Origin of the sequence: Diplocloster hominis, from assembly GCF_032380655.1 — a bacterium.
Classification (GTDB): domain Bacteria; phylum Bacillota; class Clostridia; order Lachnospirales; family Lachnospiraceae; genus Diplocloster; species Diplocloster hominis.
In genome coordinates, this window is the sequence record NZ_JAWDIY010000023.1 from 1 (window position 1) to 57,671 (window position 57,671).

Genomic DNA, 57,671 nt, shown 5'->3' on the forward strand with positions numbered 1-57,671 from the left:
TGCTTCCCGAGAAGGATGGACCATTCCAGTCAACATCCGGGGACAGGCCCTTTTCTCTACGCAGTTACTTGAAAATTTAGCTTTCCTACCGAAAAGTGCCAGTCCCCTCTCAAAATCCCCATTTACCAAAATTGGCCGTGAATCGTAACAGTATCTTGTAAACAACTATAATATTCTATTGACAATACTGTATGACAAACAGTATAATCAATTTAACAATAATTTATCTTAAGAAGAATTTGATCCCAGGGAAATTAATCTGATAGGAGAGAGCATATGAATGAACGGCAGGAAATTCTGAACGGATTTGCGGTGGAGATGCGCAGAGGTACTGTTGTTTTGAGTGTTTTGAGCAGGCTGCAGTCGCCGAAGTACGGGTACTCCCTGATTCAGGAATTGAAACAGAATGAGTTTGGCGTGGAAGCGAATACTTTATACCCTCTGCTGCGCAGACTGGAAAAACAGGAGATTTTAAGAAGTGAATGGGAGACACAGGGAGCGAAGCCCAGAAAATACTATGTGTTAACTGATTTTGGAAAAGAGATTTTTGAGGAACTGAAAACCTACTGGAAAAATATGCAGAGCTATTTGAACGTGCTGGTCAATGGGGAGGATTGTTAAATGGATATCAGAAAATATACGGAGGACATGATAGAACGCTATATTTATCAGGTGGCCCGATTCCTGCCTGGCAGGAATAAGGAAGATATTTTAAAGGAACTTCGCACTTTGATCTGGGATATGATCGAGGAACGGACCCGGGACAGGACTTTGGAAAAGAAAGATGTGGAAATCGTGCTGATAGAGCTGGGTACCCCATCAGAACTGGCGGCCAAATACGGAGAAAAGAAGCGTTACCTGATCGGGCCTGAGTTGTATCCGAGATATATCTGGATTCTGAAGATTGTGTTATTGATTGCGGTGATCGCCGGGCCGGCAGCGGTATTGATCAGCCGGATGACCTCCGGTCTGGATATTGAATTTGCAGGAACCGGGCAGTTGTGGTTTATGGCGGTCTGGGAGATGCTGGAGGCGTTCTTTGGCAGCGCTGTAACCGCCTTTGCTATGGTTACCCTGATCTTTGCCGTCATGGAGCGGGTCGGGGTTCCGGGGGATATTTTTAGTTTTCAGGAGGGAATGGATTTCCTGCCGCCGGTACCGGAGAAAAATGCCAGGATTTCCAAGGGAGAGCCGATTGTCAGTCTGGTCTTTTTGATGATACTTTTTGTGATCATGGTGTTCATACCGCAGATTATCGGAGCTACCGTGTACAGAGACGGTGTTTTCACCATGGTACCTATTTTTCAGCTCAGTGTCCTGCAGAGGGCTCTGCCGCTGTTTTGTATCTGGTTTGCCTGTTCGGCTGTCGCAGAGATAGTCAAGCTGGTTGAAGGCAGATATACCATGCGTCTCGCGGTCGTGGTCCTGATCGGGAACGGAATATCCCTGCTGCTCAGTATATTTATTTTTACCCAGTTTAAGATCTGGAATCCACAGTTTATTCCTCAGCTTCAGGAGGCTTTCCCGGGAATGAATCCGGACCTTGGAGCCCTGATCTGGAATCTGATGACGAATTTCTTTTTGCTGATTGTGATCTTTGCAATTTTGCTGGAGTGTGGTACTGTATTGTACAAAGGATTAAAGTACAGAGGATATGACAGATAAAGGAGCTGGAAACGGATATGTCAATGTTAAAATCATCAGATGAATTGAGACAGATATTAAAACGGATCGATCATAAGAGCTATGGATTTTATAAGGATCTGGCGGGCGGCTATGATTTCGGCGAATATCAGCTTTTTATAGACCACGTACAGGGGGACCCCTTCGCCAGTCCTTCCAGGGTGAGGTTTGTGGTGGAACAGAAGTATCATCAGTTTCCAGCCCGGCTGTATGATGAGAAATGCAAAAAAACTGCGTTGGAGGACTATCTGCTGCGGCTGCTGAACCGCAATATCCGTGCCGCGGAGCAAAAGGGAATGGGGTCTGGAAAAAGCGGGGCCATCACCACCTGCCGTCCGGGTCAGGAGATGCTGGAGCGCACGGCGGTGACGATTGGTGAGAAGTTAGAGGCACGGATCGAAGTTGGACTTCCGGCCAGGGGACGCACGATTTTATCGGATGAAATGGAGAAAATAGTGTTCGGGCTGCTGCCCCAGATAGCCGGAAGAACATTTTATTACGCCCGTCTGCGCCGGGAGGAGTTAGAACGCAGGATGGAACTGTCGGTCGATCAGCAGGCCATTGCCAAAGAGCTGCAGAAGAAGAATCTGGTAGCCTTTGTGGCGGATGGTTCCATATTACCCCGGCTAAGCGGAGTTTCCGATCTTCCCATGAAGGAGGGAATCCCCTTTGCCTCTCCGGAAAGCCTGCGGGTGGAAATGAACCTCCCATACCATGGCAGGATTCAGGGAATGGGGATTCCGCGGGGAATTACCGTAATTACCGGTGGAGGATACCATGGGAAGTCTACGCTGTTAAGAGCTCTGGAAGCCGGTGTCTATCCGCATATTCCGGGAGACGGCCGGGAATATGTAGTCACTGATATCACAGCGCTTAAGATACGGGCGGAGGATGGCAGGTGTATTCATCACTGCAATATCTCTCCATTTATCAGTCATCTGCCGGGGGGACAGAATACCGAGGATTTCATTACGGAAAATGCCAGCGGAAGCACTTCCCAGGCGGCCAATGTCATAGAGGGAATCGAGGCGGGTGCCAAAACCCTGCTGATCGATGAAGACACTTCCGCAACCAATTTCATGATCCGGGACTCGCTGATGGCAAAACTGGTCACGGACGACAAGGAACCGATCACCCCGTTTATCCGGCGGATCCGAAGCTTATATGAGGATGCGGGAATATCCACGGTGATCGTGATCGGCAGCTCCGGCGACTACCTGGCCGTGGCGGACACGGTGCTCCAACTGGATCATTACCGGGTAAAGGACGTGACAGCCAGGGCGAAAGAACTGTGCGGTCTCGAAAACGCCCTCGTACGGCAGCACGATGAGCCTTTCCCGCAGCTGCTATTTGAACGCCGTCTAAGAGCCGGCAGTAACGGGCAGCAGCAGAGGGACGCAAGGGGGCGCAGAGACGATATCAAGATCAAGACAGGCGGCCGGGACTATGTGATGATCAATCACGAGACCATAGATCTGCGTTATCTGGAACAGCTCACCGACAATGGTCAGGCCGTTTCTTTAGGTTACATGATGCGGATCGCGGTACAACAGCTTCTGGGCGGAAACCGCACAGTCCGGCAGGTTGTGGAGCACCTTTACAGCCTGATTGAAAAAAATGGTATTCTATCCATTGTTCCGCCCAATTATCCGGCCGGCCACGCAGTCCTTCCGCGCCCCCAGGAATTCTACCAGTGTCTCAACCGGTATCGCCTGCTAAAATAATGCGATTGGGGACATGTCCATTTCGGTTTGGGACATGTCCATAACGGTTTGGGACATGTCCAAATGGAACTGGGTTGAAATGGACATGTCCCCGGCTGAAATGGACATGTCCCCATTGGTCTTTTGCAGAAAGGATGAAACAATAATATGAAAACATTACAGCGAAGCGTAAGGCTTCTGCTTATACTGATCATAACAGCAGCGGCCATCGCAGGCTGTTCCAAAAAAGAGCCGGCCGCCGATTTGCAGGCTCCTGTGCAGACCCCGGAAAGGGAGCTGGAGACCAATCTGCCGGCTGAGCCATCGATAGCGCCTGCAGCGCCGGCATCGACGCCGGATGCCGCACCGGCAGAGTCAGCAGAACCCGCAGATGACGGCGCAGACGATGCCCGGACGGCGGATGTACCGGCTGCGGACAAGGACACTTCAAACGGTCATATCGTAGCGATTGATGCGGGACACCAGGCGAAGGGAAATAATGAGCAGGAGCCCATCGGCCCCGGGGCCTCCCAGACCAAACCCAAGGTGGCGGCCGGCACATCCGGCGCGGCCACGGGCCTGAAAGAATATGAGCTGACCCTCCAGGTATCCCGTAAGCTCAGAGATGAACTGGAGAACAGGGGATACCAGACCGTGATGATCCGGGATACCAATGATGTGAACCTGAGCAATAAGGAGCGGGCGGATCTGGCCAACGAATCGGGGGCGGAGATCTTCATCCGGATACATGCCAACGGGTCGGAAGATTCCAGTGTACACGGCGCGCTGACCATGTGTCCCACCAGCGCGAATCCCTACGTCAGTGATCTGTATGAAGACAGCCTGAGGCTATCAGAAAATGTGCTGGATCAGATGTGTGAGGCCACCGGAGCGAAAAACAGAGGGGTATCCAAGACAGATACTATGAGCGGAATCAACTGGTGCCGGATACCGGTCACCATCGTGGAGATGGGATTTATGACGAATCCGGAAGAAGATCAGAAGATGGCCGCGGAGGAGTACCAACAGGACATAGCAGCGGGAATAGCGGATGGAATCGATACTTATTTCCAACCTGTGGACTGAAAGAAACCATCAATAAGGAGTATCTATGGCAACGATTTTACTGATTATTATATATCTGGCGTTTATCAGCCTGGGGCTGCCGGACTCGCTGCTGGGATCGGCCTGGCCGGTGATGAACCAGGAGCTGCAGGTCCCTCTTTCCGGTGCAGGAATGCTTTCCATGATTATCACTGGAGGGACGATCCTGTCCAGCTTTTTAAGCGGAACCTGTATCCGCAGATTTGGAACCGGTATGGTTACATTTGTCAGCGTTTTGATGACAGCGGCGGCGCTTTTGGGATTTTCGCTGGCGCCTTCGTTTCTGTGGTTATGTATCCCGGCGGTCCCGCTGGGCCTGGGCGCGGGAGCGGTGGACGCGGCGCTCAATAATTTCGTGGCTCTGCACTATAAGGTTAGCCATATGAACTGGCTCCACTGTTTCTGGGGATTGGGGGCTATGTCCGGCCCCATGATCATTTCCTTGTTTTTGCAGGAAGAGGGAGGATGGAGAAGAGGATACCGGACGATCTCAGGAATACAGTTTGTTCTGGTCCTTGTTCTTTTGGGGACGCTGTTTCTGTGGAAAAACTTTGAAAACAAAGATAGGGACGAAGAGAGGGAGAAGCCCGCAGGAGAAAAGATCCGGGTTTTGAAGCTGCCCGGAGCGGTTCTGGCCTGGCTGGCTTTTTTCTGTTATTGCGGGGCGGAACTGACTGCCGGTCTGTGGGGCAGCAGCTATCTGGTAAAAGTGAAGGGAATCTCCGCTGATACGGCAGCCCGCTGGATATCCCTGTTCTATATGGGGATCACCCTGGGCAGATTCCTGTGCGGTTTTTTGGCGGTCAGGTTTAAGAATAGAAGCCTGGTGCGCCTGGGACTGGGAATCTGTCTGGCAGGCTGCCTGCTTCTTTTGCTGCCCCTGCCTGCGGCCGCATCGATGCCTGGTTTTGTCTTATTTGGACTGGGCTGCGCGCCCGTATTCCCCGGACTGCTTCACGAGACTCCGGTTCGCTTCGGCAGAGAGGCCTCTCAGACCATGATGGGAACACAGATGGCCTTTGGCTATATCGGAAGTACGATACTGCCGCCGCTGTTCGGCCTGGCTGCCTCAGGAGGCTTTATCCGTCTCTTCCCCTGGTTTCTGCTTCTGCTGACAGGGGGCATGATTCTAAGCTCTGAGGGAGTGGACTTAAGGACCATGCGAAGGCAGTAATATCTTATATGCTCCTGGAATAGTATGGAGTATGAGGAAAAGAAACAGCTATTTTAAAATGATAATGAAATATAGCGGAGCCCTGATCGCTTTTTTGATCGGCTCCGGATTTGCCAGCGGCCAGGAGGTGCTGCAGTTTTTCAGCGCCTACGGGCCGATCGGAAGCCTGGGTGCCGGTGCGCTGGCCTGTCTGCTGTTGTTTTGGGCATTCCGGACCGTTTTGCGGGATGTGAGGATATGGAATCTGGAAAATACAAACCAGATCTACCGAAGATACTGCGGCAGGATTCTGGGCGGTATTTTTGAATGGCTCACCCCCATATTTCTCTTTCTGCTCTATGTAGTCATGCTCTCCGGAGCAGGGGCGCTGCTGGAAGAGAATTACGGATTACCGGTGTGGATCGGCCGCTTTCTGATGCTGGGCCTGACCCTGTTCACGGTATTGCTGGGGCTGGACCGCCTGGTGGATATCATCGGGAAAATAGGACCGGTGATCATAGCCTGTGTCGTGTGCATGGGTATCGCCTGTATGATCCAAAAACCGGTAACCATCCCCCAGATGTATGAAAAAATGTCCGGGTTGACTTTGACCAGAGCCGCCGGAACATGGTGGCTCTCAGGCCTTAGTTATGCCAGCTTCAATATCATGACGATCCTCCCGTTTCTGACCGGAATCGGACAAAAGCTTCCGGACTACAAAACCAGCAGATACTGTGCGGCGGGCAGCAGCCTGTCGTTTATGGCGGCAGCCATGATTCTGAACTTTGGAATGCTTGGGTCCATCGATCTGGTCTGCGGCAGAAACATACCCGCTCTGGTGATCGCCGGGCAGTGGTTTCGGGGTGCCTCTGCTGTATTTACGCTGATGATGTTCGCGGGGATCTTTACCACGGCGGTACCGATGCTGTGGTCCTCCTGCAGCCGGGTCTATCCGGATGATAAAAGCAATGCGTTCCGGTGGACCGCGCTGATTCTGGCCGTGGCCGCTTTTTTTGGAGGAGGCCTGCCTTTTGCCAAACTGGTGAACCTGATCTATCCCTGTATGGGATATCTGGGATTCCTGGTGTTGGCCGGAATGCTCGCAAGCGATATACGGATGCTTCTACAGGTCAAGCAAAAGCACATGCCTCGTTAGATCCTCAAGGGTCTCCCGCTCACGGATCAGCTGTACCTGGCCGGATTCCCGGATCAGGATCTCCGCGGGGCGCAGACGATTGTTATAATTGGAAGACATCGTGTAACCATAGGCGCCGGCATCCTGGACGCCCAGAATGTCATGCCGGAAGATCTCCGGCAGCGTCCGGCCGGAGGCCAGGATATCCCCGCTCTCACAGATATTGCCGACGATCGTGACTTCCTCCAGCCTGGTGGAAGGGGCATCGCTTTCCCGGTAGATTTCCACCTCGTGGTAGGAATCATAGAGAACCGGCCGGGCCAGTATGTGAAAGCCGATATCACAGCCGATATATTTGTGGGAATGGTTGTATTTCACCGCGTGTACCTGGCCTAATAATACGGAACACTCCGCGCTGATATAGCGGCCCGGCTCGATTCGGAAGGTGACGGGACTGCCGTATTCTTTGGCAAAACCATATAATGCCTGATCAAGCCTTGGACCCAGTGAGGACAGGTCCAGCGGTTGTTCTCCCTGGCCTTTTTTATAAGGGATACCGAAACCGCCCCCCAGATCGATAAAGGATAGCCCCGGAAACTGCCGGGCGATGGAGAAAAGGGAGGGCAGACTGTCCAAAAAGGCCTGATCGGTCATAAATAATGAACCGATGTGCTGATTGATACCGGCCAGTGTCAGATGATACTGATCCAACAGCTGTTTTACCTGGGGAACACAGGAGGGGTCCACGCCGAATTTGGTCTTTTTTCCTGCGGTGACCACTTTGCTGTGATGACCTGCGCCGACACCCGGGTTAAACCGGACCGCCACCCGTCCGCCCGGGCAGAGCTGTCCGAACTGTTCCAGCTGGCTTAAGGAATCCACGCTGACCGTAACGCCCTCGTCTATGGCATAGCGCATTTCCTCCTCAGACACGTTATTACATATATAGAAAATCTCATCGGATGTAAATCCGGCCAATTTTTCCATATAGATTTCTCCCGGGGACATGGCATCCGCTTCCAGCCCTTCGGAACGGATGATCTGCAGCAGAGCGGGGTTACTGTTGGCTTTGGCCGAGTAATCCACCACAAAATCGGGATACGTAACCAGATTCTTCAGACGGCGGCAGCGGCTGCGCAGGATTCTTTCATTATAAACATAGAGCGGCGTACCGTAATTCCTGGCCAGCTCCACAGGATCTTTTCCCTCGAAAAATCCGGTTTGATCCGTTATCTTTGAATAAATTTTATGCATAGGGTAATGCCTCCTCTTACGTCGTTCCTGATTGGAACGGTAGTACTTGTTTTATTATAATCCCGAAAGTGTCATTTGTATAATGAATTTAACAGGGAAATGATCAAAGAGGCAGAATCCCCGTCTGATGAACCGCGGGAAAGGGACCCTGCGGGAAAAGCATGTATTATGAGGGAACCTGCAGGATATAATATAAGAATGGTCTAAGATACATAACATAACCCGGTTTCGGAAAGGAGAATATCTATGAAAAGAATAGCAGTGAGTCTGGTGGCAGCAGTAACGATGTTATGCTCGGCATGTTCCTCTTCGGTGGATGCCGTATATAACAGCAATGGAAAGATCTCCGGTCCTTCCAACACCTATAATCTGAACAACGATGTTCAGACCATAGACGGTCAGGATTATGAGGGGGTTATGGAATTCGGCGGTATGGGTACGGTGTGGACCTATGATGCCTCATCGGAGGAGGAAATCGATATCTCTTATCAGCTTTCCGTTTCCGAAGGAGACGCGAAACTGGTTCTGATCAGCCCCGACGGCACGCTGACAACTCTGGTGGAAAATACCAGCCAGAGCCAGCAGGAAGAGATAGAGGCTGTAAACGTAAAAATCCAAAAAGGGGAGAACCGGATCAAACTGGTAGCTACGGATCAATCAAAGCTGGAACTGCTATTGAGCGCTGAAGTCGGAGAATTTCATAAAATCGGCCTATAAATAAAAGTTTAACAAATAAAATTGTAAAAATTGGCTAAATTATACAGCCGAACTGTGTTCAATTTGACAAAATATGACATATTGTTTAAGAAATAGATATATGTTATGATAGAAATGGTAAATACATCAAAACCGGGGGGTGTATCCCATGGATGCAAAGGAATTATTACTACGGAACACCGGAAAGCTCAAACCATTTCTGCATATGTATAATATGGTTGCGGGGAGAAATCGTTTGAGGGCGGGAACCAATAATACGCTGGATATAGGAGCTTCCTATCTGAAAGGTGTAAAGCTGGATATCCGAGGACGCAATAATACGATCATCATTGGGGACCTGTGTATTCTAAAGAATTGTACCATCCGCATCATCGGTAACAATAATGTTCTCTGTATCTGCGACCGTGTATCAGCCAATCAGACGGAGTTTTATATGGAAGATGACGGGAATGAGATACGAGTCGGTTATCATACCAGCATAGAAGGCAGAACTCATCTGGCAGCATTGGAGGGAACGAAGATCCAGATCGGTGAAGAATGTATGTTTGCCAGTGAGATTCATTTCCGTACCGGGGACAGTCATTCTATTGTAGACCTGCAGGGCAGGAGATTTAATTTTTCCAAAGACATTATCATAGGCCGGCATGTCTGGATCGGCTATCGGGTTATCTGCCTGAAAGGTACAAAAGTTCCGGATAACTGCGTAGTTGGGGCGGCTTCTCTGTTGAACAAAGAGTACACTTCCTCCAACAGTATCATAGCCGGGCACCCGGCCAGAGTGGTGCGCAGCGATATAAACTGGCTGAGAGAGCGCATCGCTGAGAACTGTATATCGGTAGCCGAACCGAATTTCTGGATGCAGGAGGAGCAGATCGCAGAGCAGATGTAGACGGCAGCCGATGAGGCGCAGCAGATTAAGTGAATTGTATAATAGAAAAATGAATGCAGGTGAAAAGCGGGGGATTGGCTTTTCACCTGTTTTGGTTTATCCTTGCAGAGTTTGCCGCTATTGACATAAGTGATACGATAGAAGATATAGAAGAGGATACAGCGGGTAAGCAGGAAATCAGAGAACAGGAAAGGAGAAAAGCAAATGAAGGTAAAAGTGATTTATTGCAGCCATACAGGAAATACAGCTCAGGTGGCTCAGGCGATAGCCGAAGGCCTTCCGGTACCCTCTGTTTTACGGAATCTTCCGGCCGGATTTTCCGTTGAAGATGAACGAATCGATGAGGACGACCTTATCTTTGCCGGATTCTGGGTTGACAAGGGCAGCTGTCCCGAAGAAATGGCGGAACTGCTCAGAGGAGTACACCACAAAAAAGTAGCTTTGTTCGCCACAGCGGGTTTTGGACAGGACCCTGCCTATTTTGCTCAAATCGAGCAAAGGGTCAGAGCGTTGATTCCTGACGACAACCGGTATATGGGGGCATTTTTTTGCCAGGGAAAGATGCAGATATCCGTCAGACACCGCTATGAAGAAATTCAGAAACAAAACCCGGAAGATCTAAAAATAAAGCAGAGTATCGAAAATTTTAACCGGGCTTCGACGCATCCGGATGACCAGGATGTGAACCAAGCGAAACAATTTTCAAAAGAAGTATATCAAGCGTCACTGGACAAATGACAATTTCTGAAAGGAGAAGAAAAGAGATGATGAGAAATCCGGAGCAGACGATCGGTAATCTGTTGGATAAACAAAAGGTAGTGTATGTTGGTTCTGTTGATGCGGAAGGATTCCCGAATATTAAGGCTATGTATGCGCCGAGAAAGAGAGAGGGAATCAAAACGTTTTATTTAACAACGAACACCTCTTCCCGACATGTCAGCGAGTTTTTAAAAAACCCCCAGGCCTGTGTCTATACCTGTGACAGAAGATTTTTCCGGGGGATCATGCTGATCGGTACGATGGAGATCTTAGAGGACCAGGTAAGCAAGGAAATGATCTGGCAGGAAGGGGATACGATGTATTACCCGGGCGGAGTTAAGGACCCTGATTACTGTGTGTTAAAATTTACAGCGGTTAGGGGCAGATACTACAGTAATTTCAAATCGGAAGATTTTAATATTTAAGATTTCGATTTTACCTCAATTATTACAGGGCTGCGCACCAAATCCGGATTTTCACATATCATACATTATATAATTGATAAGGAGTGTATGGATATGTGTGGAAATCAAGGAACAACCCTCCCAGGATGCGGCTCTGTACCTGTGCGGCCTGACTGTGGCTGTAAGGAAGCACGGTGTGACTGCGGTTGCAAACAGGTGAGAAGCGACTGTACATGTAATAACCCACGCCCGGACAGAGGATGTGCCGGAGCGCGTGTTGAAAATAGATGCAGCGGGGTCCGTCCTGACTGCGGATGTAATCAGGCACCGGTATGCAGGGAAACACCGGCTTGCCAAAAGGTGCAGGTATGTAAAGAGGTAAAAGTATGCAAAGAGGTGCCTGTCTGCAACGAAGTTCGCCCGATGCCTGAGTGCAGGCCGCAGAATCGGCCGTCCTGCGGATGCCGTCCCGAGAACCGCCCGATGCCCGGATGCCGTCCCGAGAACCGCCCGATGCCGCCGTGCCGTCCCGAGAATCGCCCGATGCCGCCGTGCCGTCCCGAGAACCGCCCGATGCCCGGATGCTGTCCCGAGAACCGCCCGATGCCGCCGTGCCGTCCTGAGAACCGGCCCTGCGGTCCGGTTCGTGATGAGAGTTATGCACAGGGCTATAAGGATGGTTACAAGGCAGGATATGCAAGTGGTTATGCGGCTGGTATGGAATCATGCAGAAATGCTGCTTCCTGTTTCGATCCGTTCGCAAAACCGGAATCAGTTTGCCTGGATACCAGGGACTGTGATTGCTAAAAAGTATTTCAACTATTATAGCTTAGAATAGATAAAGATCGCCGGTCAGTGACATCATCTTAGATGTTGATACCGGCGGTCTCTTTTCTGCTAAGTTATGTGCGATGTTACCGTGTTCCGCGCCTATACTTCAGGTGGATTTTATATAGGTTTATATATTTGGCGGACATTATTTGGTGCTTGCAGTAATGGTCTATTCGTGATAGACTTAAAGAAAAGAATGGTCTATTAATATTAGACCAATGCCCGGCTGGCTTCGGGACCAAAGGGGGAAAACAAGATGGAAGAACTGTTTATCACTATCGTAAACATGAGTATAACCGCCAGTTATGTGATTCTTGTCATCATGGCGGTACGGATGCTGTTAAAAAAGGCGCCGAAGATATTTTCCTATATACTGTGGTGTGCGGTACTGTTCCGCTTAGTCTGTCCATTTACAATAGAAGGAATCTTCAGTTTTCTGCCATCTGGAAACGCTGCGATTCCGGAGGTGACAGTCGATCCGGAAAACTTAAGGCCTGCAGATACAGAACCCGAAGCAGCAGTAAATACCGGACAGGCACCGCAGACATCTGGCCGCGCGGACAATAAAACGTTACCACAGCCGGGCGTGACGGCAGCGGCAGTCATATGGCTGACGGGCATAGCGGGAATGCTGGCTTACAGTAGCCTGTCCCTGATAAAGATGAAGAAACTGAGGAGTGCAGCCCATCTGTACAAAAAAGATGAAATACAGGGGATATTTAGAAAAAGGAAAATAAATATATATGAAGGGGAGTATCTGGAGACGGCTTTTGTGATGGGAATTTTTCGTCCGGCGATCTACATACCAAACGCATTGGAAGAATCAGAGAAAAGTTATATTATTTGCCACGAACAGGTCCATATCAAGCGGCTGGATTACCTGATCAAACCGCTGGCTTATCTGGTTCTATGTGTTCATTGGTTTAATCCTCTGGTCTGGGCGGCCTTTCTGCTGATGGAAAAAGATATGGAATTATCCTGTGACGAACGGGTACTGCACGATATGGGGAAGCAGATCTGCAGGGAATACGCTTCGTCTCTGTTAACACTGGCTTCCGGCCGCAGAACCCTAAGCGGGGGCCCTCTCGCTTTCGGTGAGAACGACATAAAAAGCCGTATCCGCAATGTGCTGAATTATCACAGGCCTGCTTTCTGGGGAATCATCGTGTCGGCAGCGATACTGGTCATCCTATCTGCCGGCTTGATTTTCAGTCCGGCCCTCCGGGATTCCATGAAATGGGCAAAAAGCCTGAGAACCGAAGATATAGTCAAAATCGAGCTGGTAGTTATGCCATCCGACGAGGAAAAGCAATACCGCGTGTATTTACCGGAAGAATATCCGCAGATTGTAGAACTATTGCATCATTCCCGCGGCCGATATGTGAAGAGTCCGGAGGCATTGGCCGGCGGAGGTATGAGCTTTTATATAACTACGACGGACGGGGTGAGACATCAGTACACGAATAACGGCAACACCTATCTGGTAATCGATGAAGACAGCTATCGGGCGTCCTACGACTGGCTGTCTCAGTGGAACTACGAGGGCGATGCCAAGCTTCCGGAAGGATTCTTCGGGAATCAGAATCTCTCCTTTCCTTTCTCCATGGGTATTACACCCGTGACTCTTGCCGATGGAAGCAGCATTGATGTGGAGCTGGTAATGACGGATGGAAAACTGTGGAGGTCGGACGATCCGGACTTTATATACGGCGGTTATTTCCGGGACGGAGAGAACTATGTGGGGCAGTTTGAACTTCGCACACTTAAGGACGGCCGGGTCCAGGATCAGATGCCGGTACAGCTGACCCAGCCGGAACTGTGTTTTTACGGCCCGGTAACCCTTGCGGCCGCCGACTATAACGGAGATGGAAACCCGGAGTTTACTCTGGGCAGCTGGGTGTGGAGCGGAGGAAACGAGTATAATCTATACAGCGTAGATTCGGACGGCCGCTTAACCCTTCTTAGCTATATCGAACGCCATGACGAAAAAGAAGCCTCCGTACTACTGGACCAGCCTGCCCCCGGCAGCTTCGCGGTAAAGCAGTATAACCAGCAGACAGGAAAATCCGAACCGGTTCTCTACCACTGGAATGGCAATACCTATCTACAGGATCAGTAAAATATAGTATAATAATAAAAAAAAGATGGGAGATAAACTATGAAAGTAATATACCATATTGATGAAACAGAAAAATGGGATTTAGTTTTGGGCAACGCAATGAATATGCTGAATTATGGAAAGGAAAACAATACGACATTTGAAATTGAAATCGTAGCAAACGGGATAGCCGTCACCGGATTGTTCCAGCATGAAGCGGAAGAAGCCAATCTCTATTCAAGGATGGAAGAGTTACATGCACAGAAAGTTACATTTGCCGCCTGTAACAACGCGCTCAAAAAATATACCACTCCAAATACCATCCTGTGCCCCTTCGCATCGGTAGTCCCGGCCGGCGTGGTAGAACTGGCCCAAAAACAGCAGGAAGGTTATGCTTATATCAAACCATAAGCAGGATACAAATCCATTGTAAAACACCAAATGCCCCTTCCGGAACATCGCCGCTTCCCCTCATCCATACCAATGTTCTCCCTATAAAACGTTAATGTCCTAAAATAAAAACGTGCAAAATTATAAAATCTCAAGTTCCGAAGCAAAATAGGCTCTAGCCCAGTAAATATAAGGGCTAGAGCCTTTGAATCTGTATGGCTTATTGAGGTTTATTTTTACATGAAATAATTTTGATTTATCGCAATAGCCGTCGTACTTTTCTTCTTTGATCTTGTCTATGTCTAACACAAGGGCTTTCCCCTCCACAATCTCCCCTGTTGTCTTATCAAATACAATGTCCAGGATATAGGAGGCACTGCCTTTTGCTGTGATCCGGTCATTTTTTCAGATGTTTAATGAGGTGCTTCGCCCGTTCGAACATTGCGGCACCTATTAAAGAAATGATGGAAGGTCCCCGTAAAGTCTACTTTCGAGCGACAAGTAGTCAAAAAACGTCAGAAGGATATTTCTGATATCGACCAGAAAAATCCCCCCTGGCGCTGTCACATATCGTTGTTGGTGATAAAGCGGATGTCGTAGGCGGAAAAGTGAACGTCTGTAATTTCCTCCCTTGCTATAATGCTTTGATAATAGTTTTAAAAGTCCTCCCATATAGAATGGCCATCTTTATCATAACTGGTTTCTTCGCTAGCATTTAAGATGTCCCCTGTCGTAGCATCAATAACAACATGCGCAAAATTACCATTAGGTGAAATTCCATATACTAAAATAGCCAAATAAGAGGTATCAAGATCATTACTAAGTTCCGCATAACGCAGCATATAATCATAGCCTTTAATCCATTCATCCTGTTTTTTCCCACTCGCCTGTAACCCCTTTTTCTTTGCTATATTGAGAGCTTCTGGAGAATCCACAATACTATTAATATCTATGGGTGGTCTTGTGCTGGTTCCTTCACCACCATCTTCCTCTGACTTAGTCACTTTACCATCATATATTCCAACTAAATAACTTGAATTTTTTATCTTGCTTTCAAGGAAACAAGTCCATGCCCTTCTAGTACCATCACTACCGCTTTCATAATTACTATCTGACGTGTCAACACTTGTTATATAAACGAGCGTTGCATCATCCGCCCATTTTTTAGCTTCAGAGATAGACAATTCTGCAGCCTCTTTTAGTGTTAACAACTCACTTAGTTCATTATTGTTATTATTCTGGTTGATGATAGTACAGACAGAAATCGCTAGTATAACGATTGTCACAATAATTATTATCCATTTTTTTTTCATTATAAAATCCTCTAGAGAATCGTCCACCGCTAATAATTATTTTATAAGTTTTAATTGAAAATTTTATTTAATGGATTTAAGTATAAAATACAGATGTATAATTTAGAATGAATAGAAGTCAGTGCTTAGTCCTTAAATAGTATCCTTAAATGCCTTTAATTTAAGTATAGTATATATTCTATAAAAATCAAATACATTTAACGGACACATTTATGCATTTTATACCAGTCCAAATTCTGATCCTAAAACAACATCATAATACATTCTTCCGGCCCCTTAACAAGACTAATGCCCTTGAATGTCGGTATAATGGAGTAAGAAATTCAAACTACACAGAAATTGACTTAGCCCAGTATTTATAAGGGTTACGCCGCTTTTGCTTCAAATCTTGAGAATTTAAGCAGGATACAAATCCATTGTAAAACACCAAACGCCCCTTCCGGAACATCGCCGCTTCCCCTCAACCATACCAACGTTCTCCCTGTAAAACGTTAAAGTCCTAAAATAAAAACGTGCAAAATTATAAAATAGATGATATAATGCTATTTATACTATTGAACAATGGGGGAAATGACATGATTTGGGCAAAAGAAGAAACACTTCCCAGAGCCGAGATAGAAGAGATCCAGCTGGCCAGGCTGCAGAGTACCGTGTCCTATATCTATGAACGGGTGCCTTCTTATCGCAAGAAAATGGAAGAGGCCGGCGTGAAGCCGGAGGATGTGAAAACATTAAAAGACCTTCAGAAGCTGCCGTTTACCAACAAGAGCGATTTCCGGGAGAATTATCCCACCGGTATGTTCGCGGTGCCGGCCAAACAGCTGCAGCGGGTACATGCATCCTCAGGAACCACCGGCAAGCCGACTATCGTCGGTTACACGAAGAACGATCTGCATATGTGGACAAATAATGTATCCAGGATCGCCTGTCTGGGCGGCGCCACCGGTGATGATACCGCGCAGATCTGCTTTGGTTACGGGATGTTCACCGGGGCGCTTGGATTACATATGGGTCTGGAAAATATAGGTGCCTGTGTGATGCCGACTTCTACGGGTAATACGAAGAAGCAGCTGATGTTCATGCAGGATATGGGCACGACCCTGCTGGTGGCGACTCCGTCTTACGCGTTGAGAATTGGTGAAGTAGCAAAATTAAACGGGATCGATCCGATTAAGGATCTGAATTTAAAGATCGGCCTGTTTGGCGGAGAAGGCATGACAGAGGCTATGCGCGCCGAGATGAAGAAGATGTGGGGAGAAGATTTCCTGTGTACGCAGAACTATGGAATGAGTGAACTTTGCGGGCCGGGGGTTTCCGGAGAGTGTGAATATCTGTGCGGCATGCACATCAATGAAGACTGGTTTATTCCGGAAATCATTGATCCGAATACAGGCGAGGTACTGCCCGCGGGAGAAAAGGGAGAACTGGTAATCACCTGTCTGGGCCGGGAAGCGCTGCCGCTGGTGCGCTATCGGACGAAAGACATCTCCAGGCTGTTCTATGAGCCGTGTAAATGTGGAAGGACCACCTGCCGGATGGAAAATCTGTCGGGACGTTCGGATGATATGCTGGTAATCAGAGGGGTGAATGTATTCCCGGGTCAGATCGAGGAAGTGCTGTTAAAGATCGAGGAGATCGGGCCGCACTATGAGATCCTGGTGGAGCGAAAGAACCATCTGGATGTGATGACCATCTCTGTGGAGCTGGTGGATGACCGGCTGCTGGACAAATACTCTATGTTAAGCACGCTGGAGTCCAGAATCCGCCAGGGCCTGCGGGATATTCTGGGGCTGGACGCCACGATCCGGCTGATGGCTCCTCAGAGCCTGCAGCGGTTCGAAGGAAAAGCGAAGCGAGTTACAGATCTAAGAAAGGATGGACTATAAGATATGGCAGAAACAAAAATTATGCTGGGAAACGAGGCAATCGCCCGGGGAGCCTATGAGGCGGGAGTGAAGGTATCCTCCGCTTATCCGGGAACTCCCAGCACCGAAATCAGTGAATACATAGCAAAATATAAAGGGGAAGTCTATTCCGAATGGGCGCCCAATGAGAAGGTGGCGACGGAAGTGGCCATCGGCGCTTCCATCAGCGGCGTACGCTCCCTTGCCTGTATGAAGCACGTAGGGCTCAATGTGGCCAGTGATCCCCTCTATACGGCCTCCTACTGCGGTGTGAACGGCGGAATGGTTATGGTAGTGGCAGATGATCCGGGACTCTACAGCTCACAGAATGAACAGGATACCCGTATGGTAGCCAGAGCTGCGCAGGTGCCGGTACTGGAACCCTCCGACAGCCAGGAAGCCAAGGATTTTGTGAAATTCGCGTATGAGCTCAGTGAAAAATATGACACTCCGGTGATTGTTAGAGTCACCACCAGATTATCCCATTCCCAGGGACTGGTGGAGCTGTGCGACCGCCAGGTGCCCGAGGATAAAGGATACGAGAAGAATCCTGCCAAATATGTCATGGTGCCGGGCAACGCGAAATTCCGTCATCCGGTAGTGGAAGCCAGAAATAAAAAGCTGGCAGAAGACGGCTGTTCTTTCCCGGTCAACCGGGTGGAAATGGGGGATACCCGCATCGGCGTCATCACCAGTGGAATCGCTTATCAGTATGTAAAAGAAGTACTCCCGGAAGCTTCGATCTGTAAGCTGGGAATCGTCAATCCGCTTCCCCGAAAACTGCTGGAGGATTTTGCCTCCAAAGTGGACACCTTGTATGTGGTGGAAGAACTGGAACCGGTCATCGAAGAACAGATGCGTTCCTGGGGAATTCCGCTGATCGGAAAAGAGATCTTCACCGTCCAGGGGGAATACAGTGCAAACCTGCTGCGCAAAGCGATCTTAAAACAAGATCTCGGCTTAAAAGATCCCGCACAGATCCCGGTACGGCCTCCGATCCTCTGTCCCGGATGCCCCCACCGAAGTGTCTATCATGTGCTGAAGAAACTGAAAATCCACGGAGCCGGAGACATCGGCTGCTATACATTAGGTTCCGCGCCGCCTTTGGGCGTGGTGGAGACCACGGTCTGCATGGGCGCCAGCATTTCCACTCTGCACGGTATGGAAAAAGCCAGGGGAAAAGAATATGTAAAAGACTGGGTGGCCGTGATCGGCGATTCCACCTTCCTTCATACCGGCGTCAACTCTCTGATGAACATGGTCTATAACCAGGCCAGCGGTACGGTTATGATCCTGGATAATTCCACCACCGGAATGACCGGGCATCAGGATCACGCGGCGACCGGAAAAACACTGATGGGAGATCCCACCTACGCCATCGATATCCCGGGCCTCTGCCGTGCCATCGGCGTACCAAATGTGGTAGTGGTCAATGCTTTTGATATCGACGAGCTGGAGAGAGTCATCAAAGAAGAAACGGCGAAAGATGAAATTTCTGTCATTATCACGAAATCTCCCTGCGTTCTGTTGAGCAAGGAGAAAAAACCGTATTATGCGGTAGACGAAGAGAAATGCAAGAAATGCGGTATGTGCATGAAACCCGGATGTCCTGCGATGACCAGAAGGGAAGACGGGATCATTAAAATTGACGACACCATGTGTACCGGCTGTGGTCTGTGTGAATCCCTGTGTAAATTCGGAGCAATTGAGAAGGCAGGTGAAAGATAATGGAGACAAGAAATATCATGATAGTGGGCGTCGGTGGTCAGGGGACCCTGCTGACCAGCAGAATCCTGGGAGGTCTGGCCATTGACGCAGGATATGATGTAAAATTATCCGAGGTACATGGAATGGCGCAGCGGGGCGGCAGTGTCGTCACCTTCGTACGCTACGGGGACCAGGTTTCGGAGCCCATCGTGGAAGAGGGCTGTGCGGATGTGCTGATCTCTTTTGAACGGCTGGAAGCGATGCGGTACGCTCATTTCCTCAAAAAAGACGGTGTGCTGATCGTCAATGACCAGCGGATCGATCCGATGCCCGTAGTCATCGGAAACGCGCAATATCCGGAAAATATCCTGGAAAATCTGGAGAAAGAATATAAGCTGTATTCGATCGACGCCATGGCAGAAGCCAGGAAACTGGGAAATACCAAGACTTTTAATCTGATCGTACTCGGGGTGGCGGCCCAGCATATGGATTTCAGCAAAGAGCAGTGGTGCCGGGTAATTGAAAAAACAGTTCCCCCGAAAACCATCCAGGTCAATTTAAAAGCTTTTGAAATAGGTTACACAAAATAGGAGGTTCAAACATGTTAAAACAGTTATCCGTTTTTGTAGAAAACCGTTCCGGAAGCCTGATGAATGTAACAAACGCACTTCTGGATGCGGATATCAATATCCGGGCGATCTCCTCTTTCGACACGCCGGAGTTCGGTATCCTGCGGTTAATCGTGGATCAGCCGACACAAGCCAAAGCAGCCCTGACGGCCAGGGGCTTTGTTGTACGTGTAGGAGATGTGCTGGCGGTGGAGCTGGAGGATAAAAAAGGCAGTTTAAACGCCATGTTAAAGATCCTCGCCGATGGAAATATCAGTATAAACTATATCTATTCTTTCGTGATCCGTGAAAACCAGGCGCCGGTGATGGTGTTCCACACCGACGATATCGAAGAAGCGACTCAGCTGCTGGAGAATCACGATTTGATTATAGTGGATTAATGGAAAACTTAGGAAAAGAGAGGATACACTTCAATGTCTAATTATTATCAGCCGGAAGTTGAATGCGCATCCAGGGACCAGATCAAAGCCTGGCAGGATGAGCGGCTTGTAAAGCAAGTAAAACATGTATATGACAACGTACCGTACTACCGCAATCTGATGGAGAAGAAAGGAGTGGTGCCGGAGGATATCAGATCCACAGAGGACCTGAATAAACTGCCTTTCCTTACCAAGGATGATTTGAGGGAGGCTTACCCTTACGGCCTGTTAGCCGTACCCTTGTCCGACTGTGTGAGAATACAGTCCACCAGCGGGACGACAGGACGCCGGGTGGTGGCGTTTTACACCCAGCATGACCTGGACCTGTGGGATGACTGCTGTGCCCGCGCGATTGTCGCGGCCGGCGGGACTAAGGATGATGTTGTTCATGTGTGCTACGGCTATGGATTATTTACCGGAGGTCCCGGCTTAAACGGGGGGTCCCACAAGGTAGGTTCCCTGACCCTTCCCATGTCCTCGGGAAATACGGACCGCCAGATCCAGTTCATGTGTGATCTGGGCTCCACGATTCTGTGCTGTACTCCCTCCTATGCCGCTTATCTGGCGGAGAGTATCTATGAGAGGGGCCTGCAGGATCAGATTAAGTTAAAAGCAGGTATCTTCGGAGCGGAAGCCTGGAGTGAAGAGATGCGCCAGGACATCCAGAATAAATTACATATCAAAGCCTATGACATCTACGGCCTGACCGAGATCTCAGGCCCGGGCGTATCCTTTGAGTGCAGCGCCCAGGGCGGTATGCATGTAAATGAAGACCATTTCATCGCGGAGATCATCGATCCGGTGACTGGAGAAGTCCTGCCTGACGGGGAAAAAGGGGAGCTGGTATTCACCAGCATCACGAAGCAGGCATTCCCGCTTCTTCGCTACCGCACCAGGGACATCTGTGTGCTGAACCGGGAGAAATGTTCCTGCGGCAGAACCCACGTGCGCATGTCCAAACCTATGGGCCGGAGCGACGATATGCTGATCGTCAAGGGCGTCAACGTATTCCCGTCCCAGATCGAGACCGTATTGCTGAACAAGGGATATCCGGCCAACTACCAGATTATCGTGACCCGTGAGAACAACAGCGACAAGCTGGAAGTCCTGGTAGAGATGACCCCTGAGATGTTCTCCGACGAACTGTCCAAGATTACGGTAAGAGAGAAAGAATTAAACGGCGCGTTAAAGGCTATGCTGGGCATCTACGCGGTTGTGAAACTGGTCGCGCCTAAGAGTATCACCAGAAGTGAAGGAAAGGCTGTCCGCGTGATCGATAAGCGGAATCTATACTAATCCATTAGGAGGAGAAACTTATGACAGCAAAACAAATATCTGTATTTCTGGAAAATAAGCCCGGACAGCTGACGGAATTCGCCAAACTGCTGGAGCAGCACGGGATCAATATGCATGCGCTGTGCGTGGCGGACGCCAAGGATTTCGGAATCTTAAGAATCATCGTGGATGATTCCTACAAAACCGCCTGTGTCCTGAAAGAAGCGGATTACGTATTCTCCATCACGCCGGTACTGGCGGTAGAGATGCCGGATAAACCCGGCAGCCTGGCCAAAATACTGGATCTGCTGGCAGAAAATGAGATCAATCTGGAATACACCTACGCCTTTACCTCCCGAAAAGAAGGCTATGCTTATATGATCCTTCGGGTAACCGACAATGAAAGAGCCATCGAAGTGCTGGGCGAGAACGGTGTGAAACTGATCTGCCAGCATGATATGGGTGGGATCTTCTGCCAATAAGGGGGATTTTATTTACTAAGGTCCGGAGCGTTCTGCCGCAAAGGCAGGCTTGCCGGGAGGGGCAAAAAAGAAACGGCCCCCAAACCGCTTCGGCCAGACCTAAGAACGGGTAACTACGAAGAGGACGAAACCTCTGATTAGCAGGACCCGGGGCAAACTCGCCGGAATACGGCTCAGACAGTGCCCCGGGTCCTGCGAGGTTTCGTCCTCTTCTGCGTAACCCGTTCTAAGGTCCGACCTCAAGCGGTTTGGGGGCCGTTTCTTTTTTGCCCCTCCCGGCAAGCCTGCCTTTGCGGCAGAACGCTCCTGCTTTGGTGCCCAAGCCCCCGCTGCTTCCCTCTCCTCCCGTCGCTCCAACGCTAGGAGTTTTGTTTCAGCAGCAGTTTTTCTTCTTCCGTAATGGAATCTGCCATTTTTTTGGACAGATTAAAATATTCGTCTATTTCGTTTGGTTCAAAATGGGAAAATACCCGGTTCATGAAGGTTGTTATGATTTCGATATTGTCATTTAGGACGGTACGGCCGTATTCTGTGATAAGGACATATGTGATCCTGCGGTCCTGACGGTCAGTCAGACGCTGGATACAGCCTTTCATTGCTAATTTGCGTAACGTACGGGATATCGCGGGTAGTGTTACACCCAGCTGTTTTGCGATGTCGGAGACGGTAATGTATTGTCCCGGATGGGATTCGGAGGCTTTCCATAGGATATCTAGTATAGCCAGTTCCCCGTGGGGCAGGATATTGAGGGAATCGGAAAGGTTTAATAACTTCAATTTTCGGATAATATCATACTGTCGGTTGATTTTTTCCAGCATTGCCGGCTCCTTTTTCTTTTGTAAAAGTCAGAGACTGCAGACAAATACGCCGCAGCCGGGGATTTTTGAGTTTTCTGAACGGGAATCTTGTGAAATCTAACTATAAAGTATAATAATATAGATCAAATTTAGTGTCAATAAAGTTTGTGGAATCGATATCATATAAATTGACGAAAGACATACCTTTTGTAAATAATTCTTTAACTATTTTAGATATTGACAGTAGTTCATATCGGAGTTAAAATTTTACAATGTAAATAGATAACATTGTTAAATATTTATTTTGATACGGAAAGGAATGAGGAAATGGACCGAGGAGGGGTAACCGAAGAGCTGTTAAAAGCTGCCGGTAGAATGAGACGAGTAAGGCTCAGTGTGCTGTTTCCGGATATTTCTCAGGGAGAATTCCTGGCTTTGGAAGTCATATACCGCTATACGCTGATCCAGGATAACGGAAGGAAGATCTGCGTATCGGATCTGGCCAAAAATATGAAGATCGCGTCCTCAGCAGTTTCCAGAATGCTGCATACACTGGAAGAGCGGGGATTGATCAGCAGAGAGGTGGACAGAAAGGACAGGAGAAATACCTATGTATTCCTGACGGAGGCCGGACGGCAGAAGCATCAGGATGCAGTGGACACGATGGATGAATTTTTGAAAAGTGTAGTAAACCGTATGAAGGAGGAGGATATCCGCCAGCTGATTGTATTGTGGAATGAGTTAGCGGATATTATTGATGATGAGTTAGACAGCAGGACGAAAGGAGAGAGACGATGACAAAATTATTCAAGTACCTGCGCGATGTTAAGGGTATGGTGGTACTGATTATAGCCTTACTGGTTATTCAGGCGTACTGTGACCTGGCATTGCCCCAATATACGTCCAATATTGTAGATGTCGGAATACAGCAGGGGGGCATCGAATATGTGGCCCCGGAGAAAATGAGACCGGAGACCTTTGAGAACCTGAGCTGTTTTCTGGACGATGCGCAGATTAAGACATTGACGGCCAGTTATGACCAGGATGCGGACGGCAATTATGTGTTAAATACCAAAAATAAAAAGACCCTGGAACAGCTGGATGAGATGCTGGGTACTCCCATGATACTGATCTCATCTGTGGAGGAATCCGGGAAGATGACCATGGAGTCGCTGAAGGGCATGATCGATTCCGGACAGATGACGAAAGATCAGGTCCTGAAAATGAAGGATCAGGCTTTAAGCCAGATGGGAGATCTGCAGGAATCCCTGATTACCCAAAAGGCGATCTTATTTGTGAAAGCCGAGTATGAAGCGCTGGGAATCGATATGGGCGCTTATCAGACCCATTATCTGCTGAAATCCGGCGGAATTATGCTTTTATATACGCTGGTGATGGTGATTGCGGCCATACTGGCCGGTATGCTGGGCTCTTATTCCGCGGCCAGGATCGGGCGGAATCTGCGCAGCCGGATGTTTCAGAAAGTGGTTGATTTCTCCGGGAATGAGCTGGATCATTTTTCTACTGCTTCCCTGATCACCAGAAGTACCAATGATATCCAGCAGGTGCAGATGACAACGGTTATGATGCTGCGTTTCGTCATATATGCTCCTATTCTGGGAATCGGCGGTATTATCAAAGTGGCCGGTACCAGGACAGGGATGGGATGGATCATCGGTGTCTCGGTGGGAGCCAGTATACTTCTGGTTGCGGTATTGATGTCCGCCGCTATGCCGAAGTTCAAAAAGATGCAGCTTCTTGTGGATAAACTGAACCTGGTGTCCCGGGAGATTCTGACCGGACTTCCGGTGATCCGGGCGTTCAGCCGGGAACGCTTTGAAGAAAAGCGGTTTGAGAAGGCCAACAAAGACCTGATGTCAACCCAGCTGTTTACCAACCGGATCATGACATTTATGATGCCCGCTATGATGCTGGTGATGAACTGCACCACGGTTCTGATCGTCTGGGTGGGAGCGCAGGGAATCGATCTGGGGAATCTGCAGGTCGGTGATATGATGGCATTTATCACTTATACGATGCAGATTATCATGTCCTTCCTGATGATTACCATGATGTCCGTCATGCTGCCCCGGGCAGGAGTCGCGGCAGTCCGGATCGACGAGGTTATGCAGACGTCATGTTCGATACAGGATAAAGAGAAGAACCTGGATGAAAAGCTGACTGAATGCCGGGGGGTATTGACTTTTGAGGACGTATCGTTCCACTATCCCGGAGCGCAGGAGAATACCCTTCACCACTTAAACTTCACGGCAAAGCCCGGTGAAACGACAGCGATTATCGGCAGTACCGGCTGCGGAAAGTCCACCCTGATCCATCTGATCCCCAGATTTTACGATGTAACCGGAGGCCGGATCACGCTGGACGGCGTGGATATCCGGGATCTGTCCCAGCATAAGCTAAGAGAGCTTCTCGGCTTTGTACCCCAGAAGGGAATGCTGTTTTCCGGAAATATTGAATCCAATATCAAATTCGCCGGCGGGGACACGATAACGGACGAGGCCATGGTACAGGCGGCTGAGATCGCTCAGGCGGTGGAATTCATAGATTCCAAGCCGGAACAGTACAAGAGCCGTATATCCGAAGGCGGAACGAATGTGTCCGGCGGCCAGAAGCAGAGGCTGTCCATCGCCAGGGCGATCGCGAAGAATCCGAAGGTATTTCTGTTTGACGACAGTTTTTCTGCGCTGGACTATAAGACCGACGTGGTTCTGCGTAAAGCCCTGAATGAGAAGGTTCAGGGTGCGACCGTTATTATCGTGGCCCAGCGGATCAGTACCATCCTCCACGCAGATCAGATCATCGTGCTGGATGAAGGCAGGATCGTGGGGATGGGAAATCATGAGGAATTGCTGGAAAACTGTGAAACCTATCAGGAAATCGCGAAATCGCAGCTCTCGGAGAAAGAACTGAAAGGAGGCCGCGCATCATGAGTAAAAAAGATGACAGCAGCAGTGCAAGGCCCATGGGGCCCAGACATGGAATGGTGCCGGGCGAAAAGGCAAAAGATTTTAAAGGAACCATTGTAAAATTATTAAAATATATGAGTAAATATAAAGTAGGAATTGTCTTTGTGCTGATTTTTGCCATAGGCAGCACTGCTTTTAACATCGCCGGTCCGAAGGTGCTGAGTAAGGCGATCACCGAGATTTTCAACGGGCTGATGGGCAAGATATCCGGTTCGGGAGGCATTGATTTTACAAAGATAGGGCGGATTCTGCTGATCATGCTGGGCCTGTATCTGATCAGTTCCCTGTTTTCCTTCGTACAGGGCTGGATCATGACTGGTATCTCCCAGAAACTCTGCTTCCGGTTCCGCAAGGAGATTTCGGAAAAGATCAACCGGATGCCCATGAAATATTTTGAGTCCAAGACGGTGGGCGAAGTCCTCTCCAGAATCACCAACGATGTGGATACTCTGGGTATGAGCTTAAATCAGAGTGTTACCCAGCTGATCACCTCCGTCACCATGATCATCGGCGTGCTGATCATGATGTTAAGCATAAGCCCGCTGATGACGCTGATCGCGCTGGTCATCCTGCCGATCTCCGTATTGCTGATCGGCATCGTTGTAAAAATGTCACAGAAATATTTCATTACCCAGCAAAAATATCTGGGTAAGGTAAACGGCCAGGTGGAAGAGGTGTTCAGCGGCCACAATATCGTCAAAGCCTTCAACCGGGAGAAAGCTGCTATTCAGGAGTTCGATGAAACCAACGATGTGCTGTTCCAGTCAGCCTGGAAGTCCCAGTTCCTGTCCGGAATGATGCAGCCGATTATGATGTTCGTGGGAAACCTGGGCTACGTGGCAGTGGCGGTCAGCGGAAGTATTCTGGCGGTCAAACGGGTCATAGAAGTCGGCGACATCCAGGCATTTATCCAGTATGTCCGTAACTTTACGCAGCCGATCTCGCAGCTGGCGCAGGTCTCCAATATGCTTCAGTCCACAGCGGCCGCGTCGGAGCGTGTTTTCGAGTTCCTGAATGAGGAAGAAGAAATTGACAATGTAGAGAACCCGGTATCCGTAGATGAAATTCAGGGCAGGGTCACTTTTGAACACGTCCATTTCGGTTATAATCCGGATAAAATTATCATCAATGATTTCAGCTGCGAGGTAGAGCCTGGTCAGACCGTGGCCATCGTCGGGCCCACCGGGGCCGGTAAGACCACTATGGTGAAGCTGCTGATGCGCTTCTATGACGTAAACGGCGGCTGTATCAAAGTTGACGGCCATGACATCCGGGATTTCAACCGCAGTGAATTAAGGGAGAGCTTCGGAATGGTACTCCAGGACACCTGGCTGTTCAAGGGGACGATTATGGAAAATATCCGTTACGGCAGGTTGGACGCCACAGACGAGGAAGTCATCGCTGCAGCCAAAGCGGCCCATGCCCATCATTTCATACAGACATTGCCCGGAGGCTATCAGATGGAGCTGAATGAAGAGGCCGATAATGTCTCGCAGGGACAAAAACAGCTCTTAACCATTGCCCGTGCCATACTGGCGGACAATAAAATACTGATTCTGGATGAGGCGACCAGTTCCGTTGATACCAGAACCGAGGCCCGGATTCAGAAAGCCATGAATAATCTGATGAGAGGCAGGACCAGTTTTGTCATTGCCCACAGACTGTCCACGATCAAGGACGCGGACCTGATCCTGGTCATGAAAGACGGTGATATCATCGAGCAGGGCAGCCACGAAGAACTCCTGGCGAAAAATGGTTTCTACGCAGAACTCTACAACTCCCAGTTTGAGGAAGCGATCGCATAAAGCCCGCTGCAGACGAAAAGAAAGGAAGGAGCAACATGATAAACAGAAGTGTCACCATAGGCAGACAATACTCAAGCGGCGGCAGAGAGGTCGGAAAGCTGCTGTCCAAAAAACTGGATATGCCCTATTATGACTACGAGCTGGTACTTCTGGCCGCCGAAAAATACGGCCTGAATCCCGGCGTTCTAAGGGAAAAAGACGAGATCCGGACAGACAGCCTGCTCTACAACCTGGCTGTATTAACTTCCGGAAACGCCCGGAATTTTGGAAAAGTAATGGAACCCTATGAGATCTTCCAGGCGGAATGTGAAACCATCCGCAGATTATCAGAGCAACACCCGGCCATCTTCATCGGCCGGTGTGCCGATCTGGCGCTGATGGAGACCGGAAAACCGTTCCGTGTATTCATCTACGCCAACATGGAGGACCGGATCAAAAGAGCCCACGAAGTCGATCACATCGACATGAAAAACATAGAATCCTACATCAAAAGAAAAGACATAAAACGAAGGAGCTACTACAACTCCTTCGCCCAAACGGAGTGGGGAAGGCTGGAATCGTACGACCTGTGCCTGAACAGTTCGGCTCTGGGATATGAAAAATGTGCAGATATTATTGCAAAAGCACTTGAGGCATAAGCCTCAGTGCGAAGAACCCGGAAAAATTCTGTGGTCGAACTAGCCTGGAACAGGCCCTGCCCAACAAATACAGAATTCCCCGGGAGACAGAAAGAAGAACAGGGCTGCATCACGCCAAAGAGCGGGCCCTGGCAGATCTAGTTACAAAGGATTCCGCCCCCTTATCCGCGGGCCCGGAATCCTTTGCAACTAGATCTGCCAGCCCTCGCCCTCAAGCGTGACGCAGCCCTGTTCTTCTTTCTGTCTCCCAGGGAATTTTGTATTCGTCCGTTACCCCGTCCCAGACCTCCACGCCCACAGAATTCCTTCCCCTCTTAGTAAGAGAAAAACTTATCCGAACTAATCACTCCACAGGTATAAAGCATATCAGCCCGTAGCAACTTGAAAAAAGGCTTTTGGTAAAGCAGGGGTGAGAGGGGTGGGGGGGATCCTTGCGGAACCGGGCGGCCGATCTCGTGGGGGCGAATCACTTGAGACCGGGCCTTAGAACGGCTTACGCAGAAGTTGGGAGAACCTCGCAGGGCCTGGAACACTGTCCGAGCCGTACTTTGGCGAGTTTGTTCCAGGCCCTGCCAATAAGAGGTTCTCCCAACTTCGGAGTTAGCCGTTCTTAGGCCTGGTCGAAGTGATTCGCCCCCACGAGATCGGCCGCCCGGTTCCGCAAGGATCCCCCCCACCCCTCTCACCCCGGCCCTTCACCCCCAAAAAAAACATTGACAACCGCCCCCCAATCATATATGATTATATCAGTTAATTACTCAACTAACTAACCGAAGGACCAAAGGGGGTATCTTATGAAGTTGGAATTTGAAGAAGAGAGGCCGATCTTTATCCAGATAGCGGAAGGAATAGAGGACGCCATTCTTTCTCAGGCATTCCCCGAAGAGGGTCAGATACCATCGATAACGGAATTTTCTGTTACCTATCAGATCAACCCTGCTACCGCGTTAAAGGGGATTAATTTGCTGGTAGAGGAAGGAATCGTGTATAAGAAAAGAGGAGTCGGGATGTTTGTATCAAAAGGGGCAGTACAGGTATTGAGAGAGAAGCGGAAAGAGCAGTTTTATGACCGGTATATCCGGACTATGATTGATGAGGCGAAAAGATTGGAGCTGTCACCACAGGACATAGTAAATTTGATAGAAAGAGGGTTTGAAAGATGAGCGGAATTGAAATAAAACAGGTGAGCAAACACTTCGGCGATGTTACTGCACTGGATCACGTGAATATCTGCTTCCAGGAGAATAAGATTTATGGACTGCTGGGCAGGAACGGAGCGGGTAAGTCCACGTTATTGAATGTGATTACCAATCGGATTTTCGCGGATGAGGGGGAAGTCCTGGTAGACGGGGAAGCGGCCGTGGAGAACGACCAGGTCCTTAGGAAAATCTATCTGATGAGTGAGCAGAGCTATTATCCGTCCGGAATGAAAGTGAAAGAAGCCTTTCAATGGAGCGCGGAGTTTTATCCTGATTTTGATATGGGTTATGCGGAAAACACAGCAGGGCTCTTCCAGCTCCCCATGAAAAAGAAAATCCATGATTTATCTACGGGATACCAGTCTATCTTTAAGATCTGTATTGCGTTGGCTGTGAATACGCCGTTTGTTCTGTTTGATGAGCCTGTACTGGGTCTGGATGCCAATCACCGTCAGCTGTTTTATAAGCTTTTGATTGAGAAGTACAGTGATTCCCCCAGCACCATCGTGATCTCCACACACCTGATCGAAGAGGTGGCCAATGTCATCGAACAGATCATTATCATTAAGAATGGCAGAATTATCCGGGATGAGACGACGGAGGAACTGCTGTCGAAGGGTTATACGGTATCTGGAAGCGCGGCGCTGGTGGACCAGTATACTGCGGGGCGTAAGCTCCTGGGCGAGGATACTTTGGGCGGTCTTAAGTCCGCGTATCTGCTGGGCAGTGCCAGAAAAGAGGAAGTGCCGGCGGGTCTGGAAGTGTCGAAGCTGGATCTTCAGAAATTATTTATTCAGATGACGAATGATTAGGAGGGGAAGAATATGAATATCAAAATTTCTGTCAAATACCAGTTTCAGGATATAACGAGAGCGCTGATTATATTTTCCGGAGTTCTTTTAATTCTGATTCTGACGTTGTTTATACCTGGTTTACAGGGGACTACCAATGGCCTGGAAATTTCCGCATTTATTTTTCTTTTTGTGATCGGGCTGAATACATTCAAGGAGAACTTCGGGATGTTTCTGCAAAACGGTGTTTCCCGGAAAACTATATTTACAGGGAAGCTGCTTTCTACCGGCGCGGTATGCGCGATAATGGCAGTAGTCCTGGAAGTACTGGCCAGTTTGGCGAAGTTAGGGAGTGGCTACCGTGATATCCAGATGGGGACTCTGTATGAGATGCTGTATTCAGACCGTATGGCGTCTATATCGCCGATCCTCGTTGCTGTGGAGAATCTGCTGCTGCTTTTCTGCTGCTGTTTTGCGTTTACGATGGCTGGATATTTAATAACGATCACCTATTACCGGATGGGAAAACAGTGGAAGCTTCTGATTTCTGTGGGATTACCGGTACTGTGCTTTGTACTGCTGCCTATCGTGGATGTGATGCTGAATGGTGTGATCTTTCAATTTTTATTCAGGGCATTTATAATCTTGTCAGGGCTTCAGGTTGGCAATCCCTATATCGGGATGCTGTCGGCACTGGTGGCTTCGGCTATATTCAGCGGACTCAGCTGGCTGTTGCTGCGAAAAGCGGTTGTAAAGGATTAATATGTTTCGGTGAAGGCAATACCAGAACAACGGCAGTGTTCTTCATCAAGTATCTGCGCACCCTCGGTTTTGATGTAACAAACGATATCTTTGCTGAGAATGCATGGTATTTCCGCAATTCCCTTGTCAGAGCAAACTATAACAACATATAAAACGGCATCCATGAGACCATGGAGTTTCTGGAGCTGTTCTTGAGAAATCTTCTGCTGAATGAAAAACATCCGCTTCATAACCGGACATTGCATATCAGCTACATTTAAGGAGTCAGAAAAACCGGACATCGGAACTGTAAAACCGGACATTGAAGAAAAATTTCAGCCCAAAACTGTAAGACATATTCTGAAACTCCGTGAGGCATTTCTCGGTCGGGCTATTTTTGGACGCTCGGATGTGATGAGCGTAATTGACATAAAATCTTCAAGGGCATCTGATCTGCTGAGGGAGATGGTCGAGCAAGATGTTATCGAACCTGTATCCGGTTACGGAAACCAGATATGTTGTGGTTTTGGAGCGAAAATCGGGGCAAAAATGGAGCAAAAAACAGCCGTTTTTGCCCCGATTTTTTTGCCTTTCCACAGATGACAAAGGGTAAGGGACAGATGAAACCGGAAAAGTCATGTGTCGGCTTTTGGGGGCAGGGGTGGCATTCGTGTACCCTTAGAGCAGGTCTTGCCCTGATTGGCTGCTCTTTTAATGGGCTATCAGTTTTGGGGTGAAACAGCACACAAATGGATCGGCGCGGGAATGTTCTTCCTTTTTATCGCTCACCACATTCTCAATTTTAGTTGGTACAGAAGCATTTTAAAGGGGACATACACCGCAGTTGGTATCGTAACGCTTCACATTCTCGGAGCGTATTGGGGTGGATATTTACTTTACAGCGGTGGGGATGATAGATATTCCGACCGAACAGGAAATTCTTGCTACGATGAAGGAAATACGGGAAAATCCGCAGGACTTCCGCTTTGTAGCATAATGACAAAAGGAAACGGCGTAACCCATTTTACTGAGTTACACCGTACCCCTACATAAATACTTCCTTATCTGGCGTTGCCAAAGCGCCGGTCCTCTTTTACATTTACCGGTTCATCGGATGTTTCTTTTTGAATACGGCCGTACCGGCTGCGGCCAGGCAGAGCAGCATGCAGATGATATAGATCATCGGATTCGCATCATCTCCGGTTTGAGCACCGTTGATGGTTTGATTGGAGCCGCTGCCATTGTTGTCATCGTGCCCGCCGTTGTTGTTCTGGTTGTTGTTATTCTGATTATTGTTATTCTGGTTGTTATTATCCTGATTGCCGTCATCGGGTTTCTTGTTTTCGATCTTCTTCGTTGTTAATACATATTCGGAACAATGATCGATGGATAATCCCACATATCCCAGTTCATCCACGGTCAGGCCTTCGCCGCAGAGCGTAAATTCCTTATTGGCCGCGTTGTAATAATACAGATACAGGGATTCACCCGCATTCAACCCCAGGTTTCCTGCCGGAACGCGGATACCCGCCCTGCCCGGAAGGATTCCACTGTGGGCAAATGCGATCACAACCGCCCGGTCGTCGCCTGCGATGGAGTGAATATCCTGATTTTCTGCCGCCTTGTAAAGGCGCAGTGCCAGATTGATATCCGCCCCTGAGGTCTGGCTGGCAGGCTGCTGGAAGGTCCAGGTGTATAACGGGGTACCGTCCTCTGCGGTCAAAGTAAAGGTCAGAGACTTATTCGCACGCGCTGCCGTATCAAAGAGTACGTTTTGTGCCAGCAGGGAGTCGATCACTACCTTCGGATCCAGAGTAAAGGAATTCGGAAGAACGATCTGCACCTGCACATTGTCTGTAGCCGCGTTTTGGATAATAGACGCCATATTGGCCGCATCTATTACCAGATCCAGCCCCAGGACTTCTCCGTCAGAGAGATTGTGGGAGAATACCGGAACCTGGATGACGGCGGTGGTCGTGGTGCCGTCTGTCGTAACGGAAGAACTGGTGGGCAGCGTCACATCGACGGTGTGTTTCCCGGAACCGATATCAATGATTTCGGGAGCGACTGTCATAACTGCGTGTCCGGATGCGGCTGTGTACATGCCTGCAACTTCCGGTGTGGTGATACCAAAGGCGATATTCATGCCGATGACACTCTTCTCCGGTACGGTGAAAGTTCCGGTATAGGTATTTCCATCCGCGGTCAGTGTGATTCCGGCGATTTCCGGTACCGGTAATCCAGTGGTAAAGGCTGCGTCATAAGGATTGGTAACCGTGATCCTGATTCCGGCTTCTTTCCCTGCGCTTTGCTGTTCCGGTGTAAATGTAACCGTGATCACCGGTTTTGCAGCTTCTGTTGTGAGAACCAGAGACTTTTTCACCACATTGTAATTCGTTGTGTCATTAGGTGTAAATACGGCTTCATAAGATTTTCCGTTTTCCGCCCTTGCTTCCGGATCCGCCCACTGCCACTGGCCATAGACGATCTCCTGGGTAATCGGGTTCTGAACGGCCTCGGCGCTTAAGGTGCTGTCGGAGAGCTTCTGTCCGTATTTAACGGATACTGCGTTCTCCCCGGTAACTGCCGGGTCAGCCTTGGCCACATCTACCGGCACCAGGAATTCTACGGATTGATAATAAGTAGTATCCTGCGGGGTAAACAGTACCGTCTGTCCGGTCTGTCCCGCGTTTGGCACCGCGGTTTCATCTTTCCAGCTGAAGGTACCTTCCGTGGAGGCACTTCCGCCGGTGAGTACACTGTCATGTAAGGACTGGCCGTAAGAGAGAGCTGAAGCAGCCGGTTTCGTTTCAATAGCGGGAACCACAGGTTCCAGTTTCGTTTTGGCCGGTACGGTTATGGTAATGGCTGAAGTGTCCGCCGCAGTGGAATCACTGCTTCTGGTCACGGTAAATACAACCTGTACCGCGGTGTCCTCATTGGGAGGAGTGACCGTCCCGTCCAGTCCCAGGATACCTTCCGGATCCACCGATTTGATGGCAATGGTAAAGCCCTGGGGAACTCCGGGTAATAGGAAGCTTTCGCTGTCTTTCGCCGGGTTATTGGCTGTAGTAATCGAGCCTGCGATATCTGCCGCCGTCATTTCCGGTGTGACAGCAGTTCCGGCAGGGACAGTAATCAGCAGCGGCTGGGTGTCCGCGGTGGTCTGATCCGATTGTCTGGTGATGGTAAATACCAGATTGACTTCCGTGTCGGCATCCGGAGGTGTAATCGTTCCATCTGTCTGAACCACGTCGTTGTCGGAAGATTTTAATGCGATCTCAAATCCGGGCGCTGCGGCTGGCATTGTCAGCTTGACTGCGTCTTTTGTAGGATTCTGTACGGATATGCCGTCTGCGATTTCCTGAGCGGTGGGCAGAGCCGAAGTCACCGTAAGTGCAGCGCTGTTACTTTCCGCAGTACCAGCTTTATTGGTGATCACGCATCGGAATTCCATTCCGTTATCCAGCATGGTCAGGGCGGAGGTGGTGTAGGTGCTGTCTGTTGCATCCGTTATGTCGACCCACTGGGTCTTGTCATTGTACTGCCACTGATAATGAGGATAGGTGCCGGTGACGGTTACAGCAAAGCTTGCGGTTGAGCCCTCTTTACCTTCCGCTGCCTGGGGATGTACCGTGATGACGGGCGGGACAGGCGTGGCAGCCGGTACTTGTAAGGTCAGGGCCCGTGTCTGTGCACTGGTGTTGTCACTGGTCTTGGTAATCGTGTAAATCAATGTTACATTCGTATCTTCCTCCGGAGGAACGATGGTTCCGTCCAAACCGATGACAGCAGGATTGGAGGAGGTGGTGATAGCTGCTGTGAATCCGGCGGGTACTGCAGGCGACGGCATTATGAGCGCATCTTTTTCAGGAGCGGTCAGCTCTGTGATGGAATCCGCTATAACCTGCGCGTCTCTGGTTTCACCGAATACCTCGATCTCGGTGAGCTGCACGCGGTAACGGACGCCGGCTTCGTCAGCGGCCGAATCTCCCAGTTTTGTGGTGGTTATTTTAACATATTGTGCATCTACGGGATCAAAGGTGTATTCTCCCCGCAGACCCTGAGGCACGATTTCACCGGTCAATGTCCTGACTACCGTATAGTTCACATCATCCTTGCTTACGGAGATCGTGAAATCTTTCGGATAGCAGGGATGTTTGCCGTCCGCGGTTGCCGCGTTTGTTCTGGGATACAGATATACGGAATGGATGGTCTCCACTTTACCCAGGTTGATGGTGATTTCCTGAGGCGATGCTGAGATATCATTGCCGGGATAATCCTTGGTTGTGAAACCGGATTTCCCTGTCTGACTCGTTCTGATTCCATCTGTCAGATTATTGGTTCCCCAGTCGGCACTGCCGGCACTCATGGCGTCTGTCGCGCTGACAGCGGCATGAAGAGCCATATTGCGCGGGCCCACGTAGTCCACATGAGCCGTCAGATCATAATCGGCATCCATGGCGATCGTGTAATCATTCAGGGTTTCGTCCTCTAATTCAATCCCGTCGATACTGCTGATTCCATATTCCCCGTCATACTTGGACACGAACTGGATCTGTACTTCTTTGCCCTTCGGATATAATCCCTGGTAAGGCATAACTTTTTGTACCTGGTCAATATAAAGCTGTACGTTTTCTTTGTCATCTGCGTCGATGGTCAGATTCTGAACCTCGCCGCGTTTGGCGGTCAGAGTAATGCTGGAAGAAGATTCAAAGTATACAAATTTGTCGTCCAGACCGCAGCTCGCCAAAGCAGCGCCTTGTGTATCTGTTCCATTCTCCCAAATCACATTTCCGTCGAGTTCTACGCTGGTGGCATCCTTTCCTCCGGTCAGCGGAACTCCAATGACACCGGTGGTACCCTCCGGTACTTGAACCGTAAGGTTTAATTCATCCGGATTCTCAGCATGGATGGATACCTGGATCTGGACCTCACCTTTTACGGTCGGAACCTTCGTATCGATGGTCTTAATGGTACCCAGCTGAGGAGCGACCTTAAACTTCTCATACCCGGGGGTAAGAGGAGAGACACCGGTGGCGTACATGCTCATCATGGTCAGAGGACCGCCGGTCCAGGCATGATTGGTGGTACCTTTATCAGCTTCCCAGAACTCCCATAAGGTAGAGTAGTCCGAAGCCACCATGTCCGCGTAGCGGGTCTTCATCCGGGAGAGAGCATCGTTCTCATATCCCATGAGATAGAGAGCTTCCAGTACATATTTTTCCATATACGGGCTGGCCTGATGGACCGTATTTAAAACGTCCCGCACATAGGGATATTTTTCTTCCGGTACAAGACCTGCATATACGGCCAGCGCGTTGGCCCGGTCATCCGTAACGCTTGCGCCCGCGGAGCGATAATACCCATTCGAATTCCAAAATACTTTTTCGAAGTTATCTGCGATGGACTGCTTCCTTTTCAGAAGTTCTTTCGTTTGTTCGCTGTTCATGTCCTCGCCCAGCGCTTCCGCCATCTTCAGAGTGTTGTCCAGAGCGATGTAATACCATTCGTTGGTGATCAGATCCTGGTCGGAACCGCTGCCCCAGTCACTCCAATCCCAGGAGCCCGACCGGTGTTTGACCGTACCGTCAGGTTTCATCTCGAACAGCAGGAGATACTTGCTGGAAGGTCCGAACGCATCCTGCAGTACTTCCATATCTCCGGTATACAGATAATACATGTAGTAACTCATAATTCCGGCCAGAGACTGGGCGGGCAGTTCCTGGAAACCGCTGCCGTCCGGAGCTACCGTGGGCAGCCGGCCGTCCTCTGCGGCATAACCGAGCACATTGCCGATCCCTTTCTTAGCCAATAGGTTCGCATCCGTTGAGAGGGCGTAGAATCCCATCTGCATTTCATTGACGGCGTCTCCCCACCACTGTGCTTTTTCCCTGTCGGGACAATCCATGAAGTTATCACGCATGGTGACATACAGGGTATCTCTGGATTTGATCCACAGGGTGTTCAGGAACTCATCATCGCTGGTAAAAGATCCATCAAATTCCGCGTCATAACCGGATTTGCGGTAACCCAGCGCATTGACTGTTACGTCGGAAGGAACTTCGAAATAAAGCTTGTCCCCGTTCATCCATACCAGATTCTCATAGGCCTGACCGCCTTCTTTGGTGAGATATTCCGCCTGCAGGGCGGGACCATCCGGTACATATGTTTTATCCGTGTAAATATTGATATTGCTGCCGGCGTTTGGCGCGGTTACTTCCAGGTAAGGCGTGAACTGGAAGTTGGTCGGCAGTTTACATTCATAGCGGACCATATCCTGAACGTTCGACGCGATGGTCACATCCGTATTGCCCACTCCCTGCCAGATCAGCCGCCCATTTTCAGCAGCAGCGTTCGGGAATGAGGAATTGGAATCAAAATCATCATTATAGTAAACCGTCTGTCCGTCAAGGCTGGTTACTTTGAGATAATCCACACTGCCTCTTTCCGTAGAATCCGCACGCAGACCGATGCCGCCGGAAGTATAGGTGACGTCTCTGGTATCGATCAGAGTACCGTCGATATAGGTATATGCCTTTTTGCCTTTTACTTCCACTTTCATGATATAATCATGTGTAAAAATCTCATCTTCAGCGACTTCAATCTCGGGCTGAGGCCCTGTGGTATTCCAACTGCCGCTTGTTTTCAGATGCGGCTTCAGGATCGGTTTTGTCTTTCCATCCCCGTTGATCTGCCACATATTCAGGTTTCCGGAATCCTGATAACCGAATACGATTCCAAATGCCTTGGAGAGAACCTGGAACCCGGCCTCGATGACATACTCGTCCACCGGAATGTTTAAACTGGTAGTCGCGGTCGTGATATTTGTTTTGGTTATGTCGGAATCTTCAAACAAAGTGTAGTCATCATACTTAAACATCGGTATCGGCCGGTCTGCAAAGTCGTTCCAGGGAGCCGCTCCTTTTTTGCCATATACGCTGGCGGCCGCCCATGATGTATCATCAAAGCCGGTCTGATACCAGCCGGGGATTTCCAGCCGGGCATCATATTTCAGATTGGATTCCGGCAGCCGGTAATTCAGCGGTTTGGCGGAAGTGCCGAAGGCATCCAGTTTCTGGACTTTCCAGCTCTGATTGGAAATAATGTCCACACCTTCACCGGCGGCATTGAAATACAGGCCTCCGTGTCCGCTGTTGGAATGTGAATAGGTACCGTTCTTTCCGTAGTGGTAAACCAGGACGGATATGGTGTTTTCCCCGGCCTTTAAGTATTGGCTGATATCCACATTGTCCACGTAAGTATCCTGGGGATTCGGTCCCCTCTTTAAGCTTCCTTCAAAGACTGCCATTTGGTCATTGATATACATCCAGTATTTGGAATCGGCAGCGATCTGGGCCATAACCGGGCCGGTGGGAGCGGTATCCAGGGTAACCTCTTTTCGGAAGGCCATCCAGGTGTTGGGGGGAGTGATGCCTGTATCCTCGTTCCAGATCCAGTTGGCAACAGGAGCGATATCGGGTTTTACCAGGTTTTTGAGCGCTCGATCCAGTTCGATATAAGCGGCCTGAATTTGTGCGCCGGTCGCGGAAGGATCTTCATATACATCGATGGCAGCGGCCAGCTTTTCTGCAAATACCGACCAGGTGTCAGAAGTATAATCCTCCTCCAGCTTTTTTTGTGCTTCTTTGATCAGGGCGTCCAGTTCCGCTTTATCCACGGTAGCGCCTTCGATATAGTAGATCTCAAATTCCGCCAGCTGTGCCCGATAGCTGTTTCCATCCGCAGGATTCGGATTCAGGCTGGTCATGTCAAGCTTCACATACTGGGCAAGCTGCTCCGTCGGCGTAGTGAAACGCTGAGGGGTGGTTCCGGCATAGGGATAATCGGAACGGGCGGTTACGGTGGTCCATTTCTCACCGTCTTCGGATACCTGAATCGTAAAGTCTTTCGGGAAACCGTATCCGGAAGGAGCCCCGTCATTTCTCGGGAAGATCAGGAAACGGTTGAACTTGGTCTTGACACCGAGATCCAGAGTAACCCATTCCGAGTGGTTCGCATTCGTGGAATTACTGGAGGACCAGGTGGTCCCGCCGTCCCCTGCGCGTTTCCCATCTACCAGATTACCCGGAGCGAAGACACCTTCCGCGCTTACAGAGCTGGATGCCTTAACGGTAGCTCCGATGGCCAGATTTCTATTTCCACCGGGTACCAGATCTTCTGTAGCTTTAACCAATTCTTCGGTGATTGCGTCTACGTCATCCTGAGTGGCCTCAGGGCTGTCCATAACCCCTTTCGCCCTTACGATCACTTCTTTTACTGTGTCAATACTGGCTTTTGTATAATCTTCTTCTATCTGGATCTTGGATTCCGCTTTGGTGATGGCGGAGGACAAGGAAGTCTTGATCACAGGTGCTTTCCAGGTAAAGGAGAAGGAATAACTTCCGGAGCCGACATCGATTCTGACATTGCCGGGATCAGTGGTATCATCCACCTTGGTGATGCCGTCAATCGTCCCGGTGACAGGCTTTTTCGTTAACAGGCCGCCTTCCTGAATCGTGGATAAGGAGGCCGGAATGACAACGGTAGCCGTGGTATTGGCAGGAATCGTTACATTTAACTCCACCTTGTCTGCGGATCTGGTCCAGCCGGATACGATATTGCCGCGGATGCTGTCATAGCTGGCGGCCGCGTGATCCAGTCTGCCGTCGAAGGCCGGAGAAATGATGATGTGCTCAAAGCCCGGATTCTCGGTATCATAGTTGATGCCTGCGATTCCGTTATAGAACCAGTCACATACACTGCCGAAGGAGTAGTGGTTGAAGGAGTTCATACTGACTGGTCCAAAACCGTTTGCTTTTGTATAGGAATTCCATCTCTCCCAGATTGTGGTGGCACCCTGTTCGATGCTGTAGCCCCAGGAAGGATATTCCGTGTTCATGGCCAGCTGATATGCGATATCGCTGTGGCCGTATTTGGTCAGCACCGGCATCAGCATATTCACAGATACAAAACCCACAGACATGAGATTGCCGTCCGCTTCGATCCGGTCCACCAGTTTCTGAACCAGCAGCGCCTCATTTTCAGAGGAAGCCAGTCCGGTACCCAGTGTCAGAACATAGGCACTCTGGGCGTCTCCGGAGACAGTACCATCTGCGGAGATATGTTTCGCGGTAAAATCAGCCTTTACCGCTTCATATTTGGCCCGGTAAGCCTGTGCGTCCTCAGAATATCCCAGCGCGCCGGCGATCTGAGCCATTAAATCAAGCTGGTAAGCGTAATAGGTAGTTCCTACCACTTCTTTATTCGAAGTGCCGTCTACAGGTTCTAACCAGTCCCCGTATCCGCAGGACTGTAGATTGCCCTGAGATGCGCGGAAATCCATGTATTTTTTCATGGAGGAGTAGCCATCGGACAGTACACGGGTGTCGCCGGTCATCTGCCATAGGGTATAAGGCACGACGACTCCGCCGGAGCTCCAGACCACATCATTCATGAATCCATGAGGATTCGGTGCCACATCCCCGTAGGAACCATTGGAAGCCTGCCCGTCTCTGACGTCGGTCAGCCATTTCTGATAGAACATCATGGCGTCCATATTGTGCATTCCGGTTTCTGCGAATACCGTGGTGTCTGCCCCCCAGCCCATACGCTCGTCGCGCTGCGGGCAATCGGTGGGTACGGAAAGGAAATTCGAACGCTGTCCCCAGAAGGTATTGCTGTAGATCTGATTCAGCAGTGCGCTGGAGCTGTCGAAGGTTCCGGTTTCTTCCATACCGGATGCCAGTGCGATACCTTTGATATCGCTTAGCTTCGGCGCTTCAGAGACACCGGATATCTCTACATAGCGGAAACCATGGAAGGTAAATGTAGGTTCCCAGGTCTCTTTGGCGTCTGACTGAAAGGTATAATAGTCGGTCGCCTTTGCGGATCTTAAGTTTGCTGTATAAAGGGTGCCTTCCGGACCGTCGCCGGTTTTTTCTCCGCTGGCATCATTTAACATCTCGCCGTACCGGATCCTGGCGGTTTCGCCTGCAGTCCCTTTCAGCGACAGATTCACGATACCGGCAAAGTTCTGCCCCATATCAACGATATAATTACCGTTAACGTCAGTGGTAATGGACTGGGGAGTCACATCCTTAATTTTCTTCACGGTAGGTCCGGTCTGTGCGGTCAATTGGATGGTTTTTGAACCAGAGGCGCCGGTTTTTACGCTGTAGGCTTTGTCAAACATGACACCTACCCTGCCCCAGTCCGAATTGTCAAAGGAAGGCTTGGCCCAGCCATATTTGCTTCCGCCCAGTTCCTTGTTCGCATCGTAGGTCTCCCCGTCGAACATATCGGTCTCTACGATCGGGCCGTCCATGGAATAGGTCCAGGTGTTATCGGTCACGACATTCTGGGTGGTACCGTCACTGTATTCAATGACCAGATTGGCGATGAGTGCCTGATTGTTGCCATATCGGTTTTTACCCAGAATCGAGATGTTTCCGGAGTACCATCCGGGAGCCAGCATGGCGCCGAGAGTGTTCTCTGCGTTACCGGCCAGCTGTGCTGTCACATCATAGGCCTGGTACTGTACACGGGTGCCATATTCCGTCCATCCGGGAGCCATATAATCTTCGCCAACCTTCCGGCCGTTTAACTGCAGCTCGTAATGGCCCAGAGCGCTGGCATAAACGGTGGCTCTGGTGATCGTTTTGTCCTGCGTAGCGAAATCTTTCCGCAACAGGGGAACCTTTGAGCTGGACAGATTCGTATTATCCCGTAAGAAAACTTCCTGGGCTCCGTTTTTGGAAATCGTGAGCGCGCCGTTCTCAATGGTTCCGTAGCCATAGCGATTGAGCTGATCCTCAAAATCATCATAGCTTACCACATGCCCACCGCTGTCGCGCAGAAGCAGGTTGTCGAACACAGCTTTTTCGTCTGTGGAAGAAGCTTGGTCAGCAGACATACGGAAGCCCACATTACCGATCTCAGGTAAGCGGTCGTCCTTGCGCTCGTCCACTTTAGTTCCATTGACGTAACAGGTGAGAGTACCATTGTCCACGTCGATCCGCATGGTATTCATCTGACCTTCCGCCTTTTCAACAGGCAGTACGTCGTTGATATTCACTTCCGAGAGCAGTGCCCCTCCCGGATTCCAGATGTGAGGGCGTAAGTAGGTGGTGCCTTTATGGTCGAAGGTATTTAACTGCCACATATAGAAATGGCTGTTATCGACAGCGCCGAAGGTCAGGCCGGCGGCGTTCTGAAGGATGCGGGTATCGACCTGAACCGAGTATACGTTGGCGTCTGCGTTCTTAGGCCAGATGCGGTGCTCATCTTTTTCCGGAGCCAGCCAGACCTGGCCGTCGTGTACCGTACCTTCCATCAAAGAATTCATGCCGGAAAAATCGTCATAGTATACCGGTTTCCCGTTGGCATCCTTTAAGACAAGACGGCTGAGAGACAGCTTGTCCTTATCATTTTCGCCATAGAATGCCCGGATTCCCACTTCTCCCCGTTCCGGAATCGAAGTGTCCTCCAGATAATCCTCACTGCGGGCAGATGTACTGCCGAAAGGCTGGTCATAAGTCAACAATTTATCATCCAGATACGCTTTGATCTTTCCGTTATTGACTTCTACTTTAAAAGTATGTTCCTTATTCAGGAACTCGTTATTTGGCAGAATGGATTCGATATCATACTCACCCAGCAGGGCGGGGCCGCCGTTTACCCATTTGTGAGGGCGGAACAGGAGATGATGGTCGGTTTTATCCTCATCAGAATTCAACTGCCACATATAAAAACTGTTCGCAGCGGGATCACCGAACATCAGTCCCAGGCTTCCCATTTCTACGGTGAAATCACACTCGATCGAATAAACACCCAGATCTTCGGACGCGGCTGCGCCGGACCCGCCGGTGTTACTGATCCACTGGGCATTGTTCCAGTCTTTTTCCCCGAACATACCCATTCCGAAAGTCGCAGTTTCCGACACGGCCGTACCGCCGTCATTGTCATTCACCGTAACATTCCAGAAGTACTGTTTTCCCGCCTGCAAAGCTTCCCCGGCATAGGGAATCCCATTGCAGTCGTTTGTATTCACGACAGAACTATCCCAGACCAGGTTTGTTCCGTCTTTCAGATCTTTTTCACTTTGTGCTACTTTAATCTGATAAGAGGTCTGCATGATCCCTCTTTGGTCGCCGCGATCCAGTTTCCACGAGAAAACAGGATTCGTACGTTCCAGTCCGATCGGATTTTCCATATACTCCGTTTTGGGAGCTTCCACTTTAAGGTTCGCTCCGAAAACGGTCAGGCCGCCTCCGATCAGACTCGTTACCAGAATACAGACTGCTGTAAAAAGGGCAATCTTCTTCTTCATTGTGTTACCTCCTAATTATAGTCAATCATGGAGTTTTATCACCAGCCCCCTTTCTGAATCTTAACTCCACATTAATTCTAGTTTAGAAGAGGCAGCAGGGTTTGGGTAGAGTAATATTTTCTCATTCCGGGTAATATCTTTCGGACTTTTGGGGCGGAGTATAAAATTCTTAACATAGGGATAGGAGAGTACAGCAAAAGTATGATTTCTCATGCAAAAGCAGAAAAAAAGCAGAAGAAAATATGATTTTTTATTTGACTTTTTTTGGAAGATATGCTATTCTAATTTTGGTATTGATAGGTTGATTAGATTCACATATTTTTGTAAGTCATCGATTTATTGGATGCTTTACAAAAATATGTGATTTTTTTTCACCCGGAATACAAATAATTTTATTTTAGGAGGTATCTTTCATGAACAAAGGTACAGTAAAATGGTTTAATGCACAGAAGGGTTATGGCTTCATTACCAACGATAACGGCGGAGAAGATGTATTTGTACATTTTTCCGGTATTGCTGGAGATGGATACAAGAGCCTGGAAGAAGGACAGAGCGTAACGTTTGATATTACGAACGGAAACCGTGGACCTCAGGCAGTTAACGTTTGTGTTGCTTAATTAAACCGACAGGAAAAATGACTTCGGAAGTATCTTCCGAAGTCATTTTTTTCTTTTCTTTTATTCAGCCGTTGCGGCTGGGTAAAAGAATTTTTCATTTCATAGGAAAGTGCTCCTATGAAATAAAAAACGCTCCGCGGGGATCGCACTACGGCGGAAAGGAAGATGCCGCTTACGCGGCCCGCCGTAGGCGGAGAGTTTCGCAAGCGAAACTCTTTTTCAAGTGCGTATCTAATATCTTAGCATTTCACCGCCCTTTTCCCTGGACGCTTCTGCCAGAAAAACCAATTTGTGCCCGACCATGGAATCCGCCAGAGTGGTGCAGCAGGGAGAACAGGGCTCTCCCCGCAAGATAGAGAGGAAGTCCTGCACGATAGCCTGATCTCCGTTACCATGCGGATTGCCATGTTGATCTTTGGATACATCAATGATTCGGCTGATACGTCCATCCGCTCTGTCAGGGGCTATCTTGTGTACGGTAAAATGTTCGCTTTCAAAAGTTCCAATAATCTCGCCTTTGGTCCCGGTAATATGAATATTTCTTGCGGAAGCGGAGGCTCCGCCGTTCATAGAGAAGGCGCCGGTAGCCCCGTCGGCGAATTGAATCAGTATCGACTGATGATCAACAATCTTTAGTCCGCAGCGGTATACACATCGGCTGTAGGGGTTGTCCTTGTTTTGGAGAAGCCTTATTTTCTCCTCTTTTGCAGGGCTTTCTGCCCCGATATCATGCCAGATATTATTTGCCCATCGCTGGGGATTTTCTATATACAGCCTTTTTGCAGAGTATATGCAGTCCCGTTCCACTGGACAATTGAGCAGACAGTGGGTGCCTGCATGTTCCGGCGCCATTTCCGGTATGAACTGAAGGACGGAACCGACGCTGGAGACTGCCTTCGGCAAATTCCCCTTCATGAGCCATGCCATAATATCGAGATCATGGCTGCATTTCGATAGGAGCATACCAGAACCGCATCGTTCAGGAGAAGCATATTTTCCCCTCACATAGGACACGGATTCGTGAAAATAACTGACCTGTTCATTCATTTGAATATGTATGACTTTACCGATTTCCCCGCTATTGAGCACGTTCTGAATCTCCCTGTAAAAAGGAGCATAGCGCAGCACATGGCAAACCATAACGATACGCCCGGTTTCATCTGCGCAGTGAAGCAGCAGATCCGCTTCCTTTTGATTCACGGCAAATGGTTTTTCCAGAAGGACATCATATCCATGCCGGAGCAGCGGAACCGTCGTTGATACATGCTGGGGGTCCATCGTACCATTGATGACGGCATCTGCGAATCTGGGAACGGCAGTCAGTTCGTCGACAGATGTAAAACAGTGATTATCCGGAATCTGGAACAATTGCTGCGCGGTACGTATCCGGTTCAAACTGACGTCCACAACACCGACAATACAAAACTGTTCGGGGTAAAGCAAAGCTTCCCTGGCATATATCATTGCTCTGGCTCCCATGCCAACCACAATTACACGCAACGGTTGAATCATAAAATTTCTCACTTTCTTCCTATTGTATAGTTTCTATTCATATATTTAAAGCCTTCCTTAGATTCTAGTATTTAAGAGGTTGTATGTCAATATATAGCGTTAAGGGAGGGGACTGGCATCTTTCGGTAGGAAAGTCTGGCTTTCCTACCGAAAGATGCCAGTCCCCTCCTCTTAAGAAGATTTACAAAAAAACTGTAACATGTTTAAAAATAATGTGGTAAAATAGAAAAATAAATATTACACATGTAATTATTGCTAAAATAAAAAATCATAATCCATAAGATTAAAATCAAATCAGGAAGAAGGAATACGATGACAGAGAATCATAAAACAAGGGAACATTCCTGTGCACATGTAATATTCGGTATATTATGCATGATGGTAACACTGGCCGCGGCGACACTGGAAGGGGTATTCCTGTTATTGGTCCGGCCGCTGGGCTATGAATTTACAACAGACTGGATTCCGGTTTGGATCGTAACGCTGGGGATCGGGTTCTGCCTGCTGGGGCTCGCCTGTTTTTTATGGTGGAAAAAATGGGCGAGGATCGGTTTTCTGGCGGCAGTGCTGGCTGCATTTATAATCGGACTGCTGGTACTGCCGGCCTTTGTTACGCAGGAATCTCTTGTAAAAGTCAGTTTATCCCCGGATAATAAGCATCTGCTGGTACTTAAGGGAGAGGAAAAGACCGGACAGATATTCGAATACCGGACCCGTTTTTATCTGTTTGCGAGAAAACAGCAGCAGTTTTCCTATACCGTGAAAGACGACCTGAAACTCCAGTGGCTGGCAGATGATGTGTGCGCCGTCACTTACGAGTCCCCGGACCAACAGGTACATCAGTATCTTGCCACCTATGGGGACCGGGGGAATGGGATCAGTTATTATTATGTGGCGTCAGCGATACAGGGGAACTGGACCCTGGCGGATCAGAATACAGCCGGATGGTTTATAGAGGCGGATCAGAACGGAATCACTGTGGGGAATGCAAGCTTTCAGGAGACCTATGCTTATGAGGACTGTGTACAGTTCGGAACTCTGGCGCTGGCGCTTTGCAGCAATGGTCTGCCCCGCTGGAATATCGTCTTGAACGAGGACTGTGAGCTCTCAGACAGCGGCCTGATAAAAAATGGGGGGACCATTACACTGTGTCAGGTATCTATGGAGCGGACAGCGCCCATCGAGATGTTCTGTACCACGCCGAAAAAAGAGCAGGCGGTTCAGCCTGCGGAAGAGCTGCCGACCCAGGAGGAGATCGAAGAGGACTCGATAGCCCGGATGAAACAATTCCTCAGTGATGACCCGACCCTTGCCAATATGGAATCCCAGGATGGAATCATCAAGATAACCAGTGATTCGGATAATCCCTACTGGATCGCCCTCCTGGCCCTCAAAGCAGAGCGAATGGAATACGCCGTTAACGGTGTGGACGTACGGGTACAGCTCAATCAGTGTGCGATGACGGCCGGTGATAAAAAAGACTGCCTGCTTTCCCTGGAGACGACTGAGCTGGCAGTATCGCCCGGCAATCAGGGAAGCCCGCCTGAGGGAGAGACCGTAACGGTGCGGTACCGGATACGGATCATGAGAGGAGAAGGGGCCTATCTGGCCTTGATTCTTCACTATGACGCCGATGGGACGCAGGGTCTGAAAGAGCGGAAAGTGCAGCCGGTAGACCTGGCGGCCGATCCTGCGTACCATTTTTTTATACCAGGTAAATATGATACGACCTACATGTATGTCAGCAGGCTGAGTCCGGACGATGCCGCAGAAAAACTTTATCAGGGCGCGCTTCAGCCGGATTACCCGAAAGCGGTAAAAAGCAGGGAGGAGGGCGCCCCGGGATATCTGCTGGACTCAGAAACCAATACATTTCTCTATTATGACGGAATCGCACAGGATCTGGAAAACTACCGGTTCTGGCTGGTTCAGATCCCTTCCGGTGATCTGGACAGCTCACAAGGGCAGATTCAGACCATAGGAACTTACCAGGTCAATATACGAAGCGGAGAATTCCGCAGTTTGTGATGAAATTAATATAGAAAGATCCCCGCCAGCCCACAGAGGGCCATTAGCAGAATCGGATGGATTTTCCATTTCCGCAGGGCAAAAAAGGAGAGGGCGAACAGTACTACCGCAGTCAGATTCAGAGGAAGGCCCAAAGCTTTGGTATCGCTTTGGAAGGCCAATGCCACGATGGTCAGCGCGCAGGAGGCGATCAGCCCCACGGAGGCTGACTTGAGTCCGCTCAGAACCGGTTGAATCCAGCTGGTTTGTTGATGTTTTTTGAAAAAACGGTATAAAAAAAGGGAGATAATATATCCGGAGATGATACAGCCGAAGGTGGCGGCCGCCGCACCTCCCAGGCCTGCGATGCGCATTCCTACAAAAGTGGAGGTATTCACGGCCAGTGGACCGGGGGTCATCTGGGAAATGGTGATGATATCTGTGAATTCCTGCATCGTGAGCCAGGCGTGCAGGTCGATGACCTGCTGGCGGATCAGCGGGATCGTGGCATAGCCGCCTCCAATGCTGAAAAAACCGATTTGCAGGAAGGAATAAAGTAAAGATAAGAGCTGTTCTGTCATAAAACCCGCCTCCTCAATTGTTCCCGGATCTTACACTCTGCCAGGCACAGCAGGGCGCTGCCAAGAATCAGGAGACAGACATTGATATGGAGAACGCTGCTGGCCAGAAAAGTGGCGGGAACCAGCAGGGTGAGTATAAGCCTGCGTTCCCGGAAGATGGTCCTGCACATATCGATGGTCATATCTACGATCAGAGCGGCGACACCGGCCTCCATACCCTTCAGAACCGCGGAGACCACGTGGCTGCTGCGGAACGCGTCGTAGCCAAATGATATAAGGGATATCAGCAGCAGGGGAGGCAGAACGGCTGCGATACAGCTGACAGCCGCCCCCAATCGGCCAAGCGTCCGGTAGCCGGCCAGGACCGAGAGGTTTACCGCTATGGCTCCGGGTGATGACTGGGCGATAGCAGCCATTTCAAGCAGTTCTTCTTCGGAGAAGAGCTGTTTTTTTTCTACAAAATATCTGCGGATCATGGGGATAACCACATATCCGCCGCCAAACGTAAAGGCGCTGATAAAAAAATTAATGCCGAACAGCCAGGGCAGGTTTTTGGGGATACAGGATTTCATAAGTGAATGTTCCTTTCTGAATTTTCCAGCAGAGGGAGGGGACTGGCACCTTTCGGCAGAAAAGCGAAATCTTCAAGTAACCACGTGGAGAAAGGAGCCTGTCCCCGGATGTTGACTCGAATCGTCCCACATCCAGGTGCTTTTTTCCGCACATTGACCGGCATCCGGGGACAGGCCCCTTTCTCCACGCAGCTGCTTGAGGATTCCACTTTCTTGCCGAAAGGTGCCGGTCTCCTCCCATAATGACCATGAATCGTAACGAGATCCGATAAAAAGTTCTGCCCTTTTAGTATAAGGGTTGATTATATATAAGTAAAATGATATTATTTTATATAATTCATAACTAATTAGTAATACAAATAGAGGAGGGAAAGAAAAGATGACGATCCGGCATCTGCGTATATTTCAGACCGTGTGCAGACAGGGGAGCATTACCAGGGCGGCGCAGGCTCTTTATATGACCCAGCCTGCGGTCTCTCATGCAATCAGTGAGTTGGAGCAGGAGGCGGGCTGCGAATTATTTGACCGGATCTCCAGGAAAATCTATCTGAATGAAACAGGTAAGCTGTTTTTGGAGAAAGTATCCCGCGTTCTGGAAATGTATGAGGAATTGGAAAATGGCGCCCGGATGTTAGAAGAACAGGCGGTCCTTCGGATTGGTTCCAATATTACCATTGGCTATCATTGGCTGCCGCTTATAATGGAAGAGTTCCGGACCGTCTGCCCTGACGTTCCGGTCCAGGTATCGGTAGCGCAGGCGAGAGAGATAACCGGACAGCTGTTAAATCATGAGATAGATCTGGCACTGATCGAGGGACCGATTGAGCAGGAGGCGCTGGTACGCATTCCCTTCTCTTCTTACCGCCTGATCCCCGTATGCGCACCTGTATGCGCGCTGGCGAAAAGAAAAGCGGAGCTGGCAGAATTCCTGGAGTATCCTTTGCTGTTAAGAGAACAGGGGAGTGCCATAAGGGATACCTTTGACAGCATGCTCAGACTTCATAACCTGACGGTAAAGCCGGCCTGGACCAGTGTGAACAGCCAGGTTCTGATCCAGGCGGTGGAACACAACCTGGGAGTCAGTGTTCTGCCGGATGTATTGGCGGAGTCGAAGATCCGCGGGGGGACTATGGTACAGGCAAATGTAAACAAATGGAGTCTTGCAAATACGAATCATCTCGTATATCATAAAGATAAGTTCCTGACTGCGCCCATGCAGTCATGGATACGAGTCGTTAAAAACATGAGTGAGTGTTCGGATTAAAATGTTACTATTATCCATAAAATGTCAATTTAATACATTCTGATCATTCACATTTCTAATGCTGAGAATATTGTATATAATATAAAATAGCAGCGCTCGTAAAAAAACCCGCCGACTATTTTCCATACATCGTACGCGCACACAGGAGGTAAGAAATGTCTCTGGAGCGGAACGCGCTTGACTTTATTAAACAAATGCAAACTTTATATTTTGAACGCAGAGATCACGAAAACGTCCTGAACATGATGACCGAAGAGACCAGCTGGATCGGCACCGGTGAAAATGAGGTGTGCAGGGGGCTTCTGGAAGCCAGACAGGCTTTCGCAAGGGAAAAACAGGAGTATTCCGGTACTTTTCACATATTGCGGTCAAACTATACGGCGGTGCCGTTAAACGAGAACGACTGTCTGGTATACGGAGAATTAAGCGCCAGGGCCAAAAGCCAGAATGTGGCGGATCTGCATCACCGGGTAAGCGCTGTCTGCAGGTGCACGCCGGAAGGTATGAAGCTCATACATCTTCATATTTCCGATCCGAATCTGGATCAGGAGCCGGACCGTTTTTTTGTATCGAAAAACAACCTGACCGACCGGCAGCATATGAAGGAACGGATGGAAAAGACAGCATACGAGTTACAAGTACGCAATGAGGAGCTGGAAGCGCTTACGGAGAATATACCCGGAGGTGTTCACAGATGCCGCAATGATGAATATCTTACCCTGTTATCTATGAGTAAGAACTTTCTTTCGATGCTGGGCTATACGAGGCAGGAGATCAAAGAAATTTTCCAGGACCGGTTTCTGAATCTGATCTATCCTGCTGATCAGGAAGAGACGAAAAAAAGCCTTAAACGTCAGTTGAGTATAGGGAATACAGTAGAAATAGAATACCGGATTACCTGTAAAAATGGGAAGATCCGCTGGATTCTGGACAGAGGAAGGCTGGCAAAAGCGGATGACGGTTCACAGACCTTTTACTGTACGATGATAGACATCACCCAGAGGAAGCAGGAGCAGGAGGCGCTGCGCCTGAGCCTGGAGCGGCATCAGGTGATCATGAACCAGGCGACGGATATCATATTTGAATGGGATATCCTTAAGGATACTCTGGATTTTTCTTCCAATTGGCAGAAAAAGTTCGGTTATCAGCCGATCAAAAACCGGATCAGCCGTGAAATTCCATTTTCTTCCAACATCCATGGCTCAGATATGCCGGCTTTTGTAAAAATCATGAAAGATACAGCCGCAGGTATCCCCTATTCCGAGACCGAATTCAGGATCAAAAATGTGAACGGAGTATACCGGTGGTGCCGGATTCGTGCTACGACCCAGTATGATGAGGAAGGCAGACCATTGAAAGCCGTGGGCGTGATCGCTGATATTGATCAGGAAAAGAAAAATACCATGAAGCTGCTGGAACGATCGCTGAAGGACAGCCTGACCGGACTGTTGAATAAGAAGGCGGCCGAGGAGTGGATTCTTCGGTGTATCAGGGAGCACAGGGTAGGAACCAGGCACGCTTTTATGATCCTGGATCTGGATAATTTCAAACAGATTAATGACCGATATGGACATTTTTTCGGTGACCGTGTGCTGTGTGAGGTTTCGGACCAGCTTAAAAAACTGTTCCGTTCCAGTGACATTTTGGGAAGGATCGGCGGAGATGAATTTCTGGTATTTATGGCAGATATCGACGACCGAAGAAGCGCGGCGGACAAGGCAGAGGCCATTCTGCTCAATATCAGGCAGATACATAGGCAGGAGAGAATCCCCAGACCGGTTACCTGCAGTATCGGAATCGCGGTGTATCCGGAGGATGCGCCGGACTACGACGGCTTGTTTCAATGTGCGGATCACGCGCTGTATGAGGCTAAGAACCAGGGAAAGAGCAAGTTTTCTTTCTGGGCTGCTGATCAGGAAGGGATTCGGATAAAAGATATCAGAAAAGAATAAATACCATATAGTAACATGGATCATACCATGATATAGTTAATAAATAGTGATATCGATAATAAATAATGATATAGAAAAAGCTTAGCTCTGTGCCGCCGGGTTCAGAGGATTACAAAAAGCGTCGGCTTTCCTGCCGTTAGGCCTTTGAAGGCAGGAAAGACCAGGGCGCTTTTTTATTTCACAGGAACATCAAATGTTAACAGGAGGATCATATGAAAATCAAAGAGAAATCAGATTCCCTTACCCGGGAATTCGGCAAATATGTAAGCTTGAATGTGTTAGGAATGCTGGGGTTATCCTGCTATATCCTGGCTGATACCTTTTTTATTTCCAGAGGTTTGGGTGCGGACGGACTAACGGCACTGAACCTGGCGATTCCGGTCTACAGCTTTTTAAACGGGGCGGGCCTGATGACCGGGGTGGGCGCAGCTACAAAATATTCGATTCACAAAGCCCAGAAGAAAGACGGGGCGGCCAATGCAACGTTTACCCACGCCTGTCTCCTATGGCTGATTCTGGGGACCCTGTTTGTGGTGGCAGGAGCAGGATTTTGCGGGCCGATTGCCGCTTTGATGGGCGGAGATGTAAATACTTATGAAATGACCAGAATATACCTGAAAACGATTTTAAGTTTTGCTCCCTTCTTTCTCATGAATAATATTCTCATTGCCTTTATCCGAAATGACGGCGCCCCCCGGCTGGCTATGAGTGCGATGCTGGCCGGCAGTTTATCTAATATCCTATTAGATTATATCTTTATATTTCCGCTTCAGATGGGGATGTTCGGCGCCGCATTTGCAACCGGACTGGCTCCGGTTATCAGTATAGGCATTCTGTCCGTACATCTGATCCGGCGCCGGAACGGATTTCATATCTGCCGCTGCCGCATTCGGGGCAGGAATCTGTGGAATATCTGCGCATTGGGTATGTCCGCACTGATTACAGAGGTTTCTTCCGGTGTCGTGATCATTGTATTTAACATAGTAATCCTGCAGCTGGAAGGAAATACCGGAGTGGCCGCATTTGGAGTCATCGCGAATCTGGCGTTGGTGGTCATAGCCATATTCACCGGGATTGCCCAGGGAATACAGCCGATCGTCAGCACAAACTACGGAATGGGGAATACCGGTGCCGCCAGGAAAATCCTGAGATTTGGGATAATGACGGCGCTGGGGTTCGCGGTCCTGATTTATCTGCTGACTTTTGGGTTCGCGGATGGATTGGTTATGGTTTTTAACCGGGACCATGATGTGCGGCTTGCGCAGCTGGCTTCGGCGGGATTAAAACTCTATTTCACCGCATTTTTGTTTGCGGGATTGAATATATTGACGGCGTCATACTTCAGTGCCACAGAGATGCCGAAACAGTCCTTCGCCATCTCGATCATCCGGGGATGCGTCGGTATCATCCCGCTGGTCTGCCTGCTGGCTCATTTCTTTGGCATGACCGGTGTCTGGATCTCTTACCCGGTCACAGAAGCGTTGACCGCGGTGCTTGCGGCCGGATTCCTGTGGTACGGGTGCCGCAGGCAGGTTCCGGGGAATTAATTAAGCATTTTTCAGGGTTCTGAATACTCTGGCGGATAAGATGGTGACAATGGCGGAGATCAGTACGGTGCCCAGAATGATCACCCAGGTCTGGTTTTTAAGCAGATCAAAGAGGAATCCATACATTCCCTGGCCGATTGGCTGCGCACACATGGAAAGTGTCATTGCAAAAGAAATTACTTTGCCGATCAGGTGGGGAGGGGTTACACTCTGCAGATAAGACAGCGTCTGTACGGTGAACATGGTGGCGCTGGCCATCAGCAAAAAGCTGCATACTGTGATGAGCAGATAAGTTACCATGACGGGAGCGCTTAAAAGTAAGGCAATTCCGACCGGTAGGGTGAATACGGTGGCGGCCAGCAGGAGCAGATGAGAGTTGGACACCTGAAGCTTTTTGGAGAGAATGCCGGTCAGGATACCCCCGCACAGGCCTCCAAAGGCCAGGGCGCCTTCCGCGTAACCGCACAGCTTTAAAGATAATCCCAGAGTCTGCGTAATCAGTACAGGAAATCCGACAATCAGCATGGAGGTCAGAAACAGGTTGAAGACAGCGACGATCACCATAACTTTTAAAATGGTCGGGTTATCTTTGCGGATGTAGGTAACACTCTCCCGGAAATCGGAGATCACCATGGTCAGCATACGAGTTTTGACGGGCTGCCGCTCAAAAGGAATATGGATAAAGATTTCCATAATCGCGGAACAGGTAAAGCAAACGATCCCCAGTAAAAGGATCGGCAAAAGCCCGAAGGAGCCCAGCAGGATCCCGCCGATGATCGGACCTAACAGTCCGGCCAGGGAGCTGACCTGATTGATGACCGCATTGGCGGAGAGCAGATGCACCGGATCTGCAAGAGCGGGCAGGCTGGCCTGGACCGCAGGCTGATAGGCGGCCTGGATTCCGCACAGCAGCATCATGGTGATTGTCATCAATACGACCAGATTCATCTGCGACATGGTCAGTGTGAAAATAAGGACCAGGGCAGCGGTAGTAAAATCCAAAATCACCATGATATTTCGTTTATTTACCCGGTCGGCGATGATGCCGCCGACCGGAGAGAGCACAATCATGGGGATCATGGACAAAGCCAGCACCGTACCGTAGACGGAAGAGGAACCGGTGATATTCAATAGATAGAGAGGAAGGGCGAATCGCAGGATTGCATTTCCAAATAAAGAGATAATCTGTCCGATTACCACCAGCGCAAAATCCCGGTGGAAAAGTCTGTTCTTGTTCAAGTGTAAATCCTCCTTTAAAATAGTTCAGATATAAGATTGCCAATAAAGATACCGACGTTTGGTATGTAAAAGAATAAAAGAATTTGCCCCGAAGGGCAATCCAATTTTTCTATGAAACTATGATTTAAAAAACCCCGCTATACGATATAATCGGTATAGACTAAAAGCAGATCCAGCATACGATCATCCAGCAGGGGAATACCCATAGTATCCGTCATCTCTTTCAGAAACTGAAATTTATGGCGGACGTTCTCTTTGGAATCACTGAAAACCATGGGATTCAGCCATAGATTCAGCAGAATCATCAGTGCCTGAGCCAGTTCATGGGGATGTTTTGACTGAATGGAACCATCGGCGATTCCTTCCAGGATAAAAGGTTCCAGCGCAGGTGCGATAATTTCTACCGAGTCATGAAGCTGCTCCGCCAGAAATTTTGGATTTTTTAATAAATTGGGGACGGCCTGAGCGAAAGCTGTCTGTTCTTTGGAATCCAGAGATTTCAATATCATGAGTTTTAATTTCTCAAGACCGTTTAAATCCTCACGGGATATGAGCTCTGTAATTAGTATCTCATGCGTAGTGCTTCTGGCGATGACAGCATTGATAATATCCTCTTTTGATTTAAAATGATGGTAAATAGCACCTTTGCTCAAATCGCCCAGTTCATCCACGATATCCTGAATAGTCGTCTGTTCGTAACCTTTTTCCATAAATAATTTGAAAGATACATCCAGGATCCGTTCAATGGTTTCCTCCGGATGTTTGTTTCTTGCCATGGACCCACTTCCTTTACATACATTCGTTTGGTATGTTTAGAGTAACACATGAAAGGAACGATGTCAAGCGGAAGAATCGGATGCCAGTCCCCTCCCAGTTGGCTTTGCTAAATATAAATTACATCAAAATATGCTTGACTTAGAGCGAAGTTTAAGTGCTATGATAATAAAAAGTTGCGAAGTGAATAGGAGAGGGACAAATGGAAAACAGATATTTTGAAAGCATCAAAGAGGAGATTTCGTTACTGGGATTTGGCTGTATGAGACTGCCGAGAATCTGTGAGGAGAAGCAGGAGATTGATGAGGAAAGGGCATTGGAGATGTTTGATTATGCTCATAAGCACGGGGTGAATTATTTTGATACGGCTTATCCTTATCATGAGGGGATGTCGGAACCTTTTGTGGGGAAAGCCTTGAAGAGATATCCCAGGGATAGTTTCCACCTGGCCAGCAAGATGCCGCCGTGGATGCTTCAGTCTGAGGCAGATGTGGAACGGATTTTTGAGGATCAGTTAGAACGCTGCCAGGTGGACTATTTTGATTTTTATCTTGTACATAATATTTGCGGGGAGCATCTGGAAATCATGGAGAAGTTTCATGTCTATGAGTTCCTGAAAAAGAAAAAGGAAGAGGGCAGGATCCGCCGCCTGGGATTTTCTTTCCACGACAAACCGGCATTGTTGAGACAGGTGACGGATAAATATGAATGGGATTTTGCTCAGATCCAGCTGAACTATCTGGACTGGGAACTGCAGGATGCGAAAACCCAGTATGAGATCCTCTATGCCCATAAGATTCCGGTGGTAGTGATGGAGCCGGTGCGGGGAGGAAGTCTGGCCGGTCTGTCTGAGCCGGCGGTGGAGGTTCTGAAAAAGGAAAATCCAAATGTGAGTACAGCGTCCTGGGCGATCCGGTTTGCGGCATCTCTGCCGGGGGTTATGACCGTGTTAAGCGGGATGTCGGACTTTGCACAGGTACAGGACAATGTAAAGACGATGACGGATTTTAAACCGCTTACACAAAGAGAGCGGGATGTACTTAGGGAGGCGCTGGATATTTACCGGTCATCCGGCACGATTCCCTGTACCGGCTGCAGATACTGTATGGATTGTCCGGCAGGAGTGGATATTCCGAAGGTCTTCGCTATTTATAATCAGTACCGGATCGATCATAATGAAATGTCCTTCCGCTCCACATATGGATATCTGGAGGAGGAAAAACAGGCGCAGCACTGTGTGAGATGCGGGAAGTGTATGGAGCATTGTCCCCAGCATATTCAGATTCCAGACATCATGGAAGAGATTCGCGATTTTGCAGCCAGCGGCAGCTGATGTAATTTTAGAAATATTTTAGAAATTTTCTAATTCTTTTATAATATAGACACACTTTAAACATATTTCACCTTTATAATAAAGATCAGATAGTTGATCACACACTCACTATCTCCCCCCTCATAAAAGTGTACAAAGGGATGTGTCTAAGACACATCCCTTTGTTGTGTTCCTGATTTTAATCAGGCTAATCCGGGTTTGCGTGAAGTTCCCTGGCTATGTCGCAGCCGGTTTTTGTGGCAGCCAGTCCGCCCTGCCCGGTTTCTCTGAGACAGGAGGGCAGAAGCGTACCGATATCGGCCATGGCGTCGATCACTTCATCTGCCGGAATGCGGCTTTCTATACCGGCCAAAGCCATCTGGGCAGCGGAAAAGGCATTTACAGCCCCTATGACATTCCTCTTGACGCAGGGGACTTCCACGAGTCCTGCCACCGGGTCGCAGACCAGGCCCAGCAGGTTTTTCAATGCCATCGCCATCGCATGGGCCGCCATTTCCGCGGTTCCTCCCTGCTGGATGACGAAAGCGGCCGCCGCCATAGCTGACGCGGTTCCCACCTCGGCCTGGCAGCCTCCTTCCGCTCCGGCGATCGTGGCGCGGGTGGCTACGACCTGTCCGAATCCGGCAGCCACGTACAGAGCCTCGGTGACTTGCTGGTCATCCGCCAGCTTCCGGCGGTACAGAGGAAGCAAAAGAGCAGGCAGCACGCCGCAGGAACCGGCTGTGGGCGCGGCTACGATCCGGCGCATACAGGCGTTGGATTCCCCCATTTGAAGGGCCTGGGCGATGATCTCCCCGATCAGGCCGTTGCTTAAGGAATCCTCTTTTTGGATATAAGCGGCCATTTTCGCGCCGTCTCCGCCGCTTAAACCACTTTTGGAGCGAAGCGCTCCGTCATAGGAATCTCCGGATTCCTTCATGCGCTTCCAGAGCAGCTGCATCTGTTTTAAGGAAGCTTCGATAGAGACTCCCCGGTCCCGGCAGTCATCTTCCAGGAAAATTTTCCACAGAGGAAGCTCTTTTTCCCGGCACGCGGCCAGCGCCGCTTCTATGGTTTCAAACATTACATGTCCTCCTCACTGGTATTCAGATAGGTTACTTTCAGCACCCCCTCCAGATGTTCTGCCCAGCGGATC

General features: G+C 49.3%; 44 protein-coding genes and 1 pseudogene (1 of these 45 running past the window's edge). 34 read left to right on the forward strand and 11 right to left on the reverse strand.

What is annotated here, in order from left to right; genetic code table 11:
- Positions 1 to 276 precede the first annotated feature (276 nt).
- The 6 genes from ABC831_RS18590 (at position 277) to ABC831_RS18615 (ending at position 6,799) form a co-directional block, all read left to right on the forward strand.
- On the forward strand, positions 277 to 621 hold the full coding sequence (locus tag ABC831_RS18590; protein ID WP_343249575.1) for a PadR family transcriptional regulator: 345 nt from the start codon (positions 277 to 279) through the stop codon (positions 619 to 621).
- The gene (locus ABC831_RS18595; RefSeq protein WP_343249576.1) at positions 622 to 1,665 is read left to right on the forward strand and encodes an HAAS signaling domain-containing protein; all 1,044 of its coding nucleotides are present in this window, start codon (positions 622 to 624) and stop codon (positions 1,663 to 1,665) included.
- A gap of 44 nt (positions 1,666 to 1,709) precedes the next feature.
- Positions 1,710 to 3,407, forward strand: coding sequence for an ABC-ATPase domain-containing protein (locus tag ABC831_RS18600; protein WP_343249577.1), 1,698 nt, complete (start codon positions 1,710 to 1,712; stop codon positions 3,405 to 3,407).
- A 147-nt stretch (positions 3,408 to 3,554) separates the two neighbouring features.
- Positions 3,555 to 4,472: an N-acetylmuramoyl-L-alanine amidase family protein gene (locus ABC831_RS18605; RefSeq protein WP_343249578.1), complete on the forward strand. Its 918-nt coding sequence runs from the start codon at positions 3,555 to 3,557 to the stop codon at positions 4,470 to 4,472.
- A gap of 25 nt (positions 4,473 to 4,497) precedes the next feature.
- Positions 4,498 to 5,664: an MFS transporter gene (locus ABC831_RS18610; protein ID WP_343249579.1), complete on the forward strand. Its 1,167-nt coding sequence runs from the start codon at positions 4,498 to 4,500 to the stop codon at positions 5,662 to 5,664.
- Positions 5,665 to 5,722: 58 nt separating this feature from the next.
- The gene (locus tag ABC831_RS18615) at positions 5,723 to 6,799 is read left to right on the forward strand and encodes a YkvI family membrane protein (RefSeq protein WP_343249580.1); all 1,077 of its coding nucleotides are present in this window, start codon (positions 5,723 to 5,725) and stop codon (positions 6,797 to 6,799) included.
- Here the strand turns inward: ABC831_RS18615 and lysA are convergent.
- Complete coding sequence (gene lysA, locus ABC831_RS18620; protein WP_343249581.1) at positions 6,767 to 8,032, reverse strand: diaminopimelate decarboxylase; 1,266 nt, start codon at positions 8,030 to 8,032, stop codon at positions 6,767 to 6,769. The genes ABC831_RS18615 and lysA overlap by 33 nt on opposite strands.
- A 246-nt stretch (positions 8,033 to 8,278) precedes the next feature.
- Here lysA and ABC831_RS18625 point away from each other — a divergent pair, with 246 nt between their 5' ends.
- From ABC831_RS18625 to ABC831_RS18655, 7 genes are all read left to right on the forward strand, one after another.
- Positions 8,279 to 8,749, forward strand: coding sequence for a hypothetical protein (locus ABC831_RS18625; protein WP_343249582.1), 471 nt, complete (start codon positions 8,279 to 8,281; stop codon positions 8,747 to 8,749).
- Positions 8,750 to 8,897: 148 nt separating this feature from the next.
- Positions 8,898 to 9,638: an acyltransferase gene (locus ABC831_RS18630; protein WP_343249583.1), complete on the forward strand. Its 741-nt coding sequence runs from the start codon at positions 8,898 to 8,900 to the stop codon at positions 9,636 to 9,638.
- 204 nt (positions 9,639 to 9,842) lie between these two features.
- The gene (gene bilS / locus ABC831_RS18635) at positions 9,843 to 10,376 is read left to right on the forward strand and encodes a flavodoxin family protein BilS (RefSeq protein WP_343249584.1); all 534 of its coding nucleotides are present in this window, start codon (positions 9,843 to 9,845) and stop codon (positions 10,374 to 10,376) included.
- 29 nt (positions 10,377 to 10,405) lie between these two features.
- Positions 10,406 to 10,822, forward strand: a complete 417-nt coding sequence (locus ABC831_RS18640; RefSeq protein WP_343249636.1) for a pyridoxamine 5'-phosphate oxidase family protein — start codon at positions 10,406 to 10,408, stop codon at positions 10,820 to 10,822.
- A gap of 339 nt (positions 10,823 to 11,161) precedes the next feature.
- The gene (locus tag ABC831_RS18645) at positions 11,162 to 11,608 is read left to right on the forward strand and encodes a hypothetical protein (protein ID WP_343249585.1); all 447 of its coding nucleotides are present in this window, start codon (positions 11,162 to 11,164) and stop codon (positions 11,606 to 11,608) included.
- 280 nt (positions 11,609 to 11,888) lie between these two features.
- Positions 11,889 to 13,751, forward strand: a complete 1,863-nt coding sequence (locus ABC831_RS18650; RefSeq protein WP_343249586.1) for a M56 family metallopeptidase — start codon at positions 11,889 to 11,891, stop codon at positions 13,749 to 13,751.
- A 39-nt stretch (positions 13,752 to 13,790) separates the two neighbouring features.
- The gene (locus ABC831_RS18655) at positions 13,791 to 14,141 is read left to right on the forward strand and encodes a DsrE family protein (RefSeq protein WP_343249587.1); all 351 of its coding nucleotides are present in this window, start codon (positions 13,791 to 13,793) and stop codon (positions 14,139 to 14,141) included.
- 635 nt (positions 14,142 to 14,776) lie between these two features.
- Here the strand turns inward: ABC831_RS18655 and ABC831_RS18660 are convergent.
- Positions 14,777 to 15,433: a PepSY domain-containing protein gene (locus ABC831_RS18660; RefSeq protein WP_343249588.1), complete on the reverse strand. Its 657-nt coding sequence runs from the start codon at positions 15,431 to 15,433 to the stop codon at positions 14,777 to 14,779.
- Between the two features lie 575 nt (positions 15,434 to 16,008).
- Between ABC831_RS18660 and ABC831_RS18665 the strand changes: the two genes are divergently transcribed.
- From ABC831_RS18665 to ABC831_RS18690, 6 genes are read left to right on the forward strand one after another with little or no spacing between them, the layout of a single operon-like run.
- Entirely contained in the window at positions 16,009 to 17,319 is a 1,311-nt protein-coding gene (locus ABC831_RS18665) for a phenylacetate--CoA ligase family protein (RefSeq protein WP_343249589.1), read from the forward strand.
- A gap of 3 nt (positions 17,320 to 17,322) precedes the next feature.
- Positions 17,323 to 19,065, forward strand: a complete 1,743-nt coding sequence (gene iorA, locus ABC831_RS18670; protein ID WP_343249590.1) for an indolepyruvate ferredoxin oxidoreductase subunit alpha — start codon at positions 17,323 to 17,325, stop codon at positions 19,063 to 19,065.
- Positions 19,065 to 19,634, forward strand: coding sequence for an indolepyruvate oxidoreductase subunit beta (locus ABC831_RS18675; protein ID WP_343249591.1), 570 nt, complete (start codon positions 19,065 to 19,067; stop codon positions 19,632 to 19,634). The genes iorA and ABC831_RS18675 overlap by 1 nt, the downstream gene beginning before the upstream one ends.
- A gap of 11 nt (positions 19,635 to 19,645) precedes the next feature.
- Positions 19,646 to 20,053: an ACT domain-containing protein gene (locus tag ABC831_RS18680; protein ID WP_343249592.1), complete on the forward strand. Its 408-nt coding sequence runs from the start codon at positions 19,646 to 19,648 to the stop codon at positions 20,051 to 20,053.
- Between the two features lie 33 nt (positions 20,054 to 20,086).
- Complete coding sequence (locus ABC831_RS18685) at positions 20,087 to 21,388, forward strand: phenylacetate--CoA ligase family protein (RefSeq protein WP_343249593.1); 1,302 nt, start codon at positions 20,087 to 20,089, stop codon at positions 21,386 to 21,388.
- A 20-nt stretch (positions 21,389 to 21,408) separates the two neighbouring features.
- A complete protein-coding gene (locus tag ABC831_RS18690; protein ID WP_343249594.1) occupies positions 21,409 to 21,849 on the forward strand; it encodes an ACT domain-containing protein in 441 nt (146 codons plus the stop codon).
- Positions 21,850 to 22,208: 359 nt separating this feature from the next.
- Here ABC831_RS18690 and ABC831_RS18695 read toward each other — a convergent pair whose 3' ends face one another.
- The gene (locus tag ABC831_RS18695) at positions 22,209 to 22,667 is read right to left on the reverse strand and encodes a MarR family winged helix-turn-helix transcriptional regulator (RefSeq protein ID WP_343249595.1); all 459 of its coding nucleotides are present in this window, start codon (positions 22,665 to 22,667) and stop codon (positions 22,209 to 22,211) included.
- A gap of 354 nt (positions 22,668 to 23,021) precedes the next feature.
- Between ABC831_RS18695 and ABC831_RS18700 the strand changes: the two genes are divergently transcribed.
- The 9 genes and pseudogenes from ABC831_RS18700 (at position 23,022) to ABC831_RS18740 (ending at position 31,860) form a co-directional block, all read left to right on the forward strand.
- A complete protein-coding gene (locus ABC831_RS18700; RefSeq protein WP_343249596.1) occupies positions 23,022 to 23,444 on the forward strand; it encodes a MarR family winged helix-turn-helix transcriptional regulator in 423 nt (140 codons plus the stop codon).
- On the forward strand, positions 23,441 to 25,597 hold the full coding sequence (locus tag ABC831_RS18705; protein ID WP_343249597.1) for an ABC transporter ATP-binding protein: 2,157 nt from the start codon (positions 23,441 to 23,443) through the stop codon (positions 25,595 to 25,597). Before ABC831_RS18700 ends, ABC831_RS18705 begins: the two co-directional genes overlap by 4 nt.
- A complete protein-coding gene (locus ABC831_RS18710) occupies positions 25,594 to 27,438 on the forward strand; it encodes an ABC transporter ATP-binding protein (protein ID WP_343249598.1) in 1,845 nt (614 codons plus the stop codon). Before ABC831_RS18705 ends, ABC831_RS18710 begins: the two co-directional genes overlap by 4 nt.
- Before the next feature lie 35 nt (positions 27,439 to 27,473).
- On the forward strand, positions 27,474 to 28,076 hold the full coding sequence (locus ABC831_RS18715) for a cytidylate kinase-like family protein (protein WP_343249599.1): 603 nt from the start codon (positions 27,474 to 27,476) through the stop codon (positions 28,074 to 28,076).
- A gap of 794 nt (positions 28,077 to 28,870) precedes the next feature.
- Positions 28,871 to 29,239, forward strand: coding sequence for a GntR family transcriptional regulator (locus tag ABC831_RS18720; protein WP_343249600.1), 369 nt, complete (start codon positions 28,871 to 28,873; stop codon positions 29,237 to 29,239).
- On the forward strand, positions 29,236 to 30,087 hold the full coding sequence (locus tag ABC831_RS18725) for an ATP-binding cassette domain-containing protein (RefSeq protein WP_343249601.1): 852 nt from the start codon (positions 29,236 to 29,238) through the stop codon (positions 30,085 to 30,087). Before ABC831_RS18720 ends, ABC831_RS18725 begins: the two co-directional genes overlap by 4 nt.
- A gap of 12 nt (positions 30,088 to 30,099) precedes the next feature.
- On the forward strand, positions 30,100 to 30,828 hold the full coding sequence (locus ABC831_RS18730) for a hypothetical protein (RefSeq protein ID WP_343249602.1): 729 nt from the start codon (positions 30,100 to 30,102) through the stop codon (positions 30,826 to 30,828).
- Positions 30,829 to 30,833: 5 nt separating this feature from the next.
- Positions 30,834 to 31,410: pseudogene (locus ABC831_RS18735) on the forward strand (hypothetical protein); the annotation flags it as partial.
- A gap of 111 nt (positions 31,411 to 31,521) precedes the next feature.
- The gene (locus ABC831_RS18740) at positions 31,522 to 31,860 is read left to right on the forward strand and encodes a hypothetical protein (protein WP_343249603.1); all 339 of its coding nucleotides are present in this window, start codon (positions 31,522 to 31,524) and stop codon (positions 31,858 to 31,860) included.
- 46 nt (positions 31,861 to 31,906) lie between these two features.
- On the opposite strand, the gene ABC831_RS18745 is transcribed toward ABC831_RS18740, so the two are convergent.
- The gene (locus ABC831_RS18745; protein WP_343249604.1) at positions 31,907 to 43,138 is read right to left on the reverse strand and encodes a family 78 glycoside hydrolase catalytic domain; all 11,232 of its coding nucleotides are present in this window, start codon (positions 43,136 to 43,138) and stop codon (positions 31,907 to 31,909) included.
- 413 nt (positions 43,139 to 43,551) lie between these two features.
- Here ABC831_RS18745 and ABC831_RS18750 point away from each other — a divergent pair, with 413 nt between their 5' ends.
- The gene (locus ABC831_RS18750; protein WP_158342780.1) at positions 43,552 to 43,755 is read left to right on the forward strand and encodes a cold-shock protein; all 204 of its coding nucleotides are present in this window, start codon (positions 43,552 to 43,554) and stop codon (positions 43,753 to 43,755) included.
- Between the two features lie 231 nt (positions 43,756 to 43,986).
- Here the strand turns inward: ABC831_RS18750 and ABC831_RS18755 are convergent, their stop codons facing one another.
- Positions 43,987 to 45,267 (reverse strand): Gfo/Idh/MocA family protein, encoded by a 1,281-nt coding sequence (locus tag ABC831_RS18755; protein WP_343249605.1) that lies wholly within the window; start codon positions 45,265 to 45,267, stop codon positions 43,987 to 43,989.
- Between the two features lie 312 nt (positions 45,268 to 45,579).
- Between ABC831_RS18755 and ABC831_RS18760 the strand changes: the two genes are divergently transcribed.
- A complete protein-coding gene (locus ABC831_RS18760) occupies positions 45,580 to 47,295 on the forward strand; it encodes a DNA-binding protein (protein ID WP_343249606.1) in 1,716 nt (571 codons plus the stop codon).
- A gap of 5 nt (positions 47,296 to 47,300) precedes the next feature.
- On the opposite strand, the gene ABC831_RS18765 is transcribed toward ABC831_RS18760, so the two are convergent.
- Both ABC831_RS18765 and ABC831_RS18770 read right to left on the reverse strand, forming a co-directional pair.
- On the reverse strand, positions 47,301 to 47,855 hold the full coding sequence (locus ABC831_RS18765) for a chromate transporter (RefSeq protein ID WP_343249607.1): 555 nt from the start codon (positions 47,853 to 47,855) through the stop codon (positions 47,301 to 47,303).
- Positions 47,852 to 48,427, reverse strand: a complete 576-nt coding sequence (locus ABC831_RS18770) for a chromate transporter (protein ID WP_343249608.1) — start codon at positions 48,425 to 48,427, stop codon at positions 47,852 to 47,854. The genes ABC831_RS18765 and ABC831_RS18770 overlap by 4 nt, the downstream gene beginning before the upstream one ends.
- A 379-nt stretch (positions 48,428 to 48,806) precedes the next feature.
- Between ABC831_RS18770 and ABC831_RS18775 the strand changes: the two genes are divergently transcribed.
- From ABC831_RS18775 to ABC831_RS18785, 3 genes are all read left to right on the forward strand, one after another.
- Entirely contained in the window at positions 48,807 to 49,691 is an 885-nt protein-coding gene (locus ABC831_RS18775) for a LysR family transcriptional regulator (RefSeq protein ID WP_343249609.1), read from the forward strand.
- Between the two features lie 155 nt (positions 49,692 to 49,846).
- A complete protein-coding gene (locus ABC831_RS18780) occupies positions 49,847 to 51,643 on the forward strand; it encodes a diguanylate cyclase domain-containing protein (protein WP_343249610.1) in 1,797 nt (598 codons plus the stop codon).
- A gap of 212 nt (positions 51,644 to 51,855) precedes the next feature.
- Positions 51,856 to 53,190 (forward strand): MATE family efflux transporter, encoded by a 1,335-nt coding sequence (locus ABC831_RS18785; protein ID WP_343249611.1) that lies wholly within the window; start codon positions 51,856 to 51,858, stop codon positions 53,188 to 53,190.
- On the opposite strand, the gene ABC831_RS18790 is transcribed toward ABC831_RS18785, so the two are convergent.
- Both ABC831_RS18790 and ABC831_RS18795 read right to left on the reverse strand, forming a co-directional pair.
- Positions 53,191 to 54,429 (reverse strand): MFS transporter, encoded by a 1,239-nt coding sequence (locus tag ABC831_RS18790; protein ID WP_343249612.1) that lies wholly within the window; start codon positions 54,427 to 54,429, stop codon positions 53,191 to 53,193.
- Positions 54,430 to 54,566: 137 nt separating this feature from the next.
- Positions 54,567 to 55,205, reverse strand: coding sequence for a TetR/AcrR family transcriptional regulator (locus tag ABC831_RS18795; protein ID WP_343249613.1), 639 nt, complete (start codon positions 55,203 to 55,205; stop codon positions 54,567 to 54,569).
- Between the two features lie 200 nt (positions 55,206 to 55,405).
- On the opposite strand from ABC831_RS18795, the gene ABC831_RS18800 reads away from it, so the two are divergent.
- Positions 55,406 to 56,536, forward strand: a complete 1,131-nt coding sequence (locus ABC831_RS18800) for an aldo/keto reductase (RefSeq protein WP_343249614.1) — start codon at positions 55,406 to 55,408, stop codon at positions 56,534 to 56,536.
- 187 nt (positions 56,537 to 56,723) lie between these two features.
- Here ABC831_RS18800 and sdaAA read toward each other — a convergent pair whose 3' ends face one another.
- Positions 56,724 to 57,599, reverse strand: coding sequence for an L-serine ammonia-lyase, iron-sulfur-dependent, subunit alpha (gene sdaAA, locus ABC831_RS18805; RefSeq protein WP_343249615.1), 876 nt, complete (start codon positions 57,597 to 57,599; stop codon positions 56,724 to 56,726).
- Positions 57,599 to 57,671: the 3' portion of an L-serine ammonia-lyase, iron-sulfur-dependent subunit beta gene (sdaAB, locus tag ABC831_RS18810; RefSeq protein WP_343249637.1), read on the reverse strand. 599 nt of this gene lie beyond the right edge of the window; only the last 73 of its 672 coding nucleotides appear in the window; the start codon falls outside the window, past its right edge; the stop codon is at positions 57,599 to 57,601. Before sdaAB ends, sdaAA begins: the two co-directional genes overlap by 1 nt.

Coding starts and splice junctions, on each gene's coding strand:
- ABC831_RS18800 (WP_343249614.1), top strand. CDS start 55,406: ATGGAAAACAGATATTTTGAAAGCATCAAAGAGGAGATTTCGTTACTG.
- ABC831_RS18680 (WP_343249592.1), top strand. CDS start 19,646: ATGTTAAAACAGTTATCCGTTTTTGTAGAAAACCGTTCCGGAAGCCTG.
- ABC831_RS18765 (WP_343249607.1), bottom strand. CDS start 47,855: ATGACAGAACAGCTCTTATCTTTACTTTATTCCTTCCTGCAAATCGGT.
- ABC831_RS18775 (WP_343249609.1), top strand. CDS start 48,807: ATGACGATCCGGCATCTGCGTATATTTCAGACCGTGTGCAGACAGGGG.
- ABC831_RS18725 (WP_343249601.1), top strand. CDS start 29,236: ATGAGCGGAATTGAAATAAAACAGGTGAGCAAACACTTCGGCGATGTT.
- ABC831_RS18785 (WP_343249611.1), top strand. CDS start 51,856: ATGAAAATCAAAGAGAAATCAGATTCCCTTACCCGGGAATTCGGCAAA.
- iorA (WP_343249590.1), top strand. CDS start 17,323: ATGGCAGAAACAAAAATTATGCTGGGAAACGAGGCAATCGCCCGGGGA.
- ABC831_RS18745 (WP_343249604.1), bottom strand. CDS start 43,138: ATGAAGAAGAAGATTGCCCTTTTTACAGCAGTCTGTATTCTGGTAACG.
- ABC831_RS18625 (WP_343249582.1), top strand. CDS start 8,279: ATGAAAAGAATAGCAGTGAGTCTGGTGGCAGCAGTAACGATGTTATGC.
- ABC831_RS18730 (WP_343249602.1), top strand. CDS start 30,100: ATGAATATCAAAATTTCTGTCAAATACCAGTTTCAGGATATAACGAGA.
- ABC831_RS18715 (WP_343249599.1), top strand. CDS start 27,474: ATGATAAACAGAAGTGTCACCATAGGCAGACAATACTCAAGCGGCGGC.
- ABC831_RS18760 (WP_343249606.1), top strand. CDS start 45,580: ATGACAGAGAATCATAAAACAAGGGAACATTCCTGTGCACATGTAATA.
- ABC831_RS18685 (WP_343249593.1), top strand. CDS start 20,087: ATGTCTAATTATTATCAGCCGGAAGTTGAATGCGCATCCAGGGACCAG.
- ABC831_RS18615 (WP_343249580.1), top strand. CDS start 5,723: ATGATAATGAAATATAGCGGAGCCCTGATCGCTTTTTTGATCGGCTCC.
- ABC831_RS18740 (WP_343249603.1), top strand. CDS start 31,522: ATGGGCTATCAGTTTTGGGGTGAAACAGCACACAAATGGATCGGCGCG.
- ABC831_RS18590 (WP_343249575.1), top strand. CDS start 277: ATGAATGAACGGCAGGAAATTCTGAACGGATTTGCGGTGGAGATGCGC.
- ABC831_RS18755 (WP_343249605.1), bottom strand. CDS start 45,267: ATGATTCAACCGTTGCGTGTAATTGTGGTTGGCATGGGAGCCAGAGCA.
- ABC831_RS18650 (WP_343249586.1), top strand. CDS start 11,889: ATGGAAGAACTGTTTATCACTATCGTAAACATGAGTATAACCGCCAGT.
- ABC831_RS18675 (WP_343249591.1), top strand. CDS start 19,065: ATGGAGACAAGAAATATCATGATAGTGGGCGTCGGTGGTCAGGGGACC.
- ABC831_RS18720 (WP_343249600.1), top strand. CDS start 28,871: ATGAAGTTGGAATTTGAAGAAGAGAGGCCGATCTTTATCCAGATAGCG.
- ABC831_RS18665 (WP_343249589.1), top strand. CDS start 16,009: ATGATTTGGGCAAAAGAAGAAACACTTCCCAGAGCCGAGATAGAAGAG.
- sdaAA (WP_343249615.1), bottom strand. CDS start 57,599: ATGTTTGAAACCATAGAAGCGGCGCTGGCCGCGTGCCGGGAAAAAGAG.
- bilS (WP_343249584.1), top strand. CDS start 9,843: ATGAAGGTAAAAGTGATTTATTGCAGCCATACAGGAAATACAGCTCAG.
- ABC831_RS18750 (WP_158342780.1), top strand. CDS start 43,552: ATGAACAAAGGTACAGTAAAATGGTTTAATGCACAGAAGGGTTATGGC.
- ABC831_RS18710 (WP_343249598.1), top strand. CDS start 25,594: ATGAGTAAAAAAGATGACAGCAGCAGTGCAAGGCCCATGGGGCCCAGA.
- ABC831_RS18630 (WP_343249583.1), top strand. CDS start 8,898: ATGGATGCAAAGGAATTATTACTACGGAACACCGGAAAGCTCAAACCA.
- ABC831_RS18595 (WP_343249576.1), top strand. CDS start 622: ATGGATATCAGAAAATATACGGAGGACATGATAGAACGCTATATTTAT.
- ABC831_RS18780 (WP_343249610.1), top strand. CDS start 49,847: ATGTCTCTGGAGCGGAACGCGCTTGACTTTATTAAACAAATGCAAACT.
- ABC831_RS18605 (WP_343249578.1), top strand. CDS start 3,555: ATGAAAACATTACAGCGAAGCGTAAGGCTTCTGCTTATACTGATCATA.
- ABC831_RS18700 (WP_343249596.1), top strand. CDS start 23,022: ATGAGACGAGTAAGGCTCAGTGTGCTGTTTCCGGATATTTCTCAGGGA.
- ABC831_RS18770 (WP_343249608.1), bottom strand. CDS start 48,427: ATGAAATCCTGTATCCCCAAAAACCTGCCCTGGCTGTTCGGCATTAAT.
- ABC831_RS18660 (WP_343249588.1), bottom strand. CDS start 15,433: ATGAAAAAAAAATGGATAATAATTATTGTGACAATCGTTATACTAGCG.
- ABC831_RS18640 (WP_343249636.1), top strand. CDS start 10,406: ATGAGAAATCCGGAGCAGACGATCGGTAATCTGTTGGATAAACAAAAG.
- ABC831_RS18610 (WP_343249579.1), top strand. CDS start 4,498: ATGGCAACGATTTTACTGATTATTATATATCTGGCGTTTATCAGCCTG.
- ABC831_RS18795 (WP_343249613.1), bottom strand. CDS start 55,205: ATGGCAAGAAACAAACATCCGGAGGAAACCATTGAACGGATCCTGGAT.
- ABC831_RS18690 (WP_343249594.1), top strand. CDS start 21,409: ATGACAGCAAAACAAATATCTGTATTTCTGGAAAATAAGCCCGGACAG.
- ABC831_RS18655 (WP_343249587.1), top strand. CDS start 13,791: ATGAAAGTAATATACCATATTGATGAAACAGAAAAATGGGATTTAGTT.
- ABC831_RS18695 (WP_343249595.1), bottom strand. CDS start 22,667: ATGCTGGAAAAAATCAACCGACAGTATGATATTATCCGAAAATTGAAG.
- ABC831_RS18705 (WP_343249597.1), top strand. CDS start 23,441: ATGACAAAATTATTCAAGTACCTGCGCGATGTTAAGGGTATGGTGGTA.
- lysA (WP_343249581.1), bottom strand. CDS start 8,032: ATGCATAAAATTTATTCAAAGATAACGGATCAAACCGGATTTTTCGAG.